The 57,671-nt window shown below is 70.5% G+C and carries 52 protein-coding genes and 1 riboswitch (2 of these 53 only partly in view); of the genes, 34 read left to right on the top strand and 18 right to left on the bottom strand.

All coding sequences use genetic code 11. From position 1 onward, the window contains the following. Together PV679_RS20000 and PV679_RS19995 are read left to right on the top strand one after the other, a co-directional pair. A protein-coding gene (locus PV679_RS20000; protein ID WP_319681685.1) for a class II 3-deoxy-7-phosphoheptulonate synthase crosses the window boundary here: on the top strand, window positions 1-552 show its end. Its footprint begins 801 nt before the window's first position; the window shows 552 of its 1,353 coding nt (coding positions 802-1,353); its start codon lies off the left edge, out of view; its stop codon occupies window positions 550-552. 167 nt (window positions 553-719) lie between these two features. Further along, a complete protein-coding gene (locus tag PV679_RS19995; RefSeq protein WP_319681684.1) occupies window positions 720-980 on the top strand; it encodes a bacterioferritin-associated ferredoxin in 261 nt (86 codons plus the stop codon). Between the two features lie 32 nt (window positions 981-1,012). Here the strand turns inward: PV679_RS19995 and bfr are convergent, their stop codons facing one another. After that, window positions 1,013-1,492 carry a bacterioferritin gene (gene bfr / locus PV679_RS19990; protein ID WP_319681683.1) on the bottom strand — a complete coding sequence of 160 codons (480 nt, stop codon included), beginning with the start codon at window positions 1,490-1,492 and terminating at the stop codon, window positions 1,013-1,015. Between the two features lie 154 nt (window positions 1,493-1,646). On the opposite strand from bfr, the gene PV679_RS19985 reads away from it, so the two are divergent. Further along, a complete protein-coding gene (locus tag PV679_RS19985) occupies window positions 1,647-2,279 on the top strand; it encodes a sulfite oxidase-like oxidoreductase (RefSeq protein ID WP_319681682.1) in 633 nt (210 codons plus the stop codon). Window positions 2,280-2,304: 25 nt separating this feature from the next. On the opposite strand, the gene PV679_RS19980 is transcribed toward PV679_RS19985, so the two are convergent. The 5 genes from PV679_RS19980 to thiO form a co-directional block, all read right to left on the bottom strand. After that, window positions 2,305-3,156 (bottom strand): deoxyribonuclease IV, encoded by an 852-nt coding sequence (locus PV679_RS19980; RefSeq protein ID WP_319681681.1) that lies wholly within the window; start codon window positions 3,154-3,156, stop codon window positions 2,305-2,307. A 7-nt stretch (window positions 3,157-3,163) separates the two neighbouring features. Then, a complete protein-coding gene (gene pknB, locus PV679_RS19975; protein WP_319681680.1) occupies window positions 3,164-5,107 on the bottom strand; it encodes a Stk1 family PASTA domain-containing Ser/Thr kinase in 1,944 nt (647 codons plus the stop codon). A gap of 177 nt (window positions 5,108-5,284) precedes the next feature. Further along, the gene (locus tag PV679_RS19970; protein ID WP_319681679.1) at window positions 5,285-6,106 is read right to left on the bottom strand and encodes a thiazole synthase; all 822 of its coding nucleotides are present in this window, start codon (window positions 6,104-6,106) and stop codon (window positions 5,285-5,287) included. A 6-nt stretch (window positions 6,107-6,112) separates the two neighbouring features. Then, entirely contained in the window at window positions 6,113-6,337 is a 225-nt protein-coding gene (thiS, locus tag PV679_RS19965) for a sulfur carrier protein ThiS (protein WP_319681678.1), read from the bottom strand. Beyond that, window positions 6,334-7,530: a glycine oxidase ThiO gene (thiO, locus tag PV679_RS19960; RefSeq protein WP_319681677.1), complete on the bottom strand. Its 1,197-nt coding sequence runs from the start codon at window positions 7,528-7,530 to the stop codon at window positions 6,334-6,336. The genes thiS and thiO overlap by 4 nt, the downstream gene beginning before the upstream one ends. Further along, a riboswitch (TPP riboswitch) is annotated at window positions 7,528-7,641 on the bottom strand. Its footprint overlaps the gene before it by 3 nt. Window positions 7,642-7,751: 110 nt before the next feature. On the opposite strand from thiO, the gene PV679_RS19955 reads away from it, so the two are divergent. The 5 genes from PV679_RS19955 (at window position 7,752) to PV679_RS19935 (ending at window position 12,279) form a co-directional block, all read left to right on the top strand. Further along, entirely contained in the window at window positions 7,752-9,017 is a 1,266-nt protein-coding gene (locus PV679_RS19955; protein ID WP_416069755.1) for an NAD(P)/FAD-dependent oxidoreductase, read from the top strand. Window positions 9,018-9,128: 111 nt separating this feature from the next. After that, complete coding sequence (locus tag PV679_RS19950) at window positions 9,129-9,494, top strand: Rv2175c family DNA-binding protein (RefSeq protein WP_319681676.1); 366 nt, start codon at window positions 9,129-9,131, stop codon at window positions 9,492-9,494. A 92-nt stretch (window positions 9,495-9,586) separates the two neighbouring features. Next, window positions 9,587-10,249: a thiamine phosphate synthase gene (gene thiE, locus PV679_RS19945; protein WP_319681675.1), complete on the top strand. Its 663-nt coding sequence runs from the start codon at window positions 9,587-9,589 to the stop codon at window positions 10,247-10,249. Between the two features lie 158 nt (window positions 10,250-10,407). Continuing rightward, the gene (gene metF / locus PV679_RS19940; protein WP_319681674.1) at window positions 10,408-11,325 is read left to right on the top strand and encodes a methylenetetrahydrofolate reductase [NAD(P)H]; all 918 of its coding nucleotides are present in this window, start codon (window positions 10,408-10,410) and stop codon (window positions 11,323-11,325) included. A 51-nt stretch (window positions 11,326-11,376) separates the two neighbouring features. Next, on the top strand, window positions 11,377-12,279 hold the full coding sequence (locus PV679_RS19935; protein ID WP_319681673.1) for a hypothetical protein: 903 nt from the start codon (window positions 11,377-11,379) through the stop codon (window positions 12,277-12,279). A gap of 22 nt (window positions 12,280-12,301) precedes the next feature. On the opposite strand, the gene PV679_RS19930 is transcribed toward PV679_RS19935, so the two are convergent. The 4 genes from PV679_RS19930 to PV679_RS19915 all read right to left on the bottom strand — a co-directional run bounded on the left by PV679_RS19930 (window position 12,302) and on the right by PV679_RS19915 (window position 17,754). Then, window positions 12,302-13,807, bottom strand: a complete 1,506-nt coding sequence (locus tag PV679_RS19930; RefSeq protein ID WP_319681672.1) for an NAD(P)/FAD-dependent oxidoreductase — start codon at window positions 13,805-13,807, stop codon at window positions 12,302-12,304. A 418-nt stretch (window positions 13,808-14,225) separates the two neighbouring features. Beyond that, a complete protein-coding gene (locus PV679_RS19925) occupies window positions 14,226-14,834 on the bottom strand; it encodes a TetR/AcrR family transcriptional regulator (RefSeq protein ID WP_319681671.1) in 609 nt (202 codons plus the stop codon). A 36-nt stretch (window positions 14,835-14,870) separates the two neighbouring features. Beyond that, window positions 14,871-16,958 (bottom strand): YhgE/Pip domain-containing protein, encoded by a 2,088-nt coding sequence (locus tag PV679_RS19920; protein WP_319681670.1) that lies wholly within the window; start codon window positions 16,956-16,958, stop codon window positions 14,871-14,873. Then, a complete protein-coding gene (locus PV679_RS19915) occupies window positions 16,930-17,754 on the bottom strand; it encodes an ATP-binding cassette domain-containing protein (protein WP_319681669.1) in 825 nt (274 codons plus the stop codon). The genes PV679_RS19920 and PV679_RS19915 overlap by 29 nt, the downstream gene beginning before the upstream one ends. A gap of 157 nt (window positions 17,755-17,911) precedes the next feature. On the opposite strand from PV679_RS19915, the gene PV679_RS19910 reads away from it, so the two are divergent. The 3 genes from PV679_RS19910 to PV679_RS19900 all read left to right on the top strand — a co-directional run bounded on the left by PV679_RS19910 (window position 17,912) and on the right by PV679_RS19900 (window position 20,021). Next, window positions 17,912-18,451, top strand: coding sequence for an SAV_6107 family HEPN domain-containing protein (locus PV679_RS19910; protein ID WP_319681668.1), 540 nt, complete (start codon window positions 17,912-17,914; stop codon window positions 18,449-18,451). 92 nt (window positions 18,452-18,543) lie between these two features. Further along, a complete protein-coding gene (locus tag PV679_RS19905; protein WP_319681667.1) occupies window positions 18,544-19,329 on the top strand; it encodes a methyltransferase in 786 nt (261 codons plus the stop codon). A 296-nt stretch (window positions 19,330-19,625) separates the two neighbouring features. Next, window positions 19,626-20,021: a DUF3040 domain-containing protein gene (locus PV679_RS19900; protein WP_319681666.1), complete on the top strand. Its 396-nt coding sequence runs from the start codon at window positions 19,626-19,628 to the stop codon at window positions 20,019-20,021. A 193-nt stretch (window positions 20,022-20,214) separates the two neighbouring features. Here the strand turns inward: PV679_RS19900 and PV679_RS19895 are convergent, their stop codons facing one another. The 4 genes from PV679_RS19895 to PV679_RS19880 form a co-directional block, all read right to left on the bottom strand. After that, window positions 20,215-22,653, bottom strand: coding sequence for a DUF3488 and DUF4129 domain-containing transglutaminase family protein (locus tag PV679_RS19895; RefSeq protein ID WP_319681665.1), 2,439 nt, complete (start codon window positions 22,651-22,653; stop codon window positions 20,215-20,217). Further along, complete coding sequence (locus PV679_RS19890; protein ID WP_319681664.1) at window positions 22,650-24,011, bottom strand: DUF58 domain-containing protein; 1,362 nt, start codon at window positions 24,009-24,011, stop codon at window positions 22,650-22,652. Before PV679_RS19890 ends, PV679_RS19895 begins: the two co-directional genes overlap by 4 nt. After that, window positions 24,008-25,048, bottom strand: coding sequence for a MoxR family ATPase (locus PV679_RS19885; protein ID WP_319681663.1), 1,041 nt, complete (start codon window positions 25,046-25,048; stop codon window positions 24,008-24,010). Before PV679_RS19885 ends, PV679_RS19890 begins: the two co-directional genes overlap by 4 nt. 196 nt (window positions 25,049-25,244) lie before the next feature. Then, window positions 25,245-25,829, bottom strand: coding sequence for a beta-class carbonic anhydrase (locus PV679_RS19880; protein WP_416069754.1), 585 nt, complete (start codon window positions 25,827-25,829; stop codon window positions 25,245-25,247). 487 nt (window positions 25,830-26,316) lie between these two features. Here PV679_RS19880 and rsmH point away from each other — a divergent pair, with 487 nt between their 5' ends. From rsmH to PV679_RS19800, 16 genes are all read left to right on the top strand, one after another. After that, entirely contained in the window at window positions 26,317-27,273 is a 957-nt protein-coding gene (gene rsmH, locus PV679_RS19875; RefSeq protein ID WP_319681661.1) for a 16S rRNA (cytosine(1402)-N(4))-methyltransferase RsmH, read from the top strand. Then, entirely contained in the window at window positions 27,270-27,791 is a 522-nt protein-coding gene (locus PV679_RS19870; protein WP_319681660.1) for a cell division protein FtsL, read from the top strand. The genes rsmH and PV679_RS19870 overlap by 4 nt, the downstream gene beginning before the upstream one ends. Window positions 27,792-27,795: 4 nt before the next feature. After that, window positions 27,796-29,745: a penicillin-binding protein 2 gene (locus PV679_RS19865; RefSeq protein WP_319681659.1), complete on the top strand. Its 1,950-nt coding sequence runs from the start codon at window positions 27,796-27,798 to the stop codon at window positions 29,743-29,745. A gap of 17 nt (window positions 29,746-29,762) precedes the next feature. Continuing rightward, window positions 29,763-31,481 (top strand): UDP-N-acetylmuramoyl-L-alanyl-D-glutamate--2,6-diaminopimelate ligase, encoded by a 1,719-nt coding sequence (locus tag PV679_RS19860; protein ID WP_416069753.1) that lies wholly within the window; start codon window positions 29,763-29,765, stop codon window positions 31,479-31,481. 4 nt (window positions 31,482-31,485) lie between these two features. Then, window positions 31,486-32,916 carry a UDP-N-acetylmuramoyl-tripeptide--D-alanyl-D-alanine ligase gene (locus tag PV679_RS19855; protein WP_319681657.1) on the top strand — a complete coding sequence of 477 codons (1,431 nt, stop codon included), beginning with the start codon at window positions 31,486-31,488 and terminating at the stop codon, window positions 32,914-32,916. Beyond that, complete coding sequence (gene mraY / locus PV679_RS19850; RefSeq protein WP_319681656.1) at window positions 32,913-33,983, top strand: phospho-N-acetylmuramoyl-pentapeptide-transferase; 1,071 nt, start codon at window positions 32,913-32,915, stop codon at window positions 33,981-33,983. Before PV679_RS19855 ends, mraY begins: the two co-directional genes overlap by 4 nt. Further along, on the top strand, window positions 33,980-35,410 hold the full coding sequence (gene murD, locus PV679_RS19845; RefSeq protein ID WP_319681655.1) for a UDP-N-acetylmuramoyl-L-alanine--D-glutamate ligase: 1,431 nt from the start codon (window positions 33,980-33,982) through the stop codon (window positions 35,408-35,410). Before mraY ends, murD begins: the two co-directional genes overlap by 4 nt. Before the next feature lie 114 nt (window positions 35,411-35,524). Further along, window positions 35,525-36,991 (top strand): putative lipid II flippase FtsW, encoded by a 1,467-nt coding sequence (gene ftsW / locus PV679_RS19840; protein WP_319681654.1) that lies wholly within the window; start codon window positions 35,525-35,527, stop codon window positions 36,989-36,991. A 6-nt stretch (window positions 36,992-36,997) separates the two neighbouring features. Next, window positions 36,998-38,092, top strand: a complete 1,095-nt coding sequence (gene murG / locus PV679_RS19835; protein ID WP_319681653.1) for an undecaprenyldiphospho-muramoylpentapeptide beta-N-acetylglucosaminyltransferase — start codon at window positions 36,998-37,000, stop codon at window positions 38,090-38,092. 14 nt (window positions 38,093-38,106) lie between these two features. Continuing rightward, window positions 38,107-38,898 (top strand): cell division protein FtsQ/DivIB, encoded by a 792-nt coding sequence (locus PV679_RS19830; RefSeq protein WP_319681652.1) that lies wholly within the window; start codon window positions 38,107-38,109, stop codon window positions 38,896-38,898. A gap of 286 nt (window positions 38,899-39,184) precedes the next feature. Beyond that, window positions 39,185-40,399 carry a cell division protein FtsZ gene (gene ftsZ, locus PV679_RS19825; protein WP_319681651.1) on the top strand — a complete coding sequence of 405 codons (1,215 nt, stop codon included), beginning with the start codon at window positions 39,185-39,187 and terminating at the stop codon, window positions 40,397-40,399. Window positions 40,400-40,416: 17 nt separating this feature from the next. After that, window positions 40,417-41,124: a peptidoglycan editing factor PgeF gene (gene pgeF / locus PV679_RS19820; RefSeq protein ID WP_416069758.1), complete on the top strand. Its 708-nt coding sequence runs from the start codon at window positions 40,417-40,419 to the stop codon at window positions 41,122-41,124. A gap of 6 nt (window positions 41,125-41,130) precedes the next feature. Next, the gene (locus PV679_RS19815; protein ID WP_319681649.1) at window positions 41,131-41,850 is read left to right on the top strand and encodes a YggS family pyridoxal phosphate-dependent enzyme; all 720 of its coding nucleotides are present in this window, start codon (window positions 41,131-41,133) and stop codon (window positions 41,848-41,850) included. Between the two features lie 123 nt (window positions 41,851-41,973). Beyond that, window positions 41,974-42,591: a cell division protein SepF gene (locus PV679_RS19810; RefSeq protein WP_319681648.1), complete on the top strand. Its 618-nt coding sequence runs from the start codon at window positions 41,974-41,976 to the stop codon at window positions 42,589-42,591. A 92-nt stretch (window positions 42,592-42,683) separates the two neighbouring features. Beyond that, window positions 42,684-42,980, top strand: a complete 297-nt coding sequence (locus PV679_RS19805) for a YggT family protein (protein WP_319681647.1) — start codon at window positions 42,684-42,686, stop codon at window positions 42,978-42,980. 49 nt (window positions 42,981-43,029) lie between these two features. Next, window positions 43,030-44,316 (top strand): DivIVA domain-containing protein, encoded by a 1,287-nt coding sequence (locus PV679_RS19800; protein WP_319681646.1) that lies wholly within the window; start codon window positions 43,030-43,032, stop codon window positions 44,314-44,316. Between the two features lie 177 nt (window positions 44,317-44,493). Here the strand turns inward: PV679_RS19800 and ileS are convergent, their stop codons facing one another. Further along, window positions 44,494-47,646 (bottom strand): isoleucine--tRNA ligase, encoded by a 3,153-nt coding sequence (gene ileS / locus PV679_RS19795; RefSeq protein ID WP_319681645.1) that lies wholly within the window; start codon window positions 47,644-47,646, stop codon window positions 44,494-44,496. A gap of 560 nt (window positions 47,647-48,206) precedes the next feature. Here ileS and PV679_RS19790 point away from each other — a divergent pair. The 6 genes from PV679_RS19790 (at window position 48,207) to PV679_RS19765 (ending at window position 53,555) form a co-directional block, all read left to right on the top strand. Continuing rightward, complete coding sequence (locus PV679_RS19790; protein ID WP_319681644.1) at window positions 48,207-48,986, top strand: TraR/DksA family transcriptional regulator; 780 nt, start codon at window positions 48,207-48,209, stop codon at window positions 48,984-48,986. 59 nt (window positions 48,987-49,045) lie between these two features. After that, window positions 49,046-49,606, top strand: coding sequence for a signal peptidase II (gene lspA / locus PV679_RS19785; RefSeq protein WP_319681643.1), 561 nt, complete (start codon window positions 49,046-49,048; stop codon window positions 49,604-49,606). Between the two features lie 17 nt (window positions 49,607-49,623). Next, window positions 49,624-50,565, top strand: coding sequence for an RluA family pseudouridine synthase (locus PV679_RS19780; protein WP_319681642.1), 942 nt, complete (start codon window positions 49,624-49,626; stop codon window positions 50,563-50,565). An 89-nt stretch (window positions 50,566-50,654) separates the two neighbouring features. Beyond that, the gene (locus PV679_RS19775) at window positions 50,655-51,092 is read left to right on the top strand and encodes a GNAT family N-acetyltransferase (protein ID WP_319681641.1); all 438 of its coding nucleotides are present in this window, start codon (window positions 50,655-50,657) and stop codon (window positions 51,090-51,092) included. 142 nt (window positions 51,093-51,234) lie between these two features. Next, on the top strand, window positions 51,235-52,821 hold the full coding sequence (locus PV679_RS19770) for a Na+/H+ antiporter (protein WP_319681640.1): 1,587 nt from the start codon (window positions 51,235-51,237) through the stop codon (window positions 52,819-52,821). 164 nt (window positions 52,822-52,985) lie between these two features. Continuing rightward, the gene (locus PV679_RS19765; RefSeq protein ID WP_319681639.1) at window positions 52,986-53,555 is read left to right on the top strand and encodes a dienelactone hydrolase family protein; all 570 of its coding nucleotides are present in this window, start codon (window positions 52,986-52,988) and stop codon (window positions 53,553-53,555) included. A gap of 75 nt (window positions 53,556-53,630) precedes the next feature. On the opposite strand, the gene PV679_RS19760 is transcribed toward PV679_RS19765, so the two are convergent. Genes PV679_RS19760 through PV679_RS19750 form a run of 3 tightly spaced genes read right to left on the bottom strand, consistent with a single transcriptional unit; the run spans window position 53,631 to window position 56,579 of the window. Further along, complete coding sequence (locus PV679_RS19760) at window positions 53,631-54,446, bottom strand: DsbA family protein (RefSeq protein WP_319681638.1); 816 nt, start codon at window positions 54,444-54,446, stop codon at window positions 53,631-53,633. A 58-nt stretch (window positions 54,447-54,504) separates the two neighbouring features. Further along, on the bottom strand, window positions 54,505-55,188 hold the full coding sequence (locus PV679_RS19755; protein ID WP_319681637.1) for a hypothetical protein: 684 nt from the start codon (window positions 55,186-55,188) through the stop codon (window positions 54,505-54,507). 53 nt (window positions 55,189-55,241) lie between these two features. Next, on the bottom strand, window positions 55,242-56,579 hold the full coding sequence (locus PV679_RS19750) for a DUF2252 domain-containing protein (RefSeq protein WP_319681636.1): 1,338 nt from the start codon (window positions 56,577-56,579) through the stop codon (window positions 55,242-55,244). A 278-nt stretch (window positions 56,580-56,857) separates the two neighbouring features. Here PV679_RS19750 and dnaE point away from each other — a divergent pair, with 278 nt between their 5' ends. Then, window positions 56,858-57,671: the 5' portion of a DNA polymerase III subunit alpha gene (gene dnaE / locus PV679_RS19745; protein WP_319681635.1), read on the top strand. It continues 2,726 nt past the right edge of the window; the window shows 814 of its 3,540 coding nt (coding positions 1-814); the start codon lies at window positions 56,858-56,860; its stop codon lies off the right edge, out of view.

Below are 57,671 nucleotides of genomic sequence, written 5' to 3'. Positions count from 1 at the left end.
ATCGGTGAGCGCACCCGCCAGCTCGACGGCGCGCACATCGAGTTCGCCTCGAAGATCAACAATCCGATCGGGATCAAGCTCGGCCCGTCGACGACCGTCGACGAGGCGCTCACCTACATCGACCGGCTCGACCCGGACCGTGAGCCGGGCCGGCTGACCTTCATCGTCCGGATGGGCGCCGACAAGGTCAGGGACAAGCTGCCCGAGCTGGTCGAGAAGGTCACGGCCTCCGGCGCCACGGTGGCGTGGGTGACCGACCCGATGCACGGCAACACCTTCGAGGCGGCGTCCGGCCACAAGACGCGCCGCTTCGACGACGTGCTCGACGAGGTGAAGGGCTTCTTCGAGGTCCACAAGGGCCTCGGCACCCACCCGGGCGGCATCCATGTCGAGCTGACCGGCGACGATGTCACCGAGTGCGTGGGCGGCGGCGACGAGATCTTCGTCGACGATCTGCACCAGCGCTACGAGACGGCGTGCGACCCGCGTCTGAACCGCAGCCAGTCGCTGGACCTGGCGTTCCTGGTCGCCGAGATGTACCGCGACCAGTAGGCGGCGGGGCGGACACACATACGACGGTGGGGCGCGGATCGATGTGATTCGCGCCCCACCGTCGTGTCCGTGGCTTTTGCGTACCGCGAGTCACAGGTAAGGTTAGGTTTGCCTCACCGGAGAGTCCGGGCGGCCTGAACCAACGACCTCGCCGGGAGGTGAACCGCGTGTACGTCTGCTCATGCTTCGGTATCACCGAGACGCAGGTCAGGGAGCACGCGGAAGCCGGTGCGTGCACTCCGCGTCAGATAGCGTCGGCCAGCAAGGCCGGCACCGACTGCGGTTCGTGCGTCCGCCATATCCAGTCGATCCTCGGCCGAGGCGGCTGCCCGCGCCGTGAGCTGCTCGGTCAGGCCGGGGCCGCTTTCCGGGCGCCGGTGGACGGTACGGCGGCGGCTCCGGCCGCCGGTCTGGGTGAAGCCGCGTAGGCACGAAGCCGCGTAGGCGTCGGCGCTTGGTGTCAACTGTCCGGCTGTTCGATGACCTGGGCGATGTAGAGCGCCTCGCCGAGCTTCTCGACCAGTGCGAGCTGGGTGTCGAGATAGTCGATGTGGTGTTCCTCGTCCGCCAGGATCGACTCGAAGATGCCTTTCGACGTGTGGTCGTCCTTGACCCGCATGACATCGATCCCGCGCTTCAGACGGTCGATCGCCTCCACCTCGACCTGCCGGTCGGCCTGGAACATCTCGGTGACGGTCTGGCCGACGCGCACATGGAAGAGCCGCTGGTAGTTCGGCAGGGCCTCCAGGAAGATGATCCGGTCGGTGAGCAGCTCGGCGTGCCTCATCTCGTCGAAGGACTCGGCCCGGGTGTACTTGGCGAGCTTTGTCCAGCCGAAGTTCTCCTGCAGCTTCGCGTGCAGGAAGTACTGATTGATCGCGGTCAACTCGGCGGTCAGTTGCTCATTGAGAAACTCGATGACCTCGGGGTCGCCCTGCATCGCGGCGCTCCTTCCAGGCGAGTGACGAGGCAGAATGCGCGCATCCTCGCACGGTGATCAGTGACCGTCCAGTAAGGGCGAGCTTAATATGAATTGACCGAATTGGATCGGGCCTGGTCATGACCATCCCTTCCTGTCTGTCACCATGGACGGCATGGGTCAGCCGGAAAGCCGGAAATATCACGAGCCGGAACAGTCCGAGCTACCACCGGGGCAGCGACTGCAGCGCGGCTGGCCGGTCACCCATTACGGGCCCGTACCCAAGTTCAAGCCGGACCGGTGGGAGTTCCGGGTCTTCGGCGCCACCGCCGACGGTGACAAGCACTGCTGGAACCACGAGGAATTCTCGGCGCTGGGCTTCTCGACGGTGGTCGCCGATCTGCACTGCGTGACGAAATTCAGCATGGTGGGGGCCGAATGGGGCGGTGTGCCCGCCCGTACGGTCCTCGAACTCGCACCGCCGGCGTCAAGCGTCACGCATGTCATGGTCTGGGCCGAGTACGGCTTCAGCTCCAATCTGCGGCTCGCCGACTTCGTGTCCGACCGTACGATGTTCGCCACCCACAAGGACGGCGAGCTGCTCACCGCCGAGCACGGTTTTCCGGTGCGGCTCGTCGTCCCGCAGCTCTATGCCTGGAAGGGACCGAAATGGGTCCGGGGCGTGGAGTACATGACCGCCGACCGCCGCGGCTTCTGGGAGGAGCGCGGCTATCACAACATCGGTGACCCGTGGGCGGAGCAGCGCTATTCCTACCAGGAGGGCCCGGGAGACGGTCCCGAGCTCTGACCAGAGCGCGATCCCGGTGCGGCGATCAGCCGTCGCGCAGCTTCTTCAGCCGCTCCACGTCCGACACATGTCCTTCCTTGCCGCCCGGTGTCTCGATCACCAGCGGAACACCCTCGGTCGCCGGATGCGAGAACAGCTCACGGAACGGCTCCTCGCCGATGTGTCCCATCCCGATGTTCTCGTGACGGTCCTTGTGCGCGCCCGCCACGTCCTTGGAGTCATTGGCGTGGATCAGCTTGAGCCGGCCCTCGCCGACCGTGTCCACCAGCAGATCCAGCGTCTGCCGCATGCCGTGCGGGCCGCTGAGATCGTGTCCGGCCGCGAAGACATGGCAGGTGTCCAGGCAGATGCCCAGCTTCGGATGGGAGTCGAGCGCCTCGAAATACGGGCCGAAGTCCCAGGTCCTTGAGCAGAGCGAGAAGCCCTGGCCCGCGGTGGACTCCAGCAGCAGGAACGGGTCGTCGTCGGTCAGCTCGTCCAGGAGCGGCAGCATCCGCTCCCGTACCTGGGCCAGCGCCACCTCGCGCGTGCGGCCGCCGGTCGCCGAGCCGGTGTGCACGACCACACCCAGCGCGCCTATCTCACGGCCACGGCGCAGGCTGTGCCGCAGGGACTCCACCGACCTCTCGGCGGTCGCCTCGGTGTGCGAACCGAAATTGATCAAGTACGGTGCGTGCACATAGGCAGGGATGCCGCCGGCCGCGCATTCGGCACGGAACAGCTCGTCCTGCGCCGGATTCCCGGCGGAGGTGGCCCAGGCCCGGGGATTGGCGACGAAGACCTGGACGGTCTCCGCGCCCAGCTCGCGGGCGTAGGCCAGGCCGGTCGTGGCGAGGCCGCCGGCCACGGGGACATGGCCGCCGACGGGGTTGCGCATGGCGTCTCTAGATTCCTTCGGTCTTGATGGTGATGGTGCTGCCCTCCGGCGCCTCGTCGCCGCCCTCGACGGACTGCTCGGAGACCCTGTCGTCCAGGAACGGGAAGCTGCGGTCGACCTCGACCTGGAAGCCCGCTCCTTCCAGCAGGCTCCTGGCCTCCTTGGTCTTCAGCCCCGTGACATCCGGGACGGAGACCATCCGCGGTCCCTTGGACATCGTCAGCGTGACGGTGTCGCCCCGCGCCAGCCGGGCTCCCTCGGCCGGAGACTGCACGGCGACGGTGCCCTCCTCCTCGGGTGAGTCCACCTGGTCCGAGGCGATCCTGACCTGGAGGCCCGCCTCTTCGAGCTCGGCGGTCGCCTCGTCCACGGACTCACCGGTCACGTCCGTGACCTCGATGGCACTGCCCTTGCTGACGACCAGAGCGACACCGGAGTCCGGCCGGACCTCGCGGCCCGGCGCCGGGTCGGAGCTGATCACCGAGCCCTGCGCCACATCGTCGTCGAACGACCGCCTGACCACTCCGGCGGCCAGCCCGGTCTCCTTCAGCGTACGCCTGGCGTCATCGAGCGACGTGCCCGTGAGATCCGGGACCTGGACGACCTCCGGGCCCCGTGAGACGACGATGGTCACCGGACCGTCGCCGCGCACACGCGCGCGGGCTCCGGGATCGCTGCGCAGGACCGTGCCGCGCGCGAAGGTGTCGCTGAAGTCCCTGGTGACCTTCGCGGCGAGTCCCGCGTCGGCGAGCCGGTTCCTGGCCTCCCGCTCGCTCTGGCCGAGCAGCGAGGGAACGCGGCTGAACTGACCCGAATTGATGTACCAGACTCCGGAACCGATGCCGAGGACCAGCAGCACGGCCACGATCGACGCGATCACGCCTCGCCGGGGCAGCGCTCCTCGGCGGGTCCGCCGGCCCGGTGAGGAGCGGTCCGGCGGCGCCGTCTCCAGCAGGCTCGTGTGCTCGACCGGCGACTCGCGCCGCGGCTCGGCGGGCGTCTGCTCGGGACGTCCGGCGAAGGGGCGAGGGATCACCGACGTACGGTTCTCGGCTCCGGTGCCTGTTCCGGGCCTGGCCCGCGGCGGTACGGCGTCGAGCTGGACGTCGGTGAGTCTGGCGCGGGCTTCGCGGGCCAGCGCGAGCAGCGCCACCGCGTCATAGGGACGGGCGTCGGGGTTACGGGCGGTGGCCGCCGCGACCAGCGCGTCCAGCTCGACGGCGAGACCCGGGACGGCGGCGGACGGCGCGGGCACGTCCTCGTTGAGATGCAGATAGAGCACCTGGGCAGGGGTGTCTCCGGCGTGCGGCTTGGCGCCCGTCAGCATTTCGTGCAGGACGACTCCGCAGGCGTACACATCGACCCGGGTGTCCGAGGCGCCGGACTCGATCTGCTCGGGCGCGAGATACGACACCGTGCCGAGGACGGACCCGGTGGTGCTGGTGACATCGCCCACGGCCCGCACCAGACCGAAGTCCGCGACCTTGACCCGTCCGTCGTCTCCTATGAGGACGTTCTCGGGCTTCATGTCACGGTGGACGAAACCGGCGCGGTGCGCGGCGCCCAGCGCGGCGAGCACCGGCTCCAGGATGTCCAGCGCGGCCCGTGGCTGAAGAGCGCCACGCTCGCGCAGGACATCACGCAGAGTGCAGCCCGCGACGTACTCCATCGCCAGATAGACGTACGCGCCTTGCGCGCCCTGGTCGAAGACCGCGACCACATTGGGATGGGACAGCCGGGCCACCGACTTGGCCTCGCGGATGAAGCGCTCCACGAAGCTGGCGTCGGCGGCGAGGGCCGGATGCATGACCTTGAGGGCCAGGACCCGGTCCAGCCGGATGTCGACGGCCCGGTAGACCGTGGCCATGCCGCCGACGGCGATGCGGGCATCGACGCGGTAGCGGCCGTCGAGCACCTGCCCGACGATGGGATCCTGAAGGGTCGTATCCACGTCGGCGAGTCTACGATCCGCGGCGGACACTCCCGAAGCCCTGGGGCAGACCGGACACACTTCCGCAGCCGAGCCGTGACAGCGGCGGCCCGCTCCTCGCGGGACGGACCGGGCCGGTGGCCGCGCGGTGACGGCGCGTGAGCGGTGCCCGTACGGCTGACCGAGGAGCGCCACGCGTCACACGGTCCTGACACCGCCGGTATCCGGGAACGCCGGGCGCTCCGGGTCCAGCGCCGCCAGTCCCTCCGCCGGCGACGACGCCTCCGCGAAGTGCCGGCGCGGGATACGGCCGGCGCGGTACGCGAGCCGGCCCGCCTCCACCGCGTGCCGCATCGCCTCGGCCATCAGCACCGGCTCCTGCGCCCGGGTGACCGCCGAGGCCAGCATCACGGCGGCGCAGCCCAGCTCCATGGCGAGCGCCGCGTCCGAGGCGGTGCCCGCGCCCGCGTCCAGGATCACCGGCACCCGCGCCCGCGCCACGATCAGCTCGAAGTTGTGCGGATTGCGGATGCCCAGTCCGGAGCCGATCGGCGAGCCGAGCGGCATGATCGCGGCGCAGCCCACGTCCTCCAGCTTTCTGGCGAGCACCGGATCGTCGTTGGTGTACGGGAGGACCGTGAAACCGTCGTCGACCAGCGTCTCGGCGGCGTCGAGCAGCTCGATCGGGTCGGGCAGCAGGGTGCGTTCGTCCGCGACCACCTCCAGCTTGATCCAGTCCGTGCCGAGCGCCTCGCGGGCGAGGCGCGCGGTGAGCACCGCCTCGCCCGCGGTGAAGCAGCCGGCGGTGTTGGGCAGCGCGCGGATGCCCAGAGAGCCGAGCACGGAGAGGACGGAGCCCTGGACCGCGGGATCCAGGCGGCGCATCGCGACCGTGGTGAGTTCGGTGCCGGAGGCGATCAGGGAGCGTTCCAGTACGTCGAGGCTGGGCGCCCCGCCCGTACCCATGATCAGCCGGGAGTTGAACGTGGTGGAGCCGATGGTGAGGCGGTCGTCCGCCATGACTGGTCAGCCTCCTTGGACGGCGGTGAGCACTTCCACCCGGTCGCCGTCGCCGAGCAGGGTGCCGGACCAGCGGGTGCGCGGGACGACCGTCTCGTTGACGGCGGCGGCGACGCCGGAAGGCGCGGGAGTGAGGGCCGCCACCAGGATGTCGAGCGTGGTGGCCGCCGCCAGCTCGCGCGGCTCGCCGTTCACGGACACGTTGACGATGTCTGGGTTCGTACGGGTCATGCGGGCTGCTCCTGACGTACGGACGCGGCGGTGGAGAAGCGCCGAGGAGTGAACGGGCGGGCCTCCGTGGGGAGTTCGCCCGTGGTCAGTACGGTGGCCATGACATCGCCGGTGATGGGCGTGAGCAGAACACCGTTGCGGTAATGGCCGGTGGCCAGGTGCAGGCCCGGCAGCGCGGTGGGACCGAGCAGCGGCGCGTTGTCCGGCGATCCGGGGCGCAGCCCGGCGAGGGTCTCGGTGAGCGGCAGTTCGGTGATGCCGGGGACCAGTTCATGGGCGTCCCGCAGCAGTTCGTACACACCGCCCGCGGTCACCGAGGTGTCCCAGCCCAGTTCTTCGCTGGTGGCGCCGACGACCAGTTCGCCGTTCTCGCGCGGGACCAGATAGACATGGCTTCCGCGCACCACCGCCCGTACCGTCCGGGACAGGAACGGCGCGTACGCGCGGGGCACCGTCAGCCGCAGGACCTGGCCCTTGACCGGACGTACCGGCGGCAGGACGTCTTCCGGCACTCCGTCGAGCTTTCCGCTGAGGCTGCCGCCCGCCAGGACGGTCTGGTCCGCGCTGAGCGCGCGGCCGTCGGCGAGGACGGCGCCGGTGGCGCGGTCGCCTTCGACCCGGAGCCGCTCGGCCCAGCAGCGGTGGAAGACCACTCCGGCCCGTTCGCACGCCGTCACCAGGGCCGCCGCCAGCCGGCGCGGATCGATCTGATGGTCGCCGTCCACCCGCAGACCGCCGCGCACGCCCGGCGCGAGCATCGGCTCCAGGCGCCGGCACTCGCGGCCCGTGAGCCACTCGGACGTGAGCCCCGAGCGCCGCTGGAAGGCGTGCAGCTCGCGGAGCTGGGTCCGGTCGTCGGCGTCGAGCGCCACGGAGAGCGCACCGCAGGCGCGGTAGCCGGTGTCCTGGCCGCTCACCGCCTCCAGTTCGGCGACGAAGTCCGGATAGCGCGCGGCGGAGGCGAGATTGAGAGCGAGCAAGGTCTGCTCGCCGTAGTGGAGTTCGGTGACGGCCGCGAGCATGCCCGCCGCGACCCGCGCGGCTCCGCCGCCGGGATCGGGATCCGCCACGGCGGTACGCAGCCCGCGCTGCGCCGCCCGCCAGGCCGTGACCAGACCGATGATCCCGCCTCCGACGACCAGCACATCGGAGCCCGTACCGCTGGTGCCGGGTTTCTCGTGAGACGACTGCATGGGCGTCCAGCCCCTCCCTTCGCCGGCATGACCCGGATCAGGTTCGTACGGTCGGAGGCCGTCTCAGCCTCCCTCTCAGCCCGGTGCGTCCAGGCTCCCGCGAGGTAGTGTCCGATCCAGACTAACGCCCCGTCCCCTCGCTCAGTAAGGGAGCGGTCACCGTGTCCCGTTCGCTGGACGGACTCGTCCTCGCCCGGGCGATCGGGCTCTAAGGTGATCAGGTGAGTGAGCAGCAGCGGGAAGCCCTGGAGCGGACGCACGCGGACGATGGACCGGCGGGAGAGCCGCGCGTGGTCATTGTCGGCGCCGGCATGGCCGGGGTGCAGACCGCCGTGGCGCTGCGGGAAAAGGGCTATCGCGGACCGGTCACTCTGATCGGAGCCGAATCGCATCCGCCGTACGACCGGCCGCCGCTCTCCAAGGCCCTGCTGCTGGGCAAGGCGGACAGCTCCGCCTTCGACATCGATTTCGCGGCGTTCTCCGTCGAGCTGCGGCTCGGACTCGAAGTGACCGGACTGCGCGCCGCCGAACGGGAGATCGACACGGCCGCCGGTCCCGTCCCGTACGACGTGCTGGTCGTCGCCACCGGCGCGGAGCCGATCAGGCTGCCCGGTGCCGAGGGCGTGCCCGGTGTACATCTGCTGCGCACGCTGGACGACGCGGAGCGGCTGCGTCCGGTGCTGGCCCGGCAGCACGAGATCGTGGTGGTCGGCGCGGGCTGGATCGGCGCGGAGTTCGCCACGGCGGCCCGCGAGGCCGGGTGCGCGGTGACGGTCGTCGAGGCCGCGGACCGGCCGCTCGCGGGCGCTCTGCCGGCCGAGGTCGCCGCTCCCATGGCCGGCTGGTACGCGGAGAGCGGCGCCGAACTGCTGACGAACGCGCGCGTGGCCGGGGTCGAGCCCGGAGCGGTGGTTCTCGCGGACGGCCGGCGGCTGAGCGCCGGCGCGGTGGTCGTGGGCATCGGAGCGCGGCCCGCGACGGACTGGCTGGGCGGCTCCGGTATCGACCTCGGACCGGACGGATCGGTCACGGCCGACGAGCGGCTGCGTGCCTCGCTGCCGGATGTGTACGCCGTGGGCGACTGTGCCTCCTTCCCTTCCGCCCGTTACGGCGAGCGACTGCTCGTGCACCACTGGGACAACGCGCTCCAGGGGCCGCGGACGGTCGCGGCCCAGATCGTCGGCGAGAGCGAGCGGATCTACGATCCCGTGCCGTACTTCTGGTCCGAGCAGTTCGGCCGGTTCGTGCAGTACGCGGGCCACACCACCGAGCGGTCGGCCTCCGCCGGCACGCTGGTGTGGCGCGGCGATCCCGCGGAGGCCGCCTGGTCGGTGGTGTGGCTGCGGGACGGGGTGCTGGTCGCGCTGCTCGCCGTCGGCAGACCCCGGGACCTGGCACAGGGCCGCAAGCTGATCGAGGCGGGCGCACGGCTGGATCCGGCGCGGGCCGCGGACGCCTCCGTACCGCTGCGGAAAGCCGTTCTCTGACGCTGTCGTCCCGGCTTCCGGCGGCCCTGGCGGCTCCCGTCGCCGGGCCCGGACGGCCACGACTGGGTGCCTCGGCTACCGTCTGTCAGTCCGGGATGGCACGCTTGTCCTGTGACCGAGATTGACGTAAAGATCGATGCTCTCGTCCCCGCCTGGCTCCACCTGCCCGACATCGCGGAAATGCTCGATGTCGAGGTGACGCGTGTGCGGCAGTTGGTCAAGGAAGGCCAGCTGATCGCCGTGCGCCGCGGTGAGAACAGGACGCTTCAGGTGCCGGCCGCCTTCATTGACGGCGGCAAGGTCGTCAAGGGCCTCGCCGGCACTCTGACGCTGCTGAGGGACGACAGTTTCACCGACGAAGAGATGCTCGAATGGCTCTTCACCCCCGACCCGACCCTGCCGGGCACGCCCGCGCAGGCGCTCAGCGAGAATCGCGGCACGGAGGTGAAGCGCCGGGCCCAGGCGCTCGCCGTCTGACGACCTCATCACCCGCGGTGTGCGGCGCCCCGTGATGACCGCGCGCGGTCATGGCGCCGCCGCACACCGCCGACCCAACGGGGGAACACGACATGTCCACGGCCATATCCGCGGCTCACGCACCGCTGTCCGCCGCCCGGATCTATCTGTGCACGGACGCCCGCAAGAGGCAGGCGGATCTCCCGGAGTTCCTCGACGCGGTGCTCGCGTCCGGCGTGGACATCGTGCAGTTGCGTGACAAGGGCATGGAGGCGGCCGAGGAGCTGGAACACCTCCAGGTCTTCGCGGACGCCTGCCGCCGCCACGGAGCGCTTCTCGCCGTGAACGACCGCGCGGACGTCGCGCACGCCATCGGGGCCGACGTCCTGCATCTGGGCCAGGGCGACCTGCCCGTCCCGGCGGCCCGCGCGATCCTCGGGGACACACCGCTGATCGGCCGCTCCACTCATGCGGAGGCCGAGGTGGACGCGGCGGCCGCGGAGCCCGGTGTGGACTACTTCTGTGTCGGCCCGTGCTGGCCCACTCCGACCAAGCCGGGCCGTCACGCGCCGGGTCTCGGCCTGGTGCGGTACGCGGCCGCGCGGGCCGGCGAGCGTCCGTGGTTCGCGATCGGAGGGATCGACGCGGGCAATCTCGACCAGGTGCTGGACGCCGGCGCCCGCCGCATCGTCGTCGTACGGGCGATCACCGAGGCCGACGACCCGGCCGAGGCGACCGCGGCCCTGGCCAAGCGGGTGGCGGAACGCGCCGGGTGACGCGTCCGGACCGTGTTGTCACGGCGGGTGTCCGGCGGTTCGCGATGGTGTCCTCCAGGGATCCGGCAGGCATCCGAGGCGTGGACAGTTAACCGACAATCCCGGCAAATGTTCCTTGTTCAGTTGGGAGACGGTGATGCCCTCGATAGCCTTCGGATATGGCCCTTGGCACAGCTTCGACCAGATCGGATCACGCGCCTACTGTGCGTGATCTGCTCGCGACCGGTAAAACCACGTTCTCGTTCGAGTTCTGGGCGCCCAAGACCGAGAAGGGCGAGCGGAACCTCTGGAACGCGCTGCGCCGGGTCGAGGCGGTGGCGCCGAGCTTCGTCTCCGTGACCTACGGCGCGGGCGGCTCCACCCGGGCGGGCACGGTCAAGGCCACCGAGCAGATCGCCGCCGACACCACGCTGACCCCGGTCGCGCATCTCACGGCCGTCGGCCAGTCCGTCGCCGAACTGCGCAATATGGTCGGGCAGTACGCCGACGCCGGGATCCGCAATATCCTCGCCGTCCGCGGCGACCCGCCCGGTGACCCGATGGGCGAGTGGATCGAGCATCCGCGTGGCGTGCGCTACGCCGCCGAACTGGTCCGGCTCATCAAGGAGTCGGGAGACTTCTGTGTCGGTGTGGCGGCCTTCCCCGAGATGCACCCGCGTTCGGCGGACTGGGACTCCGATATCCGGCACTTCGTGGACAAATGCCATGCCGGTGCCGACTACGCCATCACTCAGATGTTCTTCGATCCCGAGGGATATCTGCGGCTGCGCGACCGAGTGGCGGCCGCCGGTTGCGCGACACCGATCATTCCCGAGATCATGCCGGTCACCAGCGTCAGAATGCTGGAGCGGCTGCCGCAGCTCAGCACCGCGGTGTTTCCGGCCGAGTTGAAAGAGCGGATCCTCTCCGTCAAGGAGGATCCCGTCGCTGTACGCTCCATTGGCATCGAGTTCGCGACGGAGTTCTGCGCGGGGCTGCTCGCCGAGGGTGTGCCCGGGCTGCACTTCATTACACTCAACAACTCCACGGCGACGCTCGAAATCTACGAGAATCTCGGACTGCACGAGCAGTCGTGACCGGCCGTATCCGCCCTGTCCCGGGGCGGTGGCCGCAGGAGAGGGGCGGGCATGGGCTGGACGGTCCTCTACATCGCATTCGGCATCGTGGCGCTGTGGCTGCTCGGCGAGGTGCTGTTGCAGTACAAGGCGCGGCTGCGCTGGCGGTTGCTCGCCTTCGCCGGGTTCATGTGCGTGGTGCTCGGTGTCCTGATGCCCTCCGTCTTCGTCATCGCGCTGGGCGCGATCGCGTTCGCGGCCGGCCAGACCTATGTGACGCTGTCCTTCCGCCGCGGCTTCTCGACGGGCTGGGCGATCGGCGGCAGCCCGGGAGCCAGCCGGCGCCGCAGGGCCGGGAGCGGTCCGGCCGCCGAGCGTGAGCCCAGCCTTGAGGTCTCGGACCTGGAGTACGAGCCGGCGGCTCCGGCCGCGCAGCCCGCCTCGGTGTACGAACCGGAGCCGCTGCCCGACGACACCGGGCAGTACGGCGTGTACAACGACGCGCCCCACGAGCCGAGTCAGCCGCCCCGCCAGGACGAATACGGCAACGCCGGCTACCACGCCTATCCCGGCTACGAGGAGCAGGCGGGCCGGGAGACCTACGCGGCGCAGGACGCCTACGCGAGCCAGGACGCCTACCACTCCGGTCAGCACACGTACCAGGGCCAGGACGCGTACGCGGCCCAGGACGGCTACGCGAATCAGTACGACTACGGAAACGGCCAGCAGCAGTACGCCGCCTACTCCGATCCGTATGTCGGCTCGGCCAACGGCGGCCAGGAGTACGGCTCGTACGACGGCGGGCAGCAGTACGCCGACCCGTACGGCGGCCAGCAGTACGGCGCCGAGACACCGCCCGGCGGGGTCTGGGTCCCGCAGCAGCGCGACGGGGAGCAGAGCCCGCCGATACCGCAGGAACAGCCCCAGCGTTACGACTACGACCCCGGCTACAACGACCAGCAGTACCGCTACTGACATACCGTCAGCGCACCGCGGCTCACTGTGAGCCGCGGAAACCGGCTCCCTCGACGATCAGTCCGGCGACCAGCGAGCCCGACATACCGGCGTGTGCGAGCCCGCCGCCCGGATGCGCCCAGCCTCCCGCGAGATAAAGTCCGGACAGTCGCGTGGTGTTCGCCGGATACAGCATCCGGCCGTCCGCTCCGGCCAGCGCGGGAGCGGGCACCGAGCCGCCCTCGGCTCCTGTTCGCGCCGCGGTGTCGGCGGGCGTACGGATCTCGCACCGGATCAGCCGTTTCCTCAGCTCCGGCACGGCCGCCTCGGCGGCGGCCAGCAGCACCTCCGCGTACCTCTCGCGCGGCGCCGCGGCGGACCAGTCGACCGGGCCGTGCGGGGCGACGGTCGCGGTGACCGTGACCGCCTCATGGCCCTCGGGGTGTGCCTCCGGGTCGTCGGGCCGCAGCACCGTGACCGTCGGCCGCTCGGCCGTCCGGCCTCCGAAGACCTCGGCGGCCTCGGCGCCGCCGTCGGGTGAGTGCACCACCGTCCGGTGCGCGGCGTCCGCGTCCCGCGTGCCGCGCAGCGCCAGCAGCAGCGTGAACCGTCCGGGCACCGGAGCGGACGCGGCCGGCCGCGGCCGTACGTCGCCGTCGCTCCAGAGGTCCCGCTCCACGAGGTGTGCCGGAGAGACGCCCGCCACCACCTGGTCGGCCGCCGCGACCGTGCCGTCCGCCAGCTCGACGCCCACGGCCGCGCCGTCCTTCTCGGCGATCCGGGTCACCTCGGCCCCGAACACGAACTCCACCCGCCGGGCCAGGCACCGTTCGTACACCGCGCGCGCCAACTCCCGCATGCCGCCGCGGACATACCAGCTTCCGAAGGTCTGCTCCAGATAGGGCAACAGAGCGGCGCTCGCCGGAGCGTGGCGCGGATCGAGTCCGTACGACAGGGCGTATCCGTCGAGCAGAGCGACGAGTCGCGGATCCGCCAGTTCCCAGGCGCCGATCTCGCCGACCGTGGCCGCCTGGCGGGCACCGCGCAGCAGCCGCCGCTGCCGTGGTGCCGGATACGGATCGCGGCCGAGCGTCCGCCAGTCGGCCCACAGTGGCTCTTCGAGCAGCGGCCGGCGCGAGCGGTCCCAGGCGTCCCGGGCCCGGCCGAGGAACGCGCCCCAGCGCTCGCCGGCGCCCGCGCCCAGTGCCGCGTCCAGGGCGGAGACCACACCGGCGCGCGACGCGTTCGGCAGCAGGACATCGGTGCCGTCGGCGAAGACATGCCGGCTCGCCGGGTCGACCTGGTCGAGCCGGACGCTCTCCTCCAGGGACTCCCGGCCGGTCTTGACGAACAGATCGCGGTAGACGGCGGGAAGATGCAGCAGACCGGGCCCGGTGTCGAAAACGAAGCCGTCCCGCTCGAACCGGCCCACCGATCCGCCATAGGTCGCCGAGCGCTCGTACACCGTCACGCGCCGGCCTGCCACGGCCAGCCGGGCGGCCGCCGCCATGGCGCCCATCCCGGCGCCGATCACCGCAATCCGTGCCATGTCAGTGACCTTATCCGCCGTCCCGGCGCGCTCGTGACGCCCCCCGCGACGCCGGGACCGGGCCGCCGTGCCGGCCGCCCGGCGGCGGCGAGCGCGGTGGCCTGAGTACCCGTACCTAGTGGCGGAGATGAGTAGGGACGCGGATGGGGCGCCGTCCGTATCGACGGAAGAGTGGAGACCACGGAAGGGGCGCGGCGCCGGTACCGCCGGCACGGGGCGGCGGAACGGCGCGGCTCCCCTGACGGAACGGGGGTGCGCGACGGAGAGCCCAGCGACCACGGGGGATCACGGGGAAGCGGGCTCTCCGGCATCGCGCGCAAACGGGTACGGGGTACCACGCGGGAGGCGCCGGTCCGATGTGACTCAGGAGATCCGAGTCACACCGGACCGGCGCGCTTGTGTGCCGCGCGGGCCGGCGTCAGCGACCGCCGACCCGGCCGTGCAGCAGTCGCGAGAGCGCCGCGTGCACCTCGTCGAGCGACCGCTCCGGCTGGAACGCCTGCCAGTCCAGGGCCGCCACCAGCACCATCCCGACCAGTGCCGCCGCCGTCAGCGGAATGTCGATCTCGTCGCTCAGCTCACCGCCCTCGACAGCGCCTCTGAGGACCGACTCGACGACCGCGACGGCTTCCTGACGTACCACCAGCAGTGTCGACTGCCAGGCCCGGTTGGTGCGCCAGAGTTCGGCGACATAGAGCTGGGTGAAGGCCGGATAGCGGTCGATGAAGACCAGCCCGGCCCTGATCATCGCGTCCAGCGCCTCGACCCGGCTGCCGCCGCGCTCCGCGGTCCCGTCGGCCGCGGTCCGCAGGGAGGAGGTGAGCAGCCCGACGCCGTGCCGGAGCAGCTCCTCGAACAGCTCGGTCTTGCTCTTGAAGTTGTAGTAGACCGTGCCCTTGGCGACCCCGGCGCGCTCGGCGATCTCGTCCACCGTCGTCGCCGAGAAGCCCTGTTCGGCGATGAGCGTGACGGCTGCCTCGTAGAGCTTCTGGCGGGTGGCCCGGCGGCGGGTGCTGCTGCTGTCCATGGCGACGATTCTCACAGGTCCGCGGCTCATGTCCGGTCACAGGCTCAGCTCGGGATGGAGCCGGTCGAAGGTCCATACCTGCTTGCGCCGGGCGGACACGGTGGTCAGGACCAGCGCGCCCGCGGTGAAGGCGGCGAGCACGCCGCAGGCCCCCCAGACCGGGCCGAGTCCGCCGCCGGTGATGAGCCTGCGCAGCGCCTCGACCACATAACTCATCGGCAGGAAGGGGTGGATGGCGCCGAAGAAGCCCGGGCTGGTCTGTACGGGATAGGTGCCGCCGGCCGAGGTGAGCTGGAGCATCAGCAGCGCCAGTACGAGAATCCGGCCCGCCGCTCCGAAACAGGCGTTGAGCCACTGCACGATCGCGGCGAAACAACAGGTGACCAGTATCAGGAAAGCGGCCGTTCCGGCGGCGTGCGCCATCTCCAGACCGATCGCCCAGTGCAGTACGGAGAGCAGTGCGCCGGCCTGGAGCAGTCCGATCGCGGCGACGGGCAGCCAGCCCGCCAGGGCGATCCGCCGGGCGGCGGCGCCGACGGCGAGAGCGCGCCGGTTCAGCGGCTGGATCAGCATGTACGCCACCATCGCGCCGACCCAGAGGGAGAGAGGAATGAAGTACGGGGCGAAACCGGTGCCGTAGTTGGGCGCGGGATGCAGTGACCGCGAAGCGAGCTGGACGGGGTCGGCCATCACTTCGGTCCGCCGGTCGCGGTCCTCCTTGTCGTAGTCCGGGATCTTGGCGACGCCGTCGCTGAGGCCTCCGGCCAGTTCGGCCGATCCGTCGGCGAGTGCGAAGATGCCTCCGTCGAGGGTGTCCGCGCCGGACTTGAGCTCGCCGACTCCGGTGTCGAGTGCGGAGGCGCCCTTCTTGGCGCCGGCGATCCCGGTGTGCAGCCGGTCCGCGCCCTGGGCGACGTCCCAGGCACCGGTGTTGAGCGCGTTGATCTTGGTGACGGCGCCTTCCAGATCCTCGTCCAGCCGCGGAGCGTGTTCGGCCAGCGCCTGCGCCTGCTCGCGCAGCGTGGCGAGACGGCCGTCCAGGCTTTTCAGATCGCCGTGGTCGTCGCGCACCAGGGTGTTGAGGTCGTCGGCGACGACGGCCACATCGGCGGCGGCGGTCCTGGCCCGCTGGAGCGGCGGGCAGACGGCGGTGTCCGGGACGGGCTGTTCCTCGCAGCGTGTCCGGTAGACGCCGTCCAGCTCGGCGGATGCCTGACGGGCACCGGTCGCGGCGGCGGGCGCGGCCTTCACGAGGACGCCGAGGTTGTCCCGTACGGCCTGGGCGGAGTCCGCGACCAGCCGCGCCGACTCGGCGATGGTCTTTCCGTTGTCCCGCAGATACGGACGGACGTCGTCCGCCACGCCGTTGACCTTGTCGGCGAGCGACTGGGTCCCGTCGGCGACCTGCTGGGCACCGGTCTCCAGGTCGCCCGCTCCCTTGTTGAGTTTCCGCAGTCCGCCGGCGAGCTCGCCGCTGCCGTCCTTGGCGGTCCGCAGGCCGTCGGCGAGATCCTCGGATCCCTTCTGCGCCCGGCTGATACCGCTCCTGAGCTGGTCGGCGCCCTTGGCCGCCCGCTCGGTGGAGTCATGGATACCGGAGAACGAGATGAAGATCCGGTCGAGGAAGGAGCGGGAGGCGTTCGTCGAGGCGGCGGTGCGCACCTCGGAGAACACCGTCCGGGAGAGCTGGCCCACGATGTAGTTGTTGGCGTCGTTGGTCCGCACCTGGAGCGCACCGGTCTCGGGCGCGTCGCCCGAGCTGGAGGCGATCCGCTCGCTCAGATCGGCGGGCATGGTCAGGGAGAGATAGAACGAGCCGTCCTCCACACCCCGGCGGGCCTCGGCCGCGCTCACCTCGTGCCAGGCGAAGACCTCGCTGTCGCGCAGGCCACGGGTGATCTCGTCGCCCGCCGAGATCTTCCGGCCCGCGGCGAAGGCGCCTCTGTCGTCGTTGACGAGCGCGACGGGTATCCGGTCGAGCCGTCCGTACGGATCCCAGAAGGACCAGAGATACAGCGCGCCGTACAGCAACGGCAGCAGCGTCACCGCGACCAGCGCGGCGCGCGGCAGCTTTCCCCTGCCGAACCGCTTCAGCTCAAGCGCGGCGAGTCCCGGCGAACGCATCGGCCGTCCTCCTCTCGTTCCGCGTGCCGTCCGTCTCGGACCGCTCGGACCGGTCTTCCGTACGGACGACGACGTCCGCGTCCCCGGGCGCCCGGCCGCACACGGCGAGGACGGTGACACCGCCCGCGGCGACGGACCGCAGCAGCTTCCATGCCTCGGCGCGGCCGGCGTCGGAGAGCTTGAGGTCCAGATCGTCCACCGCGAGCAGCCGGGGCCGGCCGATCAGCGCGAGGGCCACCGAGAGGCGCAGCGCCTCCAGCCGCTCCAGGTCGCGCACCGGAGTGCGCTCGCCCTTCGGCAGGGCCGACATGTCGAGACCGGCGGCCTCCAGCGCGGAGCCGATAAGGCCGCGTGTCCCGGCGGCCCGCTCGGCGCGGGGCCGCAGCAGGGTCGGCACCGGTCCGTCGAACCGCCTTCGCAGCGACACACGCTCGCGCAGATGCTCGGCGACGGTCAGGGCCGGATCGAGATCGCTGACACCGGGGACCGGGCCGAGAGCGCTGATACGGCGTACGGCGGCCAGGCCGCGACCGCGCCGCAGAGGCAGGCCGTCGACCTCGGCATGGCCCTCGGTGGGGCGCATCCGGCCGGTGAGCGCCAGCAGGAGACAGGTACGGCCGGAGCCCGAAGGTCCCTCGACCGCGATCAGCGCGCCGGGTCCGGCGTCGATCCGGACATGGCGGAACGCCCAGCCGCGCGGGCCCTTGAGCCCGAAGTCCTCGGCGGTGAGGGCCGCGCCGCGCGTGGCCCGGTCCGCGGTGGCCCCGGCCTCGCTTCCGTCCTCCCGGCTTTTCATACGCTCTCCTCATGTCTCTGTACTGACCAGTCAGTGCAAAAGCTACTCCGAACGGAGTTGCGAAGCAAAAGCGCAGGTCAGGACCGATTGTCAGTGGCGCCCTTCAGGATGGACACATACGGCCACAGCGCCGTCACGCGACGACAGGAGGTTCGTCATGGCCAGCTCCCACGCCGGCGCACCGCGCCGACGCCGTACCGGCGGCCCTGCCCCCTCACTGACCGGACCGCCGAGCGATGTCCATCCCGTCCAGCGCAGGGCCACGGCGCCGCCCGCCGCCCTCGACCTGCTCGCCCAGGCCCGTACCGGGCTCGACGAGGCCGCCACCCTGGACGCTCCGAACGAGCGCTACGCCACCGCCCATCTCGCCGCTCTGCGCACCGCCGCCGCTGTTCTCGCCGCCCGCGGGCGCCCGGAGACCACGCCGCAGAAGCGCCGCCGCATCAGAAGTGCCTGGGAGGTCCTTCCCGAGATCGCGCCCGAGCTGTCCGAATGGAGCGCCCTCTTCGCCTCGGGCGCCGCGCGCAGGGCGCGGGCCGAAGCGGGGATACGCGGCGCGGCCGGCCGCCGCGACGCCGACGATCTGCTGCGCGACGCGGCCATGTTCCTCCGCCTGGTGGAGCGGCTGCTGGTGCTCGACCCGGTGCTGCCCCTGCCCAGGGCCGGGCAGCCGCGTCAGGAGGGCGCCGCTGGGTGACCGGGACGCACGGCCGAGGCAATAGGGTGGGCGGAGCCCGCACCGTTCACGCCCCGCCGCCAGGGCGGCGCCGCGCCGAGGAGTCAACTGCCGTGTCGGACCCTTCCCCCGCCTTCGGTGGGGAGACGCCATCGCGCCCTCGCGGCCCGCTCCGGACCGCCGTGGTGTGGGAGGTCCTCAAGGACGCCCTCGACCGCCGGGTCAAGGCCGCGGGGTCGGACGCCCTGGATGTGCTCGACACCGGAGGAGGCACCGGCAATTTCGCGGTGCCCGTCGCCCGTCTGGGCCATCGGGTCACCGTGGTCGACCCCAGCCCCAACGCGCTCTTCGCGCTGGAGCGCCGGGCCGCCGAGGCCGGAGTGGCCGAGCGGGTCCGGGGCGTCCAGGGTGATATCCACGGCCTCTTCGACGTGGTCGACCGCGGCGGCTTTGACGCGGTGCTGTGCCACGGTGTCCTGGAGTATGTGGACGACCCGGCCGAAGGCGTACGGAACGCCGTGGACGCACTCCGCCCGGCCGGTGCGCTGAGCCTGCTCGCGGCGGGCCTCGGCGGCGCCGTGCTGGCCAGGGCGCTCGCCGGACACTTCACCGAGGCCCGGCGGGCGCTCACGGACCCGGCGGGACGCTGGGGCGAAGGCGATCCGGTGCCCCGGCGCTTCACCGCCGAGCAGCTCACTGATCTGGTCGGCGCGGCCGGCCTCCGGATCGCGGCCGTACACGGCGTACGGGTCTTCGCGGACCTGGTTCCCGGAGGTCTGGTGGACACCCAGCCCGGTGCTCTGGAGGCGCTGCTGAAGCTGGAAGCGGCAGCCGCCGAGCTGCCGGCTTTCCACTCCGTCGCCACTCAGTTGCACGTCCTGGGCGAGAAGCGGGACTGACCGGACGCCGTCCGGTGCGGTCCTCAGCGCTGATCGCATGGCTGATCAGCGACGCAGCGGCGCATGGAGTGCGCCTCGGGCCCCCCGGGGACGCGCCGGGCGCCGTATGATCGGGGTACGCCATCCGGCATGACGGATCGGTTGTTGGGGAATCAACGCCTCAGCGGCTGAGCCGATATGGCGGCCCGGAACAGCGAAATGGCGTTGAGGGCGGGTTTCACGGGGGCGATTCCCTGCCTATCCTTGAAGGGGCCGCATACCGGTCGCCCCCCGCGACCGACGACTAGGAGGACTCCGTGCCGCTCTCGGAGCACGAGCAGCGAATGCTCGAGCAAATGGAGCGAGCGCTGTACGCCGAAGATCCCAAGTTCGCGACAGCGCTTGAGGGAAGCGGGCTGCGTACCTACACCCGGCGACGGGTCTATCAGGCAGTCGCAGGCTTCCTGGTGGGTATCGCGCTCCTCATGGCCGGAATGGTCGCCCAGCAGATCTGGATCAGCGTGGTGGGGTTCCTCGTCATGCTCGGCTGTGCGGTCCTCGCGGTCACCGGCTGGCGCAAAGCGCCCAAACCAGGCGAGCAACAGGCGGCCGGCGGTGCTCCGGCGGGCCGACGACGACCCAGACAGCGACGCTCGATGATGGACCGGATCGAGCAGCGGTGGCAGCGTCGCCGCGACGAACAGGGCCAGTGAGCCGCTGAGGTTTTCCGCTTTCGGCAGAGCGGCTCCGCCGGTGGAACGACACCGCCGGCAGAGCGACTTCGACCGGCGAAACGGCTGAGGGGCGAACGCGCGATGCGTTCGCCCCTCAGCCGTTTCGCGCGGTTTCGGCCAGGGCCGCTCGGGCCGGCCGACGCGCTCCCGGGCCCGGCCCGTCGGCGCCGGGTCAGCCCTGCTCGTGGGAGGGCCGCCGACGGAGCACGGGCATCCGCCGGGCGAGCCGGAGGCGGTGGACCTCCCAGCCGGAGAGGAACGCCGTCCAGCGTTCCGAGACGGCCCAGACCACCCGTATGGACGAGCGCGGCAGGAGAAGTGCGCGTAGCCGCGTCCCGCGCCCGGCCGCGGCCCGCAGCCCCTCCCGGGCCCGCTGGAGGTCATCGACGAGACCCGTCCCCGGCTGTGGCCGAGACGCGTACAGCACCTGCTCCACGGACCCGGCGACCCGGTGCACCGCCTCGGCCGCCGGTCCCGTCAGCCGGCCCAGCTCCACGATCCGGACCGCGACCCTCCGCGGCGTCAGAGAATCGTCCGGTGGGATCCCGAGATCCCACGCCGTATCGATGATTTCCCGCCACGCTTCGAGCGTCCTCGCCACGGCGTCCGCGGTCGTACGGCCGCCGGAGCCCAGCCGCCGCGCGCGGACCCTGATCCGGAGGAACATCGGCAGCAGCGGCACCATCAGCAGCAGCGCCACCACTGAGACGACCAGCGCGCCGAGCAGCCAGGACCCCAGCGAGAAGCCCGAGTCCGCGGGCGGCACCACCTCACCGGGCGCGGCCGCACCGCAACCGCCCAGCCGCCTCTCCTGCTCCGGGCAGCTCTCCGAAGCGGAGGGCGCCGCCGAAGGCGTGGCGGAGGTGCCGGCCTCTGGCTGCAGCGGATCACTCGGCGAGCCCGCCGGAGCCTCCGGGAGTGTGTAGTCGGGAGCGCTGCCCCGGCTCGGGGTCGGCTCGAACCGGGTCCAGCCCACGCCCTCGAAGTACAGCTCAGGCCAGGCGTGCGCGTCGCGCAGCCCGACGGACACGCTGCCGTCCGGCAGCGCGGTGCCGGGCGCGAAGCCCACGGCCACCCGCGCCGGTATCCCCAGCGTGCGGGCCATCGAGGCCATCGCGAAGGAGAAGTGGACGCAGAAGCCCTCCTTGTCCTCCAGAAAGCGGGTGATCGCCGCGACCCCGGTGCCCGACTCCACCTGCGTGTCGTAGGTGAAACCGCCGTCCACCGCGAACCAGTCCTGCAGCTTGACGGCCTTCTCGTAATCGTTCGCCGAGCCCGCCGTGATCTTGAGTGCGGTCGACTTCACCACGGCCGGCAGTACGGCCGGCACCCGCGTGTACTCACGGAGCAGGGCGGCCGGGGCCTGTGGCGCCGAGGCGAGCTGCTGCCGGGTCGGATTCACCGCCAGGCTGTCGACCTGGTACTGCGCGCCACGGGTCGTCACGCCGCGGTCGCCTCCCAGCGTCCGGCCCGTGGGCTCGAAGCGCCAGCGTCCGGCTATCCTCACCTCGGTCGCCGGATAGGGCATCGGCAGATAGGTCTGCTCGTACCACCCGGCGGCCGAGATCATGGTGGATATCTCGGTGGTGCTCACGTCGGGCCGCAGACCCGGAACATCGGGCAGCCGCTCGGGCACGTCCTCGACAGCGCGCTGCGTGGACCGCCAGGTCGTCCCGTCGAATCTGTCCAGGGCCATGATCCGCAGATACAGATTGCCGGCGTCCTCCGCGTTGGTCCTGTAGCGCAGTGCCTCGCGGTCCTCGGCCTGGTTCAGATCGTCCTTGAGCGAGACCAGCGGGTTCACCGCCTTCACCCCGCCGCCGCGGCCCACTCCCGGGCCGCTCCCGCTGCCCGCGCCGGCCAGCAGCCCGCCCTCCAGGTCCGGCAGGACGGCCGGCACCGCCAGAGCGATCCCGAGCGCCAGCACACCGATCCGGCGTCCGGTACGGACCGGAGCGACCGTGGCGCCGCCGCCCGTGCCGAGACCCGCGGAGACCCGGCCCGGCGCACGTGGCGCGCCACCGAAGACCCGGCCCCACTGCGAGAGCCGGTCCCGGCTCTCGGCCAGGAGCAGCAGCAGATAACCGGCGCCCGCCAGCGGGAACCACAGCCAGGACTGCTCGCCGCCGGAGAGCCCCGCGGCGACCGAGTAGAGCGCGAGCAGCGGCAGTCCGGCCGGGGCCGCGCTGCGGAAGGTCACCGCGAGAGCGTCCACCGCGAGCCCGATGAGCAGAACGCCGCCGATCAGCATCAGCCTGATGCCGTCGGTCGCGGGCGCCGGTATCGCGTACTGTCCGACGTCTTCGCCGCCCGCCGTCAGCAGTGCGCCGAACTCCTCGAAGACTCCGGGCGTGGGCAGGATGCCGAAGATGGCCCGGTCACCGCCGAAGGTCACGGTGAGCATCAGCAGAGCCGCGACGGCCTGGAGCACCACGGTCAGCGTCCGGGCCAGCGGCACCCGCCGGGCCAGTGCGCCCACTCCGCTCATGACCGCGACCATGATCGCGGCCTGGACGAGCCAGGTCGCGGGGCTGACGAGCGGCAGCAGGGCACCCGCCGCCATCAGCGTGGCGGCGAAGGCGCACAGCGCCACCCTTCCACGACCGCTCATGACCATCCTCCGGAGAAGCCTGTCGTGCCGCCGGCGACGGACGATTCGGAACTCTGCCGCGCGGCGTGCTGCCACAGCTCGGGCAGCGCGGCGCCCGAGCTCACGGCGAGGGCCGTCCAGCCCGCCTCCCGTAGCTGCCGCAGCCGTTCCTCCGCGCGGGCGCCGGGCTGGGCGCCCTGCGCCCAGCCGTCGCTGTCGAGCACAAAGGCGACGGCGGCGCCGCTGCGCTGCCGCATACGGGCCGCCACCGCGGTCTGTTCCTCGTCCAGATCGCCGAGGAAGGCCACCAGCAGCCCCTCGGTGCCGCCGCGCAGGACGTCGTACGAACGGGACAGACCCGCACCGTCGGAGTGGTCGACGACCGCGAGCGTGTCCATCAACAGCCCGGCCGAGTCGGCGGAGTCCTGGGTCGCCCCGGCGAAGCCGTCGGCTCCCTCGCCGGGCACCGAGCGGCCCGTATCCGTCAACAGCCTTACGGCATAGCCCCGTTCCAGCATGTGCACCAGCGCGGAGGCCGCGCCGGAGACCGCCCATTCGAAGGCGGAGTCCGGTCCCGCGCCCTGGTAGGCGATGCGCCGCGTGTCCAGCAGTACGGTGCACCCGGCCCGCTGCGGCTGCTCCTCGCGGCGCACCATCAGCTCGCCGTAGCGGGCGGTGGAGCGCCAGTGCACCCGGCGCAGATCATCGCCGTGGCGGTAGCCGCGAGGAATCACATCGTCCTCACCGGCCTGCGACAGCGAGCGCTGCCGCCCGTCGCCGTATCCCGAGGACTCGCCCACGAGCCGCACCGGCGGCAGCGGTTCGGTCCGCGGGACGACGGTCAGAGTGTCGTACGCGCTGAACGAGCGGGTCAGCTCGCACATCCCGAAGGGGTCGGTCAGCCGTAGCTGGAGAGGGCCCAGCGGATAGCGGCCGCGCAGGTCCGAGCGGACCCGGTACGCCACCTCGCGGCGGCCGCCCGCCTCCACCCGGTCCAGCACGAACCGGGGCCGCGGACCGAGCACGTACGGCACATGGTCCTGGAGCATCAGCAGCCCGGTGGGCATCCGTGTGACGTTGTCCAGCCGGAGCTGGACCCGGGCCTCGGAGCCGGCCGGCACCTGGGAGGGCGACAGCCGCCGGCTGCCCGCGACCCGGTAGCGCGTATGGCTCAGGACCGTCACACAGATCAGCGGCAGCAGCGCCAGCAGGAACCCCACATGCAGCAGATCCGACTGGCCGAGGACATAGGCGCACACCGCCGCGGCGATCCCCGCCGCGAGGAACGACCGGCCGCGCGTGGTCAGTCCGGACAGCGCGGCCCGCAGCCCGCCCCGGTCCTCGCCGCCCGGGACGGCAGGCCCGCCGGGAGCCGTCACAGCCGCCGGCCGCCGGGCCGCTGGCCGTAGAGCTGGCCGCCGGGAGCGGGACGGCCCGCGGCCTGGCCCGCTTCGCCGGTGGGCACGGGAACGCGCTGGAGGATCTCCAGCACGACCTGTTCGGCGGTGCGGCGGTTGAGCTGCGCCTGGGCCGTGGGCAGCAGCCGGTGCGCCAGCACCGCCGGCGCCAGGGCCTGTACGTCGTCGGGCAGCGCGTAGTCCCGGCCGCTCAGCGCCGCGGAGGCCTTCGCGGCGCGCAGCAGATGGAGCGTCGCGCGCGGCGACGCACCGAGTCTGAGATCGGGATGGTTACGGGTCGCTCCGACCAGCTCGACGGCGTACCGCCGGACGGATTGCGCGACATGGACCATACGCACCGCGTCGATCAGCTTCACTATGTCGTGCGCGTGGGCCACCGGCTGCAGGTCGTCCAGCGGGGAGATCCCGCCGTGCACGTCCAGCATCTGCAACTCGGCCTCCGCGCTCGGATAGCCGATCGACACGCGGGCCATGAAGCGGTCGCGCTGCGCCTCCGGCAGCGGGTAGGTGCCCTCCATCTCCACCGGGTTCTGGGTGGCCACCACCATGAAGGGGCTGGGCAGTTCGTAGGTCTGGCCGTCGATGGTGACCTGGCGCTCCTCCATCGACTCCAGCAGCGCGGACTGGGTCTTCGGCGAGGCGCGGTTGATCTCGTCGCCGATCACGATCTGGGCGAAGATCGCGCCCGGTTTGAACTCGAAGTCCCGCCGCTGCTGGTCGTATATCGACACCCCGGTGATGTCCGACGGCAGCAGGTCGGGAGTGAACTGGATACGCCGCACCGAACAGTCGATGGAGCGCGCGAGCGCTTTGGCCAGCATGGTCTTGCCCACGCCGGGGACATCCTCGATCAGAAGATGTCCCTCGGCGAGCAGCACGGTCAGCGAAAGCCGTACGACCTCAGGCTTGCCCTCGATCACACCCTCCACCGATGTGCGCACACGCTCCGCTGTGGTGGTCAGATCAGTGAGGCTCGCTCGATCGTCATAGGTCGTCACCCGGCCCTCCTCGGCCCTTTCTGCGGGCCGACGCTCATCAGACGGCCCGGCCCACCCCAACACGGACTCCGTCTCCGGATGGTTCCGGAGCGTTGTCACAGACGCATTCTTGTTGCCGTTACCGCTTCGTGTCACTCGCCTGTGGATAAGTCGGTGTGATTTGTCGGCTTTGCTGTTTTTCTGGTCCTGCCCGGACTCAGCGGGCCGCGTCGATCTCGCGCAACAGGCCCGTCTTGACGTCGAAGACGAACCCGCGGACATCGTCGGTGTGCGGAAGGAACGGTGAGGTTCGTACGCGCCGCATGGACTGCCGCACGTCCTGATCGACATCGCGGAACGCCTCCACGGCCCAGGCCGGCCGCTGTCCCACCTCCATCTCCAGCTCGTGCCGGAACTCCTCGGTGAGGCTCTCCAGGCCGCAGCCGGTGTGATGGATGAGGACGATGCTGCGGGTGCCGAGCGCCCGCTGGCTGATGGTCAGGGAGCGGATGACGTCGTCGGTGACCACACCGCCCGCGTTGCGGATGGTGTGGCAGTCGCCCAGGGCGAGGCCCAGCGCGTCGTGCAGGTCGAGCCGGGCGTCCATGCAGGCGACCACGGCGACCTGCAGGACGGGCCGGGCGTCCATTCCCGGGTCGCCGAAGCCGGCGGCGTAGCGGTGGTTCGCCTCGATGAGCCGGTCGGTGACCGTTCCGCCGGTACGGGCCGCGCCGGCGGAGGCCTCGGCGGGCTCTGCGGGGAGGTGTGCGGAAGTCGACATACCTATGACGGTAATGGGCATGAGGCGACGAAGCCCGCTGTCGGACAGGACAAAGAACGTCAACGTGGCTTGTTGTGAGCTAACCCACATGAGCGAATGGTGCGGATCCGAACGGGTGAACTATGCCGATTGTTACCCCCTCGTGCGTGACCCGTGCGCCCCGCTGGCCGGTTGATTGACCGGAAGGACGAGTGGACTAAAGTGACGCGAAGTTCACGGACACATCGCGAACACATCCCGATTTCCCCGCGTGCGCGGCGTACGTGCGGCTCGGCCTCCTCCCGCTCGGCGGTCGGCCGACGCCTTTTCCGGCGCCGGCGGACCACTTCCCCTTCTGAGCGGGCGGGGACCCGGCGGTACGTACGGCCGCGTCGGACCTGAGAGGGCGCATGAGCGAGCGCAGCGACCGAGTCATGGAGAGCCGTGCGTCCTCCCGGGTCCGGCGCGACCCCGGAGGACGCCCGGCCGCGACGACGCACGGCCGCCGCGGTCCTCGCGAGGGGCGGGCATGAACGACGTCCGGCATGTCCCGGTGATGCTCCAGCGGTGTCTGGATCTGCTTGCTCCCGCGCTCGCCCGGCCCGGCGCGGTGGTCGTCGACTGCACGCTCGGCCTCGGCGGACACAGCGAGGCCCTGCTCACCGCCTTCCCGTCCGCCCGGCTGGTCGCGCTCGACCGCGACAAGGAGGCGCTGCGGCTCTCCGCCGAGCGGCTCGCCCCGTTCGGCGACCGGGCCACGCTCGTGCACGCCGTGTACGACGAGCTGCCCGAGGTTCTCGCCCGGCTGGGAATCCCCAGGGTCCAGGGTGTGCTCTTCGATCTCGGTGTCTCCTCGATGCAGCTCGACGAGTCGGACCGCGGCTTCGCCTACGCCCAGGACTCACCGCTCGACATGCGGATGGACCAGACGGCCGGAGTCAGCGCCGCCGAGGTCCTCAACACCTATCCGCCCGGCGAGCTGGTCCGGATCCTGCGCGCGTACGGCGAGGAGAAGCAGGCCAAGCGGATTGTCTCCGCGGTCGTCAAGGAACGCGAGAAGGAACCGTTCACCCGCAGCGCCCGGCTTGTCGAGCTGATCCGCGACGCGCTCCCGCAGGCCGCCAAACGCACCGGCGGCAACCCCGCCAAACGCACCTTCCAGGCCCTGCGCATCGAGGTCAACGGCGAACTGTCCGTCCTGGAGACCTCGATCCCGGCCGCCGTGAAGACCCTCGCCGTCGGCGGCCGGATCGCCGTCCTCTCGTACCACTCGCTGGAGGACCGGCTGGTCAAGCAGGTCTTCGCGGCCGGCGCGGCCAACACCGCGCCGCCCGGCCTGCCCGTCGTCCCCGAGCGCTACCAGCCCCGCCTCAAACTGCTCACCCGCGGCGCCGAACTGCCCACCGAGGAAGAGGTCGCGGAGAACCGCAGGGCGGCCCCGGCCCGGCTGCGGGGCGCGCAGCGGATCCGGGAGGACGTTCTGTGAGCGGACCGGCCAAGCAGTTGAAGGGGCGCGCGGCGCGGCTCGCCCGGCTGATGCCCTCCGGGACCAGCTCGGCGGCCCGCACCCCCTTCGTCCTGCTGGTCGTGCTGCTCCTCGGCGGCGGGCTGATCACTCTGCTGCTGCTGAACTCCGCCCTCAACGAGGGATCGTTCCGGCTGAGCGAACTCAAGAAGCGCACCACCGACCTCACCGACCAGCAGCAGGAGCTGCAACGGGACGTCGACTCCTACTCCGCGCCGTACGCGCTGCAGCGGCGGGCCCGCGAGCTCGGCATGGTGCCCGGCGGCAGTCCCGCCTTCCTCAACCCGGACGGTACGGTCCGGGGCGTCCCCGGCAAGGCGGAGGCGCCGCCCTCCGTACAGCCGTCCGTCCTGGGACAGGTCCCGCTGCCGGCCTCCTCGGCACCGCTCCCGGTCCCGCCCGGCGCCGCGGTACCCGTCTCCCCGTCCGCCTCCGCACAGACATCCGGCAAGCCGGCCCCCACGATCTCCGGCAGGTGACGCAGTGCCCTCCAAGGAACCGCCGCGCCGCCGGGTGCCGCACCCCGGGCGCCCGGGAAACGGCGGACGTCCCCGGCCCGCCGCCCGCCGCCCGCGTACCGGCTCAGGCGCCGCGAACCGGATCCAGCTCGGCAGCCCTCGTCCCCGGCTGCGGCTGGTCAGTCTCGGCCTGACCCTGGTGATGCTCGCGTTCGTCGTCCGGCTGCTCCAGGTGCAGGCCGTCGACGCCAGCGCGTTCGCCGCCAAGGCGGAGAAGAGCCGCTATCTCAGCCACCGGATCGCGGCGGAGCGCGGAGAGATCACCGACCGCTCCGGGATCGCCCTCGCCGACAGCGTCGACGCGTACGACATCACCGCCGACCCGCTGATGTTCACGCCCGGCACCAGCAAGGCCCCGGACGCGCCGGAACAGGCCGCCGCGCTGCTCGCCCCGATCCTCGGCGCGGACGCGGGCGGACTCGTGATCAAACTCAAGACTCCCAAATCCCGCTACACGGTGCTGGCCCGCCGCCAGACCCCGCAGGTCTGGAACCAGATCAAGGACCTCAGAGGAGTCCTCGCCAGGAAGGCGAGCAAGGACAAGGCCGCCGGCGGCGCCGGTGTCAATGTGCTGGCGGGTGTCTTCCAGGAGCCCAGCAGCAGACGGGTCTATCCGAACGGCGACCTCGCCGCCGGGATACTGGGTTACGTCAACGCCGCCGGACACGGCGCCGGCGGCGTGGAGTCCATGCTGGACAAGGAGCTGGCCGGCAAGGACGGCGAGGTCACGTACGCGCAGTCCGGCGGCCGCCGCGTCCCCACCGCGAGCTCCCACGAGACACCGGCGGTGCCCGGCTCGGACATCGAGCTGACCATCGACCGGGACATCCAGTGGGCCGCCCAGCAGGCCATCGCGGACCAGGTGAAGGAGTCCAGGGCGGACCGCGGCTATGTGGTGGTCCAGAACACCAGGACCGGCGAGGTCCTCGCCATGGCCAACGCCCCCGGCTTCGACCCCAACGACCTCTCCCAGGCCAACGCGGCCGCGATGGGCAACGCGGCGCTCCAGGACGTGTACGAGCCGGGCTCGACCAGCAAGGTGATGTCCATGGCCGCGGTGCTGGAGGAGAAGGTCGCCACGCCGGGCACGCATGTCGTCGTCCCGAACCGGCTGCACCGGGGCGACCGGCTCTTCAAGGACGACATCGACCACCCCACCTGGTATCTGACGCTCAACGGTGTCCTCGCCAAGTCCAGCAACATCGGCACCATCCTGGCGACCGGCCAGCTCGGCAAGACCCAGCGCGAGGCCAACAAGGTCCTGTACACGTACCTGACCAGATTCGGCATCGGCCGCCCGACCGGTCTCGGCTATCCGGGCGAGACCCGGGGCATCCTCGCCGCGCCGCAGGACTGGTCCACCTCGCAGCAGTACACGATCCCCTTCGGCCAGGGACTCTCCCTCAACGCCATGCAGGCCGCCTCGGTCTACTCGACCATCGCCAACGGCGGCGTACGGATCGAACCCAGCCTGATCCGTGGCACGAAGGGCCCCGACGGCCGCTTCAGCCCGGCGCCCGCTCCGAAGCAGAGCCGCGTGGTCAGCGAGCAGACCGCGAAGACGGTCGCCACCATGCTGGAGTCGGTCGTCGGCGACGAGGAGGGCACGGGCACCAAGGCCCGGATCCCCGGCTACCGCGTCGCGGGCAAGACCGGCACGGCCAACCGGGTCGATCCGGACCTGGGCCGCTACAAGGGCTACACCGCTTCCTTCGCGGGCTTCGCACCCGCCGACGACCCGCAGATCACCGTCTACTGCGCCATCCAGAACCCCACCAGGGGCAGCTATTTCGGCGGACAGATCTGCGGACCCATCTACAAGAAGGTCATGGAGTTCGCTCTCAAGACCCTGCAGGTCGCACCGACCGGCAGTAAATCCGCCCCGCTGCCGGTCACCTTCAAGCCCGGCGAGTGACCCCAGGGAAAGCCCCAGTGACAACCATCACTCCCGATTCCGGGAACCGCCCAGAGCCCGCCGCGCACGGGTCCGTCTCACGTGGCCCGGGGCCCGCCGGCCCCGGTACGCTCACCGCCGTGCCACACGCTGACCAGTACAGAACCACCCCTGAGGACGCCCCAGTGAACCAGCCGGGGACGCCCCGTCCGGACCGGGTCCGACCGACCTCCCTCGCGGAGCTGGCCGCCCGGCTGGGCGCCGAGGCACCGGGACACGGGGAGGCGCGGGACCCCGGTGAAGTGACGGGCATCACCCATGACTCGCGGGCGGTGCGTGCCGGAGACGTGTACGCCGCGCTGCCCGGCGCCCGCTTCCACGGCGCCGACTTCGCCGCGCAGGCGGCCGGCCTCGGCGCTGCCGCGATCCTCACGGACCCGGCGGGCGCCGGACGGGCCTCGGCCACCGGACTGCCCGTCCTGGTCGTCCGCGATCCACGGGGCGTCATGGGCGAGCTCGCGGCCGAGATCTACGGCCGTCCCGGCGCCGACCTGCTCCAGATCGGCATCACCGGCACCTCGGGCAAGACCACCACCGCCTATCTCGTGGAAGGCGGACTGCGCGGCGCGGGCCACCGCACCGGCCTGATCGGCACCGTGGAGATGCGGATCGACGACGAGCGCATCAAATCGGAGCGCACCACTCCGGAGGCCACCGATCTCCAGGCACTCTTCGCGGTCATGCGGGAACGCGGCGTCGAGTCGGTGGCCATGGAGGTCTCCAGCCACGCCCTGGTGCTCGGCCGAGTCGACGGATGCGTGTTCGACGTCGCCGTCTTCAACAATCTCAGCCCCGAGCACATGGAGTTCCACTCCGGGATGGAGGACTACTTCCAGGCGAAGGCCCAGCTCTTCACTCCGAAGCGCAGCAGGTCCGGCGTGGTGAACTTCGACGACGAGTACGGCCGCCGGCTCGTCGCCGAGGCGTCCGTCCCGGTCACGACCTTCTCCGCGGAGGGCCACCCGGACGCCGACTGGCGTGCCGAGCACGTCGAGATCGGCTCGCACGGCTCCACCTTCGTCGCGGTCGGCCCCAAGGGCGAGCGGATCAGCGCCGAGGCGCCGCTGCCCGGCCCGTTCAATGTCGCCAACACCCTGGCCGCCGTCGTCACCCTGGCCGTCGCCGGGATCGACCCGCAGACCGCCGCCGACGGCATCGCCGCCGTGCCGGGAGTGCCGGGCCGGCTGGAGCGCGTCGAGGCGGGCCAGCCGTATCTCGCCGTCGTCGACTACGCGCACAAGACCGACGCCGTCGAATCGGTTCTGCGCTCTCTGCGCAAGGTCACCGAGGGCAAGCTGCACCTCGTGCTCGGCTGCGGCGGCGACCGCGACGAGACCAAGCGCGGACCGATGGGCGCCGCGGCCGCCCGGCTCGCCGACACCGCCGTACTGACCTCCGACAACCCACGCTCAGAGGACCCGCTCGCGATCCTCGCCGCCATGCTCGCCGGCGCCGCCGAAGTGCCGATCCACGAGCGCGGCAATGTCCTGGTCGACGCCGACCGGGCCTCCGCCATCGCCGAGGTGGTCTCCCGGGCCCGGCCCGCCGACACCGTGCTGATCGCGGGCAAGGGCCACGAGCAGGGCCAGGACATCGCCGGGGTGGTGCGCCCCTTCGACGACCGCCAGGTCCTGCGCGAAGCCATCGAGCGCTCGCTACGCCACGAGCCCCGTCACGAGAACAACAGTCAGGGATGACCCAGTGATCGCCCTCTCCCTCGCCGAGATCGCCGCCATCGTCGGCGGGCAGCCGCACGACATACCGGATCCGGCCGTCCGAGTCACCGGACCCGTCGTCATCGACTCCCGCAAGGTGGAGGCCGGCAGCCTCTTCGCCGCCTTCGCGGGCGAGCAGGTCGACGGCCACGACTACGCGCCACGCGCCGTCGAGGCGGGCGCGGTGGCCGTGCTGGCCGCCCGGCCCGTCGGAGTCCCCGCCATTGTCGTCGAGGACGTCGTAGGGGCCCTCGGCGCCCTCGCGCGTGCCGTCGTCGAGCGCCTCGGCGCCACCGCCGTGGCGCTCACCGGCTCGGCCGGCAAGACCAGCACCAAGGATCTGATCGCCCAGCTCCTCCAGCGCAGAGGTCCCACCGTCTGGCCGGCCGGGAATCTCAACAACGAGATCGGTCTGCCGCTGACCGCGCTGCGGGCCGTCGAGGACACCCGCTATCTCGTCCTCGAAATGGGCGCCCGCTACATCGGCGACATCCGCTACCTCACCGGACTCGTGCCGCCCAGGATCGGCCTCGTACTGAACGTGGGCACGGCCCATATCGGCGAGTTCGGCGGCCGTGAGCAGATCGCCCTGGCCAAGGGCGAAATGGTGGAGTCCCTGCCGTCGGCGGCAGAGGGCGGCGTGGCCGTGCTCAACGCCGACGATCCCCTCGTCCGCGCCATGAGTTCCCGCACCAAGGCCCGTACCGTCCTCTTCGGAGAGTCAGACGAAGCAGACGTACGGGCAGAGAACGTCCGCCTCACGGAGACCGGACGGCCCGCTTTCCGGCTTCGAACACCCTCCGGGTGCAGCGACGTGACGCTGCGGCTGTACGGTGAGCACCACGTGTCGAACGCGCTCGCCGCGGCCGCCGTCGCCCATGAGTTGGGCATGTCCGTCGACGAGATCGCCGTGGCGCTCTCCGAGGCGGGAACCCTCTCCCGCTGGCGTATGGAGGTCACCGAGCGCTCGGACGGCGTGACGATCGTCAACGACGCCTACAACGCGAACCCCGAATCCATGAGAGCGGCGCTCCGTGCGCTGGTCGCCATGGGCGGTGCCACACGGGCCACGGGGGGACGTACGTGGGCGGTGCTCGGCCCGATGGCCGAGCTGGGTGACGACTCGCTCGCCGAGCACGACGCGGTCGGACGGCTCGCCGTCCGGCTCAACGTCAGCAAGCTCGTGGCAGTCGGGGGCAGGGAAGCGTCCTGGCTGCAACTGGGCGCTTACAACGAGGGTTCGTGGGGTGAGGAGTCGGTGCACGTGTCCGACACGCAGGCGGCGGTCGACCTGTTGCGCAGTGAACTGCGTCCGGGAGACGTCGTGCTGGTGAAGGCTTCGAGGTCGGTCGGTCTTGAGCAGGTCGCCCAGGCACTGCTGGAGAACTCCACCGAGGGCGAGGTCGCCGGCCGATGAGGCAGATCCTCTTCGCGGGAGCCATCGGGCTCTTCCTGACCCTGATCGGCACACCGCTGCTGATCAAGCTCCTGGCCCGCAAGGGATACGGGCAGTTCATCCGGGACGACGGCCCGCGTACCCATGGCAGCAAGAAGGGCACGCCCACCATGGGCGGCATCGCCTTCATCCTGGCCACCCTGATCGCCTACGCCCTGGCGAAGGTGATCACCGGCGAGGATCCGACGTTCTCGGGTGTGCTGGTCCTGTTCCTGATGGCGGGCATGGGTCTCGTCGGGTTCCTGGACGACTACATCAAGATCGTGAAGCAGCGGTCGCTCGGCCTGCGGGCCAAGGCCAAGATGGCGGGCCAGTTGATCGTCGGCATCGCCTTCGCGGTGCTCTCGCTCCAGTTCGCCGACAGCCGCGGCAACACTCCGGCGTCCACCAAGCTGTCGTTCGTCACGGACTTCGGCTGGTCGATCGGCCCGGTGCTGTTCGTGGTCTGGGCGCTCTTCATGATTCTCGCGATGTCCAACGGCGTGAACCTCACGGACGGGCTGGACGGCCTCGCCACCGGCGCCTCGGTGATGGTCTTCGGCGCCTACACCTTCATCGGGCTGTGGCAGTTCCAGGAGTCCTGCGCCAACGCGGTGACCCTGACCAACCCCAACGCCTGTTTCGAGGTACGAGATCCACTCGACCTCGCGGTCGTCGCCTCCGCGCTGATGGGCTCCTGCTTCGGCTTCCTGTGGTGGAACACCTCACCCGCGAAGATCTTCATGGGCGACACCGGCTCGCTCGCGCTGGGCGGCGCCCTCGCCGGTCTCGCGATCTGCTCCCGCACGGAGTTCCTGATCGCGCTCCTCGGCGGCCTCTTCGTGATGATCACCATGTCCGTGGTCATCCAGGTCGGTTCGTTCAAGATGACCGGGAAGCGTGTCTTCCGGATGGCTCCGCTCCAGCACCACTTCGAGCTCAAGGGGTGGTCCGAAGTCCTTGTCGTGGTGCGGTTCTGGATCATCCAGGGCATGTGTGTGATCGTGGGCCTCGGACTCTTCTACGCGGGCTGGGCGGCCGATAAGTGAACTGGCAGGGGAAGCGGGTCACCGTCGCGGGTCTCGGGGTTTCCGGGATCCCGGCGGCCCGGGTACTGCGCGAACTCGGCGCCGAGGTCACCGTCGTGAACGACGGCGACGACGAGCGGACCCGCGCCCAGGCCGCCGAGCTGGAGAAGCTGGGTGTCACCGTCCGGCTCGGCGACGGGGCGACCCTGCCCGACTCCACCGAACTGATCGTCACGGCGCCGGGATGGCGGCCGGACAAGCCGCTCTTCGCCGCCGCCGCGGCGGCCGGTGTGGAGATCTGGGGCGATGTGGAGCTGGCCTGGCGGCTGCGCGGGCCCGGCGCGGCTCCCTGGCTCGCGGTCACCGGCACCAACGGCAAGACCACGACCGTCCGGATGCTCGCCGCCATCCTGGAGGCGGCCGGGCTCCGTACGGCCGCCGTCGGCAACATCGGTGTCTCGCTGCTGGACGCCGTCACCGGCGACGAGACGTACGACGTCCTCGCCGTCGAGCTGTCCAGCTACCAACTGCACTGGGCGCCGAGCCCGCGCGCCCACTCCGCCGCGGTGCTCAACCTCGCGCCCGACCATCTCGACTGGCACGGTTCCATGGCCGCGTACGCCGCCGACAAGGGCCGTATCTACGAGGGCAACACCGTCGCCTGCGTCTACAACGCGGCCGACCCGGCGACCGAGGACCTGGTGCGCGCGGCCGATGTCGAGGAGGGCTGCCGGGCGATCGGCTTCACCCTCGGTACTCCGGGACCCTCCCAACTGGGCGTCGTGGACGGCATCCTGGTCGACCGCGCCTTTGTCGACAACCGCCGCGAGCAGGCCCAGGAGCTCGCTCTGGTCAGCGACATCGCCGCGGCCTCCGGCGGAGCGGCCGCGGTCGCCCCGCACAACATCGCCAACGCCCTCGCGGCGGCGGCCCTGGCCCGCGCCTTCGGCGTCGGACCCGTCGCCGTACGCGACGGACTGCGCGCCTTCCGGCCCGACCCGCACCGCATCGAACACGTCGCGGACGTCGGCGGGGTCAGCTACGTCGACGACTCCAAGGCCACCAACACCCATGCCGCGGAGGCGTCCCTGGCGGCCTACGAACCGATCGTCTGGATCGCCGGCGGTCTCGCCAAGGGCGCGGCCTTCGACGAGCTCGTCGAGTCGTCGGCCAAGCGGCTGCGCGGTGTCGTCCTGATCGGGGCCGACCGAGCCCTGATCCGGGAAGCCCTCGCGCGACACGCCCCCGAAGTCCCGGTCGTGGACCTCGACCGGACCGATAGTGGGGCGATGTCGGCGGCGGTCCGCGAAGCGGCACGGCTCGCACAGCCGGGGGACACGGTCCTGATGGCCCCGGCCTGCGCCTCGATGGACATGTTCGCCAACTACAACAAGCGAGGCGAGGCGTTCGCGGACGCGGTACACGCACTCGCCGCCGAGCACGCCTGACCGGTCCGGCCCCGTGCCGTGCCGAGCTGTCCCGGGGCCGCGACACCGGCGGTTTCGCCGCAGGTCCCGGAGCGCCGGCAGCCGCGCCAGGCACGACTGGAGGGGGCAGCGACGATGCCGGCCGACGACATCGCGGGCCGAGATCCGCATCCCGCCGTACGCCGCTGGGAATTCGCCGGAGCGCCAGGCCAGGGCCACCGGTCCGGCGACGGCGCGGGCCCGGCCGGCGGGCGCGGGACCTGGCGCGGGCTCGCGCTGCGCGGCCGGCCCGGCGGGGCCGCCGTACGCCGCCCCGCGAACGCTCGCGGCGCGGGCCGCGGTACCGGCGGGCCCCGGCTGCCCCGCGGTCCCGGGCCGCGGCAGATCTACGAGCGGGCACGGCGGGCCTGGGACCGCCCGCTCACCGCGTACTACGTGATCCTCGGCAGCGGTCTGCTGATCACCGTGCTCGGGCTGGTGATGGTGTACTCCGCGTCGATGATCTACGCGCTCCAGCTCTCGCTGCCCGGCACGTACTTCTTCCGCAAGCAGTTCGTCGCGGTGGCCCTGGGCACCGGTCTGCTGCTGCTCGCCTCCAAGATGCCGGCCAAGCTCCACCGCGCCTTCTCCTATCCGCTGCTGGTCGGCACCGTCTTCCTGATGGTGCTCGTCCAGATCCCCGGGATAGGGCGATCCGTCAACGGCAACCAGAACTGGATCTATCTGGGCGGGCCGTTCCAGCTCCAGCCCAGTGAGTTCGGCAAGCTGGCGCTGATCCTCTGGGGAGCCGATCTGCTCGCCCGCAAGCAGGACAAACGGCTGCTGACACAGTGGAAACACCTGCTCGTGCCGCTCGTCCCCGTCGCCTTCATGCTGCTCGGACTGATCATGCTCGGCGGCGACATGGGCACCGCGATCATCCTCACCTCCATCCTCTTCGGCCTGCTCTGGCTGGCCGGAGCGCCCACCCGCCTCTTCGGCGGAGTGCTTCTGCTGGCCGGCCTGGTCGGCTTCACTCTCATCAAGACCAACGAGAACAGGCTGTCCCGCTTCTCGTGCGTCGGCGCGATCGACCTGGGCCCGCAAGGCCAGTGCTGGCAGGCGGTGCACGGAATCTACGCTCTCGCCTCCGGCGGATGGTTCGGATCCGGACTGGGCGCCAGCGTCGAAAAGTGGGGCCAACTGCCCGAACCGCACACCGACTTCATTTTCGCCATCACCGGGGAGGAACTGGGTCTGGCGGGGACGCTGTCGGTACTCGCACTCTTCGCGGCTCTAGGCTATGCGGGTATCCGCGTGGCCGGACGCACGGAGGACCCCTTCGTGAGGTACGCCGCGGGAGGTGTGACCACCTGGATCACGGTGCAGGCCGTGGTCAATATCGGTGCGGTGCTCGGTCTGCTGCCGATCGCCGGAGTCCCGCTCCCGCTGTTCTCCTACGGAGGCTCGGCCCTGCTGCCGACCATGTTCGCTATCGGGCTGTTGATCGCGTTCGCGCGAGAGGATCCCGCCGCGAAAGCGGCCCTGGCCATGCGACGGCCCGGGGTGAGATGGAAGACGATGAGACGGCGCGTCAAGAAGCGTCCGTCCGGAGAGCGGTGAATTTCGGTGCATGTCGTACTCGCCGGCGGGGGGACCGCCGGCCACATCGAGCCCGCGCTCGCCCTCGCGGACGCCCTGCGCAGGCAGGACCCGACCGTGGGAATCACGGCCCTCGGTACCGAGCGCGGCCTGGAGACCAGGCTCGTCCCGGAGCGGGGGTACGAGCTGGGACTGATCCCCGCCGTACCACTGCCGCGCAAACCCACGCCGGAGCTGATCACCGTCCCTGGGCGGCTGCGCGGCACGATCAAGGCCGCCGAGCAGATCCTGGAACGCACCAAGGCGGACTGCGTCGTGGGCTTCGGCGGCTATGTCGCGCTGCCCGGCTACCTCGCGGCCAAGCGGCTCGGGGTGCCGATCGTCGTCCATGAGGCCAACGCGAGGCCCGGTCTGGCCAACAAGATCGGCTCGCGGTACGCGGCCGGCGTCGCCGTCTCCACTCCGGACAGCAAGCTCAGGGGCGCCCGCTACATCGGCATCCCGCTGCGCCGTACCATCGCCACTCTCGACCGGGCCAGGGTCCGCCCCGAGGCGCGCGCCGCCTTCGGGCTCGACCCCAACCTTCCGACGCTGCTCGTCTCCGGAGGCTCGCAGGGCGCGCGCCGGCTCAACGAGGTGATCCAGCAGATCGCTCCGGTGCTCCAGCGCTCCGGAATCCAGATCCTGCACGCCGTCGGTCCGAAGAACGAAATGCCGCGCGTCGACAACATGCCGGGGATGCCGCCCTATATCCCGGTACCGTACGTGGACCGTATGGACCTCGCGTACGCCGCGGCCGACATGATGCTCTGCCGCGCCGGCGCGATGACCGTCGCCGAACTCTCCGCCGTCGGGCTTCCCGCCGCCTATGTCCCGTTGCCGATCGGCAACGGCGAACAGCGGCTCAACGCCCAGCCGGTGGTGAAGGCCGGCGGCGGACTGCTGGTCGACGACGCCGAACTGACGCCCCAGTGGGTGCAGAGCCAAGTGCTTCCGGTGCTCGCCGACCCGCACCGGCTGTACGAGATGTCCCGCGCGGCCTCCGAGTTCGGCCGCAGGGACGCCGATGAACTGCTGGTCGCCATGGTGTACGAGGCGATCGCCGGGCGCCGTAAGGCATAGGGAGGCAGGGGAGCGTGGCCGGACCGACGATCGCCGAGCGCGGCGCACGACCGCGGTTGAAGTCCGGCCGCGCTTCTCAGGAGCCGCCGTCCCGCCGGCTCCGGCTCCCGGGCCGGCGGCTGATGATCGTACTGGTGGGCGTGATGGTGGTTCTCACCGGCGGACTCTGGGTGCTGTACGGCTCGAACTGGCTGCGGGCCGAGCGGGTGAGCACCTCGGGCACCGTCGTACTCACTCGTGCCGAGGTGGCGGCGGCGGCCGACGTACCGGTCGGCGCGCCGCTGATTTCCGTCGACACGGACGCGATTGAGGGCCGCCTCCTGCGGAGGCTGTCGCGAATCGACTCGGTTGAGGTCGTTCGTTCATGGCCGCACGGGATCGATCTGAAAGTGGTCGAGCGAATCCCCGTCCTGCTGATCGAAAAAGACACGAAGTTTATCGAAATGGACGGAGCCGGCCAGCGGTTCGCCACGGTGGAGACGGCGCCCAGAGGCGTCCCGCTGCTGCGGCTGTCGCCGGACCGGTCGGCCAGTCTGCGGCGCTTCGGAACGGACCGTCTGGCGCTCGAAGCGGTGCGGGTGCGGAGCGAGCTGCCCAGGAAAGTGGCCGGCGACACCAGGGTGATCCGGGTCCATTCGTACGACTCGGTCTCACTGGAGTTGAGCGGCGGCCGTACGGTGATGTGGGGCAGCGCCGAGGACGGCGCCGCCAAGGCGCGTGCGCTCACCGCTCTCATGAAAGCGGCTCCCGGCGCGGCGCACTTCGATGTAAGTGCGCCCACCGCACCTGCGGTATCAGGGAGTTGACGGACATATGTGCTGGCCAGCACCCTGGTTGGTCAGCGCTATGGGTGATCACATAGGGTGAAAAGAAAAACGGGAGGTTCGGCGTGTTCGTTGAACGCGCGCCACTTGTCGACTTAGTGTCCTGTTCGGAAGAGTCCAAGAAAGTCCACGAAGCGGACACATTGGTAACCCTAAGGTTCAACGTTAGGGTTTGGGTCGGCGTTTCGGACCGTCCCATCGGCATCAGTCGTCGCGGCGTCACAACCGTGAAGCGACGACACGTAACTCGAGGCGAGAGGCCTTCGACGTGGCAGCACCGCAGAACTACCTCGCAGTCATCAAGGTCATCGGTGTCGGCGGCGGTGGTGTCAATGCCATCAACCGGATGATCGAGGTCGGCCTCAAGGGCGTCGAGTTCATCGCGATCAACACGGACGCGCAAGCACTGTTGATGAGCGACGCCGACGTCAAGCTCGACGTCGGCCGGGAACTCACCCGCGGCCTCGGGGCCGGAGCCAACCCGGCAGTCGGCCGCAAGGCGGCAGAGGACCACCGCGAGGAGATCGAGGAGGTCCTCAAGGGGGCCGACATGGTCTTCGTCACCGCGGGTGAAGGCGGCGGCACCGGCACCGGCGGCGCACCCGTCGTCGCCAATATCGCGCGCTCGCTGGGCGCCCTGACGATCGGCGTGGTCACCCGCCCGTTCACCTTCGAGGGCCGCCGTCGCGCGAACCAGGCGGAGGACGGCATCGCCGAACTCCGCGAAGAGGTCGACACCCTCATCGTCATCCCCAACGACCGGCTGCTGTCCATCTCGGACCGCCAGGTCAGCGTGCTCGACGCGTTCAAGTCCGCGGACCAGGTGCTGCTGTCGGGTGTACAGGGCATCACCGACCTGATCACCACGCCCGGGCTGATCAACCTCGACTTCGCCGACGTCAAGTCCGTGATGTCGGAGGCGGGCTCGGCGCTCATGGGCATCGGCTCCGCCCGCGGCGACGACCGCGCGGTGGCCGCCGCCGAGATGGCGATCTCCTCGCCGCTCCTCGAAGCGTCCATCGACGGCGCCCGCGGTGTCCTGCTCTCCATCTCCGGCGGTTCCGACCTCGGTCTCTTCGAGATCAACGAGGCCGCGCAGCTGGTGAGTGAGGCGGCCCATCCGGAAGCCAACATCATCTTCGGCGCCGTCATCGACGACGCCCTGGGCGACGAGGTACGGGTCACCGTCATCGCGGCCGGCTTCGACGGCGGACAGCCGCCGACCCGCCGCGAGACCGTCCTCGGCTCCGGTTCCTCCAAGCGTGACGAGCAGGCCGCCTCGACCCGGTCCACGGACAGCGGCCGGTCCACGGGCGGACTCGGCACCGTGCCGCCGCGTGAGGACAGCCCGGTGCGGGCGGAATCCGCACCGACGATCAACGAGAAGTCGTACTCCCAGGTGAGCCCGCCGCAGGTCCCTCCGGCCCGTCCCTACCAGGACGCCCAGGCGGAGGAGCTGGACGTCCCGGACTTCTTGAAGTGATACGGCGGCACGAAACACTGAGCGGCGCGCACTTCGCCTTCACCGACCGGTGGGGCGGGGTGAGCGCCGCTCCGTACGAGCAGCTCAATCTCGGCGGCGCGGTCGGCGACGACCCGGCCGCCGTACGCGCCAACCGCGAACTCGCGGCGAAGTCCCTGGCACTCGACCCCGCTCAGGTGGTCTGGATGCACCAGGTGCACGGCCGCGATGTGGCCGTCGTCGAAGGTCCCTGGGCGGACGCGGACATCCCGGCCGTCGACGGGATCGTCACCCGGCGCCGCGGACTCGCCCTCGCCGTACTCACCGCGGACTGCGTTCCGGTGCTGCTGGCCGACCCGGTCGCGGGAGTCGCGGCCGCCGCCCACGCCGGCCGGCCCGGTATGGTCGCGGGGATCGTCCCGGCCACGGTCGAGGCCATGGTCTCGCTCGGTGCGGAACCGTCCCGGATCACCGCCCGTACCGGACCCGCCGTCTGCGGTCGCTGTTACGAAGTACCCGCGCTGATGCGGGACGAGGTCGCCGCCGTCGTACCGGAGGCCCGGTCCGAGACGAGCTGGTCCACTCCGGCCGTCGATGTCACGGCCGGAGTGCACGCGCAGCTCGATGCCCTCGGGGTCCGGGACCGGCAGCGATCGGTGGTCTGCACAATGGAGTCGGGCGATCATTTCTCGTATCGCCGCGACCGCACGACCGGCAGGCTCGCCGGCTATGTCTGGCTGGACTGATAAGGCATGAAGGACCGCAAGACCGAACTCGCGGAAAATCTCGCGACGGTGGAGGAACGTATCGCCTCCGCCTGTGCCGCCGCCGGGCGTGAGCGGCGGGAGGTGACCCTGATCGTGGTCACCAAGACCTATCCCGCGAGTGATGTCCGCCTCCTCCATGAACTCGGCGTGCGACACGTGGCCGAGAACCGTGATCAGGACGCCGCACCCAAGGCCGCCGCCTGTGCTGATTTGTCGCTCACCTGGCATTTCGTGGGTCAATTGCAGACGAACAAGGTTCGCTCTGTGGCCAGTTATGCCGATGTGGTGCAGTCTCTGGACCGGCTCAAGCTCGTTTCCGCACTCTCCGCAGCGGCGGTGCGCGCGGAGCGTGAGCTGACTTGTCTGATTCAGGTGGCGCTCGACGCGGAGTCCGGTGAGCGCGGTGCGAGAGGCGGCGTGGCACCCGGCGGAATCGAGGAGTTGGCCGCCGCGGTGGCCGGCGCACCAGGACTGCGGCTCGGCGGTCTGATGACCGTGGCGCCGCTCGCCGGGCCGTACGCGGGCCGGCAACAGGCGGCGTTCGAGCGGCTGCTGGAATTCTCATCCCGCCTGCGCGCGGACCATCCGGCTGCGAACATGGTGTCAGCAGGGATGAGTACGGACCTTGAGGACGCCGTACGGGCCGGAGCGACACATGTTCGCGTCGGTACGGCGGTACTCGGAGTCCGACCCAGCCTCGGGTAACGTCGCGAAGCAAGTCGGACCACAGCAGAAAATATGGTCATTTCCGCCGAAGGCGGACAGGCCTAGTGGATCGCGGGCACTTGGTGACGAGGCCGATCCACCACAGAGCGGAGGACTCAGAGCATGGCCGGCGCGATGCGCAAGATGGCGGTCTACCTCGGCCTCGTGGAGGACGATGGGTACGACGGCCGGGGCTTCGACCCCGACGACGATTTCGAACCCGAGCCGGAGCCCGAGCGGGAGCACCGGCGCCACCAGCCCGTCCACTCACAGGAGCGGGAGGAACCGGTCCGGGTGGTTTCTCCGCCTCCGCAGCGTGAACGTGAGCGTGAACCGGTTCCGCTAGCGGCAGAAAGCGGACGTCCGGCACGTATCGCCCCCGTGGCATCCATCACACCTGAACGCCCGAGTCTGGAGAAGAACGCACCGGTGATCATGCCCAAGGTTGTGTCCGAGCGGGAGCCCTACCGCATCACCACACTGCACCCGAGGACCTACAACGAGGCCCGTACCATCGGGGAACACTTCCGCGAGGGCACTCCAGTGATCATGAATCTCACGGAGATGGACGACACGGACGCGAAGCGACTTGTCGACTTCGCGGCGGGACTCGTCTTCGGTCTCCATGGCAGCATTGAACGGGTGACGCAGAAGGTGTTCCTGCTGTCTCCTGCTAACGTCGATGTCACGGCGGAGGACAAGGCCCGCATCGCAGAGGGCGGATTCTTCAACCAGAGCTGAGAACACAACACCGGGAACGACCCGGTCGCACGGCGGGGCAGAACCGGCCGGACGGCCGGAGCAGAGTGAACCAGGGGAGAGGGAAGCGCGGGATGGGCGTAGCACTACAGGTGGTCTACATCGTGCTGATGTGCTTCCTCATCGTGCTGATTTTCCGGCTGGTCATGGACTACGTCTTCCAGTTCGCCCGTTCATGGCAACCCGGCAAGGCGATGGTGGTCGTTCTTGAGGCCACCTACACTGTCACCGATCCACCGCTCAAGCTTTTGCGGCGGTTCATTCCGCCGCTGCGTCTCGGGGGCGTGGCACTCGACCTGTCCTTCTTCGTTCTGATGATCATCGTGTACATCCTGATCTCGCTTGTGAGCAGCCTTGCGAGGGGAATGTGAACGATACGGTCTTGCCGACTGCCGACGACTACGTAGAGGTGAAGAAGAGATGCCGTTGACCCCTGAGGACGTGCGGAACAAGCAGTTCACGACCGTCCGCCTCCGAGAAGGCTACGACGAGGACGAGGTCGATGCCTTTCTCGACGAGGTCGAGGCCGAACTGACCCGCCTCCTTCGCGAGAACGAGGACCTGCGCGCGAAGCTGGCCGCCGCCACGCGCGCCGCCGCGCAGAACCAGCAGCAGCAGGGCATGCGCAAGCCGCCCGAACAGCAGGACCGGCCGGGGGCTCCGGTGCCCGCCGCCATATCTGGACCGCCGGTCCAGCAGCAGCCGCCGCAGATGGGTCCGCCCCAACTGCCCGGTGGCGCTCCGCAGCTTCCCGCCGGACCGAGCGCCCACGGCGGTCACGGTCCGCAGGGTCATGGCCCGCAGGGCCAGCACGGCCCCGGCCCCATGCAGGGCGGTCCCATGCAAGGTGGTCCCATGCAGGGCGGCCCGATGCAGGGTGGTCCGATGGGCCAGGGTGGTCCCATGCAGGGTGGTCCGATGGGCCAGGGCGGTCCCATGCAGGGCGGCCCGATGCAGGGTGGTCCGATGCAGGGCGGCCCCATGGGCCAAGGTGGTCCGATGGGCCAGGGTGGTCCGATGGGCCAGGGCGGTCCCATGGGTGGACCGATGGGCGGCCCCATGGGCGGCCACAACCCGCAGATGCAGCAGCCCGGTCAGGGCCCCGGCGGCGACAGTGCCGCGCGGGTGCTCTCCCTCGCCCAGCAGACCGCCGACCAGGCCATCGCCGAGGCGCGCTCCGAGGCCAACAAGATCGTTGGCGAGGCGCGCAGCCGAGCCGAGGGTCTGGAGCGCGACGCGCGCGCCAAGGCGGACGCGCTGGAGCGGGACGCCCAGGAGAAGCACCGCGTGGCGATGGGCTCGCTGGAGTCCGCGCGCGCGACGCTGGAGCGCAAGGTCGAGGACCTGCGCGGCTTTGAGCGCGAGTACCGCACACGCCTGAAGTCCTACCTGGAGAGCCAGCTCCGTCAACTGGAGACCCAGGCCGACGACTCGCTGGCGCCGCCGCGGACGCCGGCTGCCGCTTCGCTGCCGCCGTCGCCGTCCATGGCTCCGGCCGGTGCGGGTGCGATGGGTCACAGCATGGGAGGCGGCCCGTCCATGGGTGGCCACGGCGGCCCGTCCGCGGGTCCGTCGTACGGCGGCCAGCAGCAGATGTCGCCGGCCATGACCCAGCCGATGGCACCGGTGCGGCCGCAGGCGCCGCAGCCGATGCAGCAGGCTCCGTCGCCGATGCGCGGATTCCTCATCGACGAGGACGACAACTGACGGGGGTACGCGTGAACAACGCGTAGCCGTCGGCAGGCTGAGAGGGCTGGGCCCGGGGTGAGAACCCCGGGCCCAGCCCTTTTGCCTGCCCGTGTCCCGCCCGCCGGGACCGTGCCGGAGCGGGAACCACGAAGGCCCGCTCCCCGGTTGGCCGGGAAGCGGGCCCTTGGGTCCGGGTTACGCCTTGCGGAGGCGGAAGGTGAGGGACAGGCCCTCGTCGGTGAAGGGCTCGCCGTACGAGTCGTCCGCCTCGCCCGTCGCGAAGTCCAGCGCCAGGACCTCGTCGGCGACCAGCTCGGCGTGCGCGTCCAGGGCCTCCGCCGTCTCGTCGGCCGCTGTGATCCAGCGCACGGCGATACGGTCCGCGACATCCAGGCCGCTGTTCTTGCGGGCCTCCTGGATCAGCCGGATCGCGTCACGCGCCAGCCCCGCCAGCCGCAGCTCCGGAGTGATCTCCAGATCCAGGGCGACCGTCGCACCCGAGTCGGAGGCGACCGACCAGCCCTCACGCGGTGTCTCCGTGATGATCACCTCGTCGGGAGCGAGCGAGACCGTTTCGCCGTCCACGGTCACCGCGGCCGTACCGTCGCGCAGCGCGGCGGACAGCGCCGCCGCGTCCGTCTCCGCGACCGCCTTGGCCACGGCCTGGACGCCCTTGCCGAAGCGCTTGCCCAGCGCGCGGAAGTTCGCCTTGGCCGTCGTGTCGACGAGCGATCCGCCCACCTCGGAGAGCGTGGCCAGGGACGAGACGTTCAGCTCCTCGGTGATCTGGGCGCGCAGCTCGGCGGAGAGGGCCTCGAAGCCCGTCGCCGCGATGAGCGCGCGGGACAGCGGCTGACGGGTCTTCACTCCCGACTCGGCCCGCGTCGCCCGGCCCAGCTCCACCAGCCGCCGTACCAGCGCCGTCTGCTGGGAGAGCGCCGGGTCGATCGCCGTGAGATCGGCCTCGGGCCAGCCGGCGAGATGCACCGACTCCGGCGCGTCCGGCGTCACCGGTACGACCATGTCCTGCCAGACCCGCTCGGTGATGAACGGGGTCAGCGGAGCCATCAGTCGCGTGACGGTCTCGACCACGTCGTGCAGCGTGCGCAGCGCCGCCTTGTCGCCCTGCCAGAAGCGGCGGCGCGAACGGCGGACGTACCAGTTGGACAGGTCGTCCACGAAGGCCGAGAGCAGCTTGCCGGTGCGCTGGGTGTCGTACGTCTCCATGGCCTGAGTGGTCTGGTCGACCAGCGCGTGCAGCTCGCTCAGCAGCCAGCGGTCGAGGATCGGCCGGTCGGCCGGCGCCGGATCGGCCTCGCTCGGCGCCCAGTCCGACGTACGCGCGTACAGGGCCTGGAAGGCGACCGTGTTCCAGTACGTCAGCAGCGTCTTGCGGACGACCTCCTGGATCGTGCCGTGGCCGACCCGGCGGGCCGCCCACGGCGAGCCGCCGGCCGCCATGAACCAGCGGACCGCGTCCGCGCCGTGCTGGTCCATCAGCGGGATCGGCTGGAGGATGTTGCCGAGGTGCTTGGACATCTTCCGGCCGTCCTCGGCGAGGATGTGGCCGAGGCAGACGACGTTCTCGTAGGACGACTTGTCGAAGACCAGCGTGCCGACCGCCATCAGCGTGTAGAACCAGCCGCGTGTCTGGTCGATCGCCTCCGAGATGAACTGCGCCGGATAGCGCTTCTCGAACAGCTCCTTGTTCTTGTACGGATAGCCCCACTGCGCGAACGGCATCGAACCCGAGTCGTACCAGGCGTCGATGACCTCGGGGACGCGTGTCGCCGTCTGCCCGCAGTCCGGACAGGCGAAGGTGACCTCGTCGATGTACGGGCGGTGCGGGTCGAGCGCGGACTGGTCCGTGCCCGTCAGGTCGCTCAGCTCGGCGCGCGAACCGACACAGGTGAGGTGGTTGTCCTCACAGCGCCAGATGGGCAGCGGAGTGCCCCAGTAGCGGTTGCGGGACAGCGCCCAGTCGACGTTGTTGTTCAGCCAGTCGCCGTACCGGCCGTGCTTGACCGAGTCCGGGAACCAGTTGGTCTTCTCGTTCTCGTCCAGCAGCCGGTCCTTGATGGCCGTCGTACGGATGTACCAGGACGGCTGCGCGTAGTAGAGCAGCGCGGTGTGGCAGCGCCAGCAGTGCGGATAGCTGTGCTCGTACGGAACGTGCCGGAACAGCAGCCCGCGCTCGCGCAGGTCCTCGGTGAGCGCCTCGTCGGCCTTCTTGAAGAAGACCCCGCCGACCAGCGGGACGTCCTCCTCGAAGGTGCCGTTGGGACGGACCGGGTTCACCACCGGCAGCCCGTAGGCGCGGCAGACCTTGAGGTCCTCCTCACCGAAGGCCGGCGACTGGTGGACCAGACCCGTGCCGTCCTCGGTCGTGACGTACTCGGCGTTGACGACGTAGTGCGCCTCGGTACCGACCGGGAAGTCGACGAACGTGAAGGGACGGTCGTATGTCCAGCGCTCCATCTCGCGGCCGGAGAAGGACTCGCCGGTGGTCTCCCAGCCCTCGCCCAGCGCCTTGCCCAGCAGCGGCTCGGCGACGACGAGCTTCTCCTCGCCGTTCGTCGCGACGACATAGGTGACATCGGGGTGCGCGGCGACGGCGGTGTTCGAGACCAGGGTCCAGGGCGTGGTCGTCCAGACCAGCAGCGCGGCCTCGCCCGCGAGCGGTCCCGAGGTGAGCGGGAAGCGGACGAAGACCGACGGGTCGATGATCGTCTCGTAGCCCTGCGCCAGCTCGTGGTCGGAGAGACCGGTCTCGTCGCGCGGACACCAGGGCGCCACCCGGTGGTCCTGGACCAGCAGGCCCTTGTTGAAGATCTCCTTCAGCGACCACCAGACGGACTCGACGTACTCCGGGTCCATCGTGCGGTAGGCGTCGTCCAGATCGACCCAGTACCCCATGCGGGTCGTCAGCTCGGCGAAGGCGTCGGTGTGCCGGGTCACGGACTCACGGCACTTGGCGTTGAACTCGGCGATGCCGTACGCCTCGATGTCCTTCTTGCCGTTGAAGCCCAGCTCCTTCTCCACGGCCAGCTCCACCGGCAGGCCGTGGCAGTCCCAGCCGGCCTTGCGCGCGACGTGGTAGCCGCGCATGGTGCGGAAGCGCGGGAAGACGTCCTTGAACACGCGGGCTTCGATGTGGTGCGCGCCCGGCATTCCGTTGGCGGTGGGCGGGCCCTCGTAGAAGACCCACTCGGGACGGCCCTCGGACTGTTCGAGGGACTTGTCGAAGACCTTGTGATCGCGCCAGAAATCGAGCACGGCGTGCTCCAGCGCGGGCAGGTCGACCTGGGCGGGCACCTGGCGGTACTGGGTCGGGTTCACTGGTGTCATGAGGCGCTTCCTCCGGCGGAACTCTGGCATCTCCGTCGGAGGGACGAGAGCTGGGCTCCCGCGGTACCACCCTCCTTGGCCCCGGGTGTACACCACCCGCGGCCCCCTCATTGGGGTCGCGCTGCCGGTTCTACTCGTCCTCGGCGCACCGTGGACTTTCTTCCGGCGGCTCCGGGGTGATCCTTCGCTTCGCGCTCGCCCCCGGGCTCTCACCGTCCCCGGGTCGCTCATGGCCGCGTACGACGCTACTCGTCCCCATCCACGCCTCTCGCTCGGCCCAGTGTACGGGGCCGGGCGGGGCGCGGCCGACCGGTTTTCACGGAGCTGCCGTACGGCCGAACGCATGACCCGAACGGTTACTCCGGCCCCGGCGCAGGGGGGTGGTCGCACCGGAGGCGGATTACCGGGCGGCGCGCTGGGCACAACGGATGCAGGCTTGTCTTGTCATCGCATGGGGAGGGCCGAAACGGCGGCGTGCCCCGTTTGCCGCGGGGCCGGGGTCGATTTATCGTCCCACCACGATTCGCGCGCAAGATCACACTATGTGAAGGGGCCGCGGCATGGTGGCGAAGAAGTCCGCCGCGAAGAAGGCGACCGCGGCGAAGAAGACGAAGAAGACACCGGCCGAGAAGACGGCGGCGAAACGGACGGCCCAGAAGCAGACGGCCCAGAAGCAGACGGCCGCGAAGAAGGCGCCGGCGAGCAGGGCACCTGCGAAGAAGTCCGCGGCCGAGCGGGCGGTACCCGACCGGGCCGCCGCCGGCGAAACCGCGAAGAAGGCCGCGTCCGCGGCCGAGGGGGCGGCCCAGGCCGCGAAGCAGACGGGAGCCAAGACGGTGGCAGCGAAGAAGAGTACGGGCGGCAGGAACACCGCTGCCGGTAAGGGCGCCGCGGCGGCCGCGACAGCGGTTCCCACGGCGCGCGCCGCCGCCGCGACGACCCCGGGGGAGCTCGCGGTACGGCCGGGCGAGGAGCCATGGACCCCGGAGGAGGTCGCGGCCGCGCGGGCCGAGCTGGAAGGCGAGATCGCCCGGCTGAACGCCGAGATCACCTCGTCGGAGACCTCGCTGGCCGGACTGATGCGGGACTCCGGCGACGGCGCCGGTGACGACGAGGCGGACACCGGTACCAAGAACATCACGCGTGAGCACGAGATGGCGCTGGCGGCCAACGCCCGCGAGATGCTGGAACAGACCGAGCGGGCGCTGCTGAGGCTCGACGCGGGGACGTACGGACTCTGCGAGATCTGCGGCAATCCGATCGGAAAGGCCCGGATGCAGGCGTTCCCGCGCGCCACACTCTGTGTGGAGGACAAGCAGAAGCAGGAACGGCGTGGCTGAACGCGTACGCGTGTGCCGTACCCTCGTCCTCATTCAGGCACCTAGGTTGAGGGACTCACGTGGCAGAGGCGGAGCGCGGCATCGGTACGCCGGATGTTGACGACCAGGCTGTGGCTTCCGCCGAGCGGCCCCGGGGAAGGCGCAGGATCCTGGCGCTCTTCGGCGTCGCGGTCGTGGCCTATCTGCTGGATCTCGGCAGCAAGATGCTTGTGGTGGCCAGGCTGGAGCACCACGAGCCGATCAATGTCGTCGGCGATCTGCTGAGGTTCGAGGCGGTACGGAACCCGGGTGCGGCCTTCGGCATCGGCGAGGCGTTCACGGTGATCTTCACGATCATCGCGGCGACGGTGATCGTGGTGATCGCCCGGCTGGCACGCAAGCTCTACAGCCTGCCGTGGGCGATCGCGCTCGGTCTGCTGCTCGGTGGCGCGCTCGGCAATCTCACCGACCGGATCTTCCGCGCGCCGGGAGTGTTCCGCGGCGCCGTCGTGGACTTCATCGCGCCGTCGCACTTCGCGGTCTTCAATCTCGCCGACTCCGCGATCGTCTGCGGCGGTGTCCTGATCGTGCTGCTGTCGTTCCGGGGGCTGGACCCCGACGGGACCGTCCACAAGGACTGACAAGGCATACTCGACGGGTGAGCTTTCCCGAGATCAGAACGCTGCCCGTGCCCGATGGCCTGGAAGGCGAGCGCGTCGACGCCGCCATCGCCCGTATGTTCGGGTTCTCCCGGACGAAGGCGGCCGATCTGGCCGCTTCCGGGAAGGTCCTGGTCGACGGCGCCGTCGTCGGAAAGTCCGAGCGGGTGAACGGCGGGGCCTGGCTTGAGGTGGAGATGCCCGAGGCGGCCGCGCCCGTACAGATCGTGGCCGAGCCGGTCGAGGGCATGGAGATCGTGCACGACGACGACGATCTCGTGGTGATCGCCAAGCCGGTCGGAGTGGCCGCGCATCCGAGCCCCGGCTGGACCGGTACGACAGTCATCGGCGGTCTGGCCGCGGCCGGCTACCGGATCTCGACCTCCGGCGCGGCCGAGCGGCAGGGCATCGTGCACCGGCTGGACGTGGGCACCTCCGGGCTGATGGTCGTGGCCAAGTCGGAGCGGGCCTACACCCTGCTCAAGGCGCAGTTCAAGGAGCGCGTCGTCGACAAGCGCTACCACGCGCTGGTGCAGGGCCACCCGGATCCGATGAGCGGGACCATCGACGCTCCGATCGGCCGCCATCCGAACCATGACTACAAGTGGGCCGTCACCGCCGAGGGCAAGCCGTCGGTCACGCACTACGACCTGATCGAGGCGTTCCGGTCGGCCTCCCTGCTGGACATCAAGCTGGAGACGGGCCGTACGCATCAGATCCGGGTGCATATGTCGGCCCACCGCCACCCGTGCGTGGGCGATCTCACCTACGGCGCCGATCCGACACTGGCGAAGCGGCTGGGACTGACCCGGCAGTGGCTGCACGCGGTGCGTCTCGGCTTCGAACACCCGGCGGACGGGCGGTGGGTGGAGTTCGCCAGCACGTATCCGGCGGATCTCCAGGGCGCGCTGGACACGGTCAGGGCGGAGAGCAACGTATGAGTACGGCCAGAAGCGGCGAATCCGGCTCTTCTGAAACGTTCGGATCTTCGGGGTCTTCCGGCTCTCCGGGATACACGGTACGAGTCGCGGTGGATCCGGCGGACATCGAGGCGTGCTTCGCCGTGCGCAAGGAAGTCTTCGTCGTCGAACAGCGGGTGCCCGAGGACATCGAGTACGACGGCCGTGACGGCGACGCCGTCCAGGTGCTGGCCGTCCGCGACGACGGGCTGCCGCTGGGCACCGGCCGGCTGCTGTACGGACCGGGCGCGGCCGACCGGACCGGCGGGGATCCGGCCGTCGGTTCGCTGGGCCGGCTGGCGGTCGGCGCGGCGGCCCGGGGCCGCGGCGTCGGCGCGGCGCTGGTGCGCGCGATCGAGGAGGCGGCGCGCGGGCGCGGTCTCACGGTGGTGGATCTGCACGCCCAGTCGCACGCGCTGGGTTTTTACGAACGGCTGGGGTACGAGGCGTACGGACCCGAGTTCCTGGACGCGGGCATCGCGCACCGGTCGATGCGGCGCGCGCTGTAGCGGTTCGGCGGTTGGCCGGCGTCGCGCGAGCGGTACCGGCCGGCTGAGTCCGGGTCGTCCGTTGGCCGGATTCGGATGAGTCGCGTGGCAGGCTGGGGCCCTTGATCACCAACGCCCGCCTCTCGACCGCCGGAGGACGCCCGTGGACCAGCTCGCGCTGCTGCTCGTGCTGTTGCTCGGAGCGGTGGTCACGGTGCCTCTCGGCGAGCGTCTGCGGCTGCCGCCACCGGTGCTGATGACCCTGGTGGGGATCGCGCTCGCGCTGCTGCCCTTTGTACCGGACGTCCAGATTCCGCCGGACTTCATCCTTCCGCTGTTGCTGCCGCCGCTGCTGTACGCCGCCGTGCAGCGCACGTCCTGGCGGCAGTTCGCGGCCAACAAGCGCCCCATCTTCCTGCTCGCGGTCGCGCTGGTCTTCGTGACGACGGCCGCCGCGGCCTGGGTGGCCAACTCCATCGTGCCGGGACTGCCGATCGCCGCCGCGGTCGCGCTGGGCGCGCTTGTCGCTCCGCCGGACCCGGTGGCCGCGACCGCCGTCGCCGGCTCCCTCGGGCTGCCCAGGCGGCTGGTCTCGATCCTGGAGGGCGAGGGACTCTTCAACGACGTCACCGCGATCGTGCTCTACCACGTGGCCATCGCGGCGGCCGTCAGCGGAACGTTCTCCTGGCCGGAGGCGGTCGGGACGCTCGTGCTCTCCGCGGTGGTGGCGGTGGCGGTGGGACTCGCGCTCGGCTGGCTCTCCAACCACCTGATGTCCCTGCTCGGGGACGCGACGCTGCAGATCGGTCTGACGCTGCTGGTGCCGTTCGCCAGTTACGTCCTGGCGGAGGAGCTGCTGGGATCGGGTGTGCTCGCCGTCCTCACCACCGCGCTCTATCTCGCCGAGCACACGGCGGACGCCGACGACGTCATGGGAAGGCTGGCCGGCAACGCCTTCTGGCAGATCGTCGACACGCTGGTGACCGGCGTCGCCTTCGGGCTCATCGGACTCGAACTCCACAACGCCGTCAGCGCGGCGGCCGGCCGGGAGTTCCAACTCCTGGGCTGGGGCGCGGCGGTGGTCGGTGTGGTCGTGGGCGTACGGCTGATGTATCTGCTGCCGGCGACCTGGCTGGCCAAGCGGATGCACACGCTCCGCGACTACGACGAGGACATCCCGCTCGGCTGGCGCGAGACCGTGGTGATGTGGTGGGCCGGGATGCGCGGAGTGGCCTCGGTCGCGCTGGCGCTGGCGATCCCGCTCAGGACCGACAGCGGAGAGCCGTTTCCCGGCCGGGAGGAGATCATCTACATCGCGTTCGCGGTCATCGTGACCACGCTGGTCTTCCAGGGCCTGACCCTGCCCTGGCTGGTGCGGCGGCTCGGCGTACGGGCGGACGCCGACGCCGAGCGGGAGCTGGAACACTCGCTCGCCGTGCGCGCGGCGAGAGCGGCCAGGCGGCGGCTCCGGGAGATCGAGGACGTCGAGGATCTGCCGGAGGACATCAGCGAGCGGTTGCAGCGCGGAGCCTTCGACATCGGCGCGCGGATCAGCCCCGACATCGTCGACGACGAGCGGCGCGAGTGGTTCACCAAGCGGGCGGACCGGGTCAGGACCGTCCAGCGCGTCCAGCGCGACATGATGTCGGCGGCCCGCCACGAGGTCCTGTCGGCGCGCAACGAACCAGGCGTGGACCCGGAGGTGGTGGACCGCGTTCTGCGCCATCTCGACGTGCGCAGCATGCGCTGAGACCGCCGGTCAGCCGCGGCCGGTGCGCGGCGGCGCGGCGCTCTCGGCGGCGACGGACGGATGCGCGCCGTTTCCAGGACCGAGCCGCCGAGCACGGTCAGCGGGCGCAGTACGTTCTCCATGGCTCCCTCGGTGGCTCCGGCGGGTGCTGGCAGGATGGCCGGATGGACATCATGCTTTTCCACTCGGTCTACGGTCTGCGCCCAGCCGTGCACGCGGTCGCCGACCGGTTGCGTGCCGCTGGGCATGACGTGCGCGTGCCCGACCTCTTCGAGGGGCAGACCGCCGACACCGTCGAGGAGGGCATGGCGCTGAAGGACAAGATCGGCAAGGACGAGCTGCTCCGGCGCGCGGTCCTGGCCGCGGCGCCGTACTCGGAGCGCGGCCTGCTCTACGCGGGCCTCTCGCTGGGCGGCTCCATCGCGCAGAACCTGGCGCTGGGCGACGACAAGGCGCGCGGTCTGCTGCTGTTGCACGGCACGTCCGACATCGCCGAGAACGCGTCCGTCGACGAGCTGCCCGTACAACTGCATGTGGCCGACCCGGATCCGTTCGAGACACATGACTGGCTGACCGCCTGGTATCTCCGGATGGGCCAGGTGGGCGCCGATGTGGAGATCTACCGCTATCCGGGCGCGGGACATCTGTACACCGACCCGGAGCTGCCGGACTACGACGAGGCCGCCGCCGAGGAGACCTGGCGGATCGGGCTCGCCTTCATCGAATCGCTCTGAGCCGGGACGCGGCGACGGGCAGGCGAACACATCGGTTCGCCTGCCCGTCGGAGATGACCGCGCCGGTCCGGTGGTCTACGCGGCGAGGGCCTTGGTGATCGCGGCGTTGAACTCGGCCACCGTCATCGGCGGATTCTGACTGCCCTCGGCGGTGAGCGTCTTGCCGTCCATCTTGAACGTCGGAGTGCCCTGCACGCCGCTCTTGTCGAAGGCGGCGGACATCTTCATGGCCCAGGCGTCGTACGTGCCGTCGCGCACGTCCCGCTGGAACGCCTTGTTGCCCTTGAGCGAGTTCACCGAGTCGGCCACCTTGATCAGATAGCTGTCGTCGGCGAACTTGTCCGTGCTCTCCTCCGGGTGGTACTTCGTCGAGTACAGCGCGGTCTTGTACTGGAGGAAGGCGTCGGGGCTCACATTGAGCGCCGCGCCCAGCGCGGACAGGGCGTTCTTCGAGCCGGTGCCGTTGTCGGAGTTGTCGATGAAGGTCGCCCCGACGTACTTCACCTTGTACTTGCCGGCGTCGATGTCGTTCAGGACCGTCGGGCCGACCGTCTGCTCGAAGCTCGCGCATATCGGGCAGCGGGAGTCCTCGTACAGTTCGAGTGTCTTCTTGGCGTCCGCCTTGCCGAGGACGACGGTCGTGCCGTCGGTGCCCTCGGTGTTCTTCGGGGCGACGACGTTCGTCTCGTCCTTCATCGCTTCCCAGTGCGAGGGCTTGTTGTTCTGTACGACGGCGAAGCCCACGCCGCCGGCTATCGCCAGGACCACGACGGCCGAGCCGATGACGACGAGCTGCCGGCGGACCTTGTCCTTCTTCGCCTGCCGCTCGCGCTCCTCGCGCAGCCGTTCGCGGGCGGCGGCCTTGCTGGTCTGGTTGTTGCGTGCGCTCATGACTCTTCACTCCGTGTGAGGTGCTGATGATCAGGGATGTACGCGGGGAGGCGCCGGCTCAGACAGAGCCGAGCGCGAGACGCGGCGGTCCCCGCCGTCCCACGGAGTGCACAAGGAGACGCGTACGGGACGGGCGCGGGCGGCCCGTGGCCGGCGCGCCGAGCCGTACGGCGCCGCGGACCGACCCGGCCGCGGCGAACGCGATCAGCAGCGGCCGGAAGGCGGCCGCCGCCACGGTCCGCACCAGACCGGCCAGCGCGGCCTCGCCGTGCCGCAGCCAGGCCGCGGCGAGCAGCCCGATCGACACGTGGACGGCGAGCAGCAGCCACGGGAGGGCCGGATCGGTGGAGTTCAGCAGAGCGGCCCCGGTGGACTCGGAGGAGACCACACCGGGCAGCGGCGTCCCGAATCCACTGCCGCACAGGACATCGAAGCCGAACGAGCGCAGCGATCCCGCGACGGGTCCGCCGGCCGGGCCGTAACAGACCTGCTGGCCGCTGGTGAAGACGGTGTCCGCGGCCAGTTCAAGCGGGACGAGCAGCGCGGCGATCCGCCAGAAGCCGCGCTCCCTGCCCGCCGCCGCGTAGGCGAGGAAAAACACCACGGCGCTGAGCGCGGCGACGACGGACAGCGGCAGCGGGGCCTGGGACAGCAGCACATGGGAGCCCGCGGACAGCGTCACGACCACCGCCGTGAACAGTGCTGCCCGCGCCGCTCTGAGCCGCGTCCCCGAGATGTCCATCGTCGCCGAGTGTGCCATGACCCCCGGTAAGCGGTCCTTAAAGGCCCGGCCGGCTATCCCAGGCGGCCGTTGCGGAACAGGTCGACGAAGATCTGGTGGTCGGCTCTGGCCCGCGCGCCGTAGGAGTGCGCGAAGTCCACCAGCAGCTCGGCGAAACCGTCCTCGTCGGCGGCGATCGCCGCGTTGATGGCCCGCTCGGTGGAGAACGGCACCAGCGAGTGGCCGCTGTCGTCGTCCGCCGCCGCGTGCATCGTGGCCGTGGCCCGGCCGAGGTCGGCGACGACCGCGGCGATCTCCTCCGGGTCGTCGAGATCGGACCAGTCCAGATCCACCGCGTACGGTGAGATCTCCGCCACGAGCTGGCCGCTGCCGTCCAGCTCGGTCCAGCCCAGCCACGGATCGGCGTGGGCCTGCAGCGCCCGCTGCGAGATCACCGTGCGGTGGCCCTCGTGCTGGAAGTACTCCCGCACGGCGCTGTCGGTGATGTGCCGGGAGACCGCCGGGATCTGCGCCTGCTTCATATAGATCACGACGTCGTTCTCCAGCGCGTCGCTGTTGCCCTCCAGCAGGATGTTGTACGAGGGCAGCCCCGCGGAACCGATACCGACGCCGCGCCGGCCGACGACATCCTTCACGCGGTACGAGTCGGGCCGGGTCAGGCTCGACTCGGGAAGCGTCTCCAGATAGCCGTCGAAGGCCGCGAGGATCTTGTACCGGGTGGCCGCGTCCAGCTCGATGGAGCCGCCGCCCGGAGCGAAGCGCCGCTCGAACTCGCGGATCTCGGTCATCGAGTCGAGCAGGCCGAACCGGGTCAGCGAGCGGGCCGAGCGGAGCACGGTGAGAAGCGGGCCCTGGGCCGTGTCCAGGGTGAACGGCGGTACCTCGTCGTTCTTGGCGCCGGTCGCCAGCGCGTGGATCCGCTCGCGGTAGGCGCCCGCGTAGATCTCCACCAGCTCGGTGATCTGTTCGTCGCTGAGGGCCTTGGTGTAGCCGATCAGCGCGAGAGAGGCGGCGAGGCGCTTCAGGTCCCAGGTGAAGGGGCCGATGTACGCCTCGTCGAAGTCGTTGACGTTGAAGATCAGCCGGCCGTTGGCATCCATGTACGTGCCGAAGTTCTCCGCGTGCAGATCGCCGTGGATCCACACCCTGCTGGTGCGCTCGTCCAGGAACGCGCCGGCTCCGCTGCTGGAGCGCTCCCGCTCCAGGTCGGAGTAGAACAGGGGCGCCGTGCCCCGGTAAAAGGCGAACGCGGAGGCCGCCATCTTCCGGAACTTCACCCGGAAGGCCGCTGGATCGGCCCCCAGAAGCTCACCGAAGGCGGTGTCGAAAACGGCGAGGATCTCCTCGCCGCGCTGCTCGTCAGCTTCTTCAACGGGTCGCGGGACCGACATCGCTGGGTGCCTCCTGGCGCATGACAAATCGGGTCGGGGAACAGGGTCGGACGTACAGGACGGGTGCGTGGGCTCGCCTCAGGGACGATGCCGGGGCATCGTCGGAGAGGCAACGCACGACGCTACTCGCAACGCACGACGCTAGTCGCGAGTGCCCGTCGGCTGTCAGTCCTGAGACGTAGACTTCCACGCTGTCCCCCCAGACTCTCTGCGGCCCGGGGGTCCGGGGTGTTGCCCCCGGGAAAGACCGTTCCGTACGCTCGCTGGAGGCTCCCACCGTGACCAAGCCGCCGTTCACGCACCTGCATGTCCACACCCAGTACTCGCTGCTGGACGGTGCCGCGCGGCTGGGGGACATGTTCAAGGCCTGCAAGGACATGGGCATGTCGCACATCGCCATGACCGACCACGGCAATCTGCACGGCGCCTATGACTTCTTCCATCAGGCGAAGAAGGCGGATGTGACGCCGATCATCGGCATCGAGGCGTATGTGGCGCCGGAGTCCCGGCGGAACAAACGGAAGATCCAGTGGGGCCAGCCGCACCAGAAGCGGGACGACGTCTCCGGTTCCGGTGGTTACACCCATAAAACGATCTGGGCGGCGAACAAGACCGGGCTGCACAATCTGTTCCGGCTCTCCTCCGACGCGTACGCGGAGGGCTGGCTGCAGAAATGGCCCCGGATGGACAAGGAGACCATCGCCCAGTGGTCCGAGGGCCTGATCGCCTCGACGGGCTGTCCCTCCGGTGAGCTGCAGACACGGCTGCGGCTCGGCCAGGTCGACGAGGCGCTGAAGGCCGCCTCCGAGTACCAGGACATCTTCGGCAAGGACCGGTATTTCCTGGAGCTGATGGACCACGGCATCGAGATCGAGCGCCGGGTCAGGGACGGGCTGCTGGAGATCGGCAAGAAGCTCGGCATCCCGCCGCTGGTCACCAACGACTCGCACTACACCTACGCGAACGAGGCGACCGCGCACGACGCGCTGCTGTGCATCCAGACCGGAAAGAACCTCTCCGACCCGGACCGCTTCCGCTTCGACGGCACCGGCTACTACCTCAAGTCCACGGACGAGATGTACGCGGTGGACT

The organism is Streptomyces sp. AK02-01A (assembly GCF_033795305.1).
In the GTDB taxonomy this organism is placed as follows: domain Bacteria; phylum Actinomycetota; class Actinomycetes; order Streptomycetales; family Streptomycetaceae; genus Streptomyces.
This window is presented reverse-complemented; position numbering and strand designations above follow the sequence as displayed.

Coding starts and splice junctions, on each gene's coding strand:
- PV679_RS19925 (WP_319681671.1), bottom strand. CDS start 14,834: ATGGACAGCAGCAGCACCCGCCGCCGGGCCACCCGCCAGAAGCTCTAC.
- thiS (WP_319681678.1), bottom strand. CDS start 6,337: ATGACCCGTACGAACCCAGACATCGTCAACGTGTCCGTGAACGGCGAG.
- PV679_RS19760 (WP_319681638.1), bottom strand. CDS start 54,446: ATGAGCGCACGCAACAACCAGACCAGCAAGGCCGCCGCCCGCGAACGG.
- ileS (WP_319681645.1), bottom strand. CDS start 47,646: ATGACACCAGTGAACCCGACCCAGTACCGCCAGGTGCCCGCCCAGGTC.
- PV679_RS19930 (WP_319681672.1), bottom strand. CDS start 13,807: ATGGCACGGATTGCGGTGATCGGCGCCGGGATGGGCGCCATGGCGGCG.
- PV679_RS19880 (WP_416069754.1), bottom strand. CDS start 25,829: ATGCCCATTACCGTCATAGGTATGTCGACTTCCGCACACCTCCCCGCA.
- rsmH (WP_319681661.1), top strand. CDS start 26,317: ATGAACGACGTCCGGCATGTCCCGGTGATGCTCCAGCGGTGTCTGGAT.
- PV679_RS19765 (WP_319681639.1), top strand. CDS start 52,986: ATGGACATCATGCTTTTCCACTCGGTCTACGGTCTGCGCCCAGCCGTG.
- PV679_RS19790 (WP_319681644.1), top strand. CDS start 48,207: ATGGTGGCGAAGAAGTCCGCCGCGAAGAAGGCGACCGCGGCGAAGAAG.
- thiO (WP_319681677.1), bottom strand. CDS start 7,530: ATGCAGTCGTCTCACGAGAAACCCGGCACCAGCGGTACGGGCTCCGAT.
- mraY (WP_319681656.1), top strand. CDS start 32,913: ATGAGGCAGATCCTCTTCGCGGGAGCCATCGGGCTCTTCCTGACCCTG.
- PV679_RS19750 (WP_319681636.1), bottom strand. CDS start 56,579: ATGTCGGTCCCGCGACCCGTTGAAGAAGCTGACGAGCAGCGCGGCGAG.
- PV679_RS19985 (WP_319681682.1), top strand. CDS start 1,647: ATGGGTCAGCCGGAAAGCCGGAAATATCACGAGCCGGAACAGTCCGAG.
- PV679_RS19980 (WP_319681681.1), bottom strand. CDS start 3,156: ATGCGCAACCCCGTCGGCGGCCATGTCCCCGTGGCCGGCGGCCTCGCC.
- metF (WP_319681674.1), top strand. CDS start 10,408: ATGGCCCTTGGCACAGCTTCGACCAGATCGGATCACGCGCCTACTGTG.
- ftsW (WP_319681654.1), top strand. CDS start 35,525: ATGCCGGCCGACGACATCGCGGGCCGAGATCCGCATCCCGCCGTACGC.
- PV679_RS19815 (WP_319681649.1), top strand. CDS start 41,131: ATGAAGGACCGCAAGACCGAACTCGCGGAAAATCTCGCGACGGTGGAG.
- PV679_RS19895 (WP_319681665.1), bottom strand. CDS start 22,653: ATGAGCGGTCGTGGAAGGGTGGCGCTGTGCGCCTTCGCCGCCACGCTG.
- PV679_RS19800 (WP_319681646.1), top strand. CDS start 43,030: ATGCCGTTGACCCCTGAGGACGTGCGGAACAAGCAGTTCACGACCGTC.
- PV679_RS19910 (WP_319681668.1), top strand. CDS start 17,912: ATGGCCAGCTCCCACGCCGGCGCACCGCGCCGACGCCGTACCGGCGGC.
- PV679_RS19915 (WP_319681669.1), bottom strand. CDS start 17,754: ATGAAAAGCCGGGAGGACGGAAGCGAGGCCGGGGCCACCGCGGACCGG.
- bfr (WP_319681683.1), bottom strand. CDS start 1,492: ATGCAGGGCGACCCCGAGGTCATCGAGTTTCTCAATGAGCAACTGACC.
- PV679_RS19920 (WP_319681670.1), bottom strand. CDS start 16,958: ATGCGTTCGCCGGGACTCGCCGCGCTTGAGCTGAAGCGGTTCGGCAGG.
- PV679_RS19810 (WP_319681648.1), top strand. CDS start 41,974: ATGGCCGGCGCGATGCGCAAGATGGCGGTCTACCTCGGCCTCGTGGAG.
- thiE (WP_319681675.1), top strand. CDS start 9,587: ATGTCCACGGCCATATCCGCGGCTCACGCACCGCTGTCCGCCGCCCGG.
- PV679_RS19935 (WP_319681673.1), top strand. CDS start 11,377: ATGGGCTGGACGGTCCTCTACATCGCATTCGGCATCGTGGCGCTGTGG.
- PV679_RS19805 (WP_319681647.1), top strand. CDS start 42,684: ATGGGCGTAGCACTACAGGTGGTCTACATCGTGCTGATGTGCTTCCTC.
- PV679_RS19755 (WP_319681637.1), bottom strand. CDS start 55,188: ATGGACATCTCGGGGACGCGGCTCAGAGCGGCGCGGGCAGCACTGTTC.
- PV679_RS19970 (WP_319681679.1), bottom strand. CDS start 6,106: ATGGCGGACGACCGCCTCACCATCGGCTCCACCACGTTCAACTCCCGG.